This is a genomic window from Acinetobacter sp. CFCC 10889, from assembly GCF_003268395.1.
Taxonomy (GTDB): Bacteria; Pseudomonadota; Gammaproteobacteria; order Pseudomonadales; family Moraxellaceae; genus Acinetobacter.
This window is the reverse complement of sequence record NZ_LQXQ01000022.1, coordinates 1-57,159: the sequence shown is the minus strand read 5'-3', so window position 1 is coordinate 57,159 and position 57,159 is coordinate 1. Positions and strand designations below refer to the sequence as shown.

Here is a 57,159-nt window from a genome sequence, read left to right as displayed (position 1 = left end):
AGAAAAGGTACTGAGTACCATTGCGGATGAGCCAATCATTTTACATGGTGCAGGACGAACGGATGCGGGCGTGCATGCGACTAATATGGTGGCACATTTCGATACCAATGCCATTCGCCCAATGCGTGGTTGGCTCATGGGTGCAAATAGTCAGCTGCCAAAAGATATTTCTATCCAATGGATCAAAGAAATGGATCAGGATTTCCACGCACGTTTTAAAGCCAAAGCGCGCCGTTATCGCTATGTGGTTTACCAATCACCAAGCCGCCCTGCACTCCTGTTTAAACAAGTAACACATGCATTTTATCCATTGGATGTTGATAAAATGATTGAAGCAGCCAAGAAATTTGAAGGCACACATAATTTTGAAAGCTTCCGTGCTGCTGCTTGTCAGTCCAACCAGCCTGTACGTCATGTCAAACATTGTCGGTTGATCCGTCACGGACATTATTTAGTGCTTGATATTCAAGCCGATGGCTTCTTACATCATATGGTGCGTAACATCATGGGTTGTTTGTTAGAAATTGGGCAAGGCATGTATGAGATTGACCACATTGATGAAATTTTTGCAGCCCAAGACCGTAAAGCCGCTGGCATTACTGCCCCGCCTGACGGCTTATATTTCATCCATGCAGATTATCCTGAGCAATTTGAGCTACCTAAAATGCCTTTAGGACCACATTGGCTGAATATGCCTGAGTGATGCCAATCTAAAAATATAGAATGAAAGTTCAATTATATACTTTCATTCTACTTACCAAAATTTCCACCATTTTTGCGTTGTTGTCATGAGGGGGGCTGACTTTTCTAGATCCGTCCCATCATCTAAATCAGCATGTGTAGGTGTCAGTTGCTCGTGTATTTCTAGTAAAGATTGATCTAACCACAACTCATACCAGTCTAAAAAGCTGAGCTTTTCAGTATTTCCCAATTCTTGAGCAGGATAAATTCCACCATCATTCGCACGATCATCCGTCCATACATAACCATACTCAGCCCCATTCACCACCAAGTTTAAACTCACACCACAACCATAATTACAAATGGCAATACAACCATCCATTTGATGTGAATGAAACTCAAAATATTGCCGCTCATAGTGTTCATCATCTTCATCACATGTAGCACTAAACATGACATTCCATGCTTGTTGATGCGGAAAAGGTAAATGCGGATTGAGCAATAATTGTGGATTTGGATAATCTAAATCAACAAATAAAGCATGTTCAAAAGGCTCTAAGCCTAAAAATGGACCTGCACCACCATTTCCAATTTGTATCAAAAAAGCCACATAATCTTTGGGTAAAATTATCTGATATTGTTGTTCAAAGTGCTGAATTGTCTCAATAGCAAGTGGTGGATTGAGTTGGTATTGATGATGATGTGCACCAAAAAGTTGAAAATGAATATCTAAATTTCGAAGTTGTTCAAGTTTGGTCGTTATTCTTTGTAATTGTTGATTCATGACTGATCCTTGTTATTTTCAAATGCTCCAAACAAAAAAGCTTCGCATGATGACATCCGAAGCTTTTATCCTTACCACTGCGCTCACTTAACGCTGCTTGCGTTTTCTATATTCGACAGGTGTTTCATTCGTCCAACGCTTAAAGGCACGATAGAACGTACTTGGTTCAGAAAATCCTGTCAGATACACAATTCGCTCAACACTTTCATTGGTATTTGCCAAAAGCTTTTTCGCCAAACGACAACGATAATCGGAAAGAATTTGTTGAAAACTGGTATTGGCTTCTGAAAGCTGAGTACGCAAACGACGTGGCGTAATGTGCAATTGGGCAGCCACTGTTTCCAATGTTGTTTCACCACTTTCTAATGTTGAACCAATCGCACGGCGTACTTCACCGACCAAATCATAACGTGCAAGTTCTTGCAATTTTTCAATCGCAAGTTGCTCATGCAACTGTAAAAGTTCAGGTTCAGCTTGCCACAATGGATAATCTAAAATAGCAGAATCAAAATATAAGCGTGTTTCTTTTTGTCCTAAACTAACAGGACACTCATAAACTCGGAAATATTCATCATCAGAAGCACCTTCACTAAAATTAAAGTCGATATAAATCGCTTCAAAACGCCCTTCAGTAATAAATTTAAAGAAACGTAAAATTCCTGACAATGCACATTCGGAAAAATGACGGTTGACAATGTTTTCGCCCCAAGGCTGCTCGCCATTGGTTAAATAACAACGTCCATCACTCTCAACCACTAATTTGGCATGAAAAGCATCGCTAATTAATCGTTGATATGCCAATGCCCGTTTTAAGCCTTCACCGAAGTTTTCGCTTGAAATAAACAAGTGCTCAATCACTTGCCCACGGTACAGTGGTAAATGCTCTCCAAGGTGTAATCCAATGTCTGGATCTTTACTCACCTCTTCTGCCGCAATCCAAAATGCGTATTGCGCACTTAAAGGTGTACGGGCATTTTGATCAATTTGATTTAATGCCACACCCGCTTTTGATAATAGTTCTTCGGTTGGCAATCCCGCACGACGAATTGCTTGATAGCCTAATCGCAAAACAACCGAAGCATCAGTTAGCTGACTCACGCAGTGCCCTTCCTTGTATCTTATTCATTTATACTTAAATCATGAGATTTAGATTACAGACGATTGACCAAACTGACAACATGTATAAGCAACTTTTTGTTGAAATAATTTATTTCTTTGTTCGCTTATTTTGACTACATTTGCTTCGCTAGACCTCACTGCCGACTTGTTTTTTCCTATTTTTTTGCCTATAATTTGCGCCTTTCCAATTTAATCATCAGGTAGGCTATGGCCAATAAAGAGGAACTTATCGAGTTCGAAGGCGTTGTCACCGAAACGCTTCCTAATACTATGTTCCGTGTACGTTTAGAAAACGGTCACGAAGTGATTGCACACATTTCAGGTAAAATGCGTAAACACTATATTCGTATTTTAACTGGTGACAGTGTGAAAGTCGAAATGACTCCATACGACTTAACGAAAGGTCGTATCACATACCGTGCACGCTAAGTTTTAGCAAGCAAAAAGCCACCTTTCGTGGCTTTTTTCATGTGTTATGCTTAATTCAGTGCAGTGCTTTTACAGCCCACTGTATCACATTCACGAAGACGCTCTCTTAACCAAGCATTGCGTTGTTGTGTTTGTTCCAAATTACAATTTACAAAAACTGTACGCTCCGCTTCGTCTGAACATTGTGCATCACGCTGTTTAATCCAAGCCACTTGAGAGCGCTTTAAAATGGTTTTTTGATTGCTGCTCAATTTTGCACGCAACAACTGATAATTTTTATTCAGTTCTGCATCAGCACTGGCATATATTTTATTACTACAATAAATATCATCATAGGCATTACGAGCATTGTCACAATTATCTGCAAATGCAAAGCCTGACAGACACATCATTATCAAACCCATCCAAATCTTTGTCATTGTCTTATCCTTTTCACTCTCATTTTTTTATTTTGGACAATGCTGCTGACCACATATCAGATTTTGCAATGCAACAACATCTTATGCTCAGATTTTTTACTACACTCGTAAAGAATGTCAATATAAAAAATGTGCGTTCTATGATGGAGAATGATCATGTCAAAAATCATATTGTTAATCAGTATCAGCACCCTATATCTTGGACTAACAGCCTGCCAGACTGAGGTGAATCGACCTTATGATCTCAATGCTTATTTACATCAATTTTTAGGTCAGTCCAGCCCAGATATTCAGCAAAAACTCAACTTTAAGCAACTCGGCTATCAGAGCAGTGCACCACAGGTCAGTCAAGATCAACTGATTTACACCGTTTATCGCCCACTCAATATTCCTATTCCACAAGGCAATTTCGGCTTAGGTACAACACATGCAGGAGCTAGTAGCTATGACCTTAATTTTCAATGTAAAATTATTTTTGAGTTAAATCAGAATATTGCTAAAGCTGTTCACTATACAGGACGAGCTTGTTGAGTTTAGAGTCACTTTAAATACATTATTTTTTATGTGAAATGCGATTGTGCCATTCAAATGAACAAGCTTATATTTAGATTTCTCTAATGAATTAAACAATTTAAAAATGAAAATGTATCATAAATTCATACTCTTGCTCAGTATTGGGTTATTAAGTGCTTGCTCAACTATTCATCATGAGCGCAACCATACCTTGATGCAAAAGTTAAATACATATCAAGGTTTAAGTGCGAACGAAGTACAACAACAGCTTGATTTAAAAGATATTGGTATTACGCTAAAAGAACCTGCGAGAATCACTGAACAACAACTGATCTATACGTTTGAACGTGCAGTTCCAACCGCTGCATCATCTCAACTCCCTATTGCGGATGCACGAGGTCGTTTTATTCCAATGCAAACAGGCGGCTCAAGCGAAAGCTACTCTAGCATCATGACTTGTCATATTATTTTTAATCTTCAACAACAACGTGTTAGTTCTATTCAACTCAAAGGAAGAGCTTGTTAACTCTCTAGTTTTAAAAATAAAAAACGCAGCCAAAGCTGCGTTTCATTGACTTTTCAGTCTATTAAGCAAGTGCAGCAACGACTGCATCACCCATTTCAACTGTACCAACTTTATTCATGCCTTCAGACATAATGTCACCTGTACGTAAACCTTGATCTAAAACATTGCCTACAGCATCTTCAATCGCTTTAGCCGCTGTTTCTTCACGGAAGGTATAACGAAGCATCATTGCAACAGAAAGAATCGTAGCAAGCGGATTCGCCACGTTTTGACCAGCGATGTCTGGCGCAGAACCGTGACATGGCTCATACATACCCTTACCATTTTCATCCAATGAAGCTGATGGCAACATACCGATTGAACCTGTCAACATCGCAGCTTCATCAGACAAGATATCGCCAAACAGGTTACCTGTTACAATCACGTCAAATTGTTTAGGTGCACGTACAAGCTGCATCGCAGCATTGTCCACATACATGTGTGACAAATTGATATTTGGATATTGTGCTTCTTTCAAATCAGTCACAGTTTGTTTCCAAAGTTCCGTCACTTCAAGGACATTGGCTTTATCTACTGAACATACTTTACCACCACGAAGATTCGCCATTTCAAAAGCTACTTTGGCAATACGTTTGATCTCAGATTCAGCATAAACGTCAGTGTTATAACCTTGTTTTTCACCATTTTCGAGTTCACGAATACCACGTGGTTGACCAAAATAGATCCCACCTGTAAGTTCACGTACGATCAAAATATCTAAACCAGAAACCACTTCAGGTTTTAAACTTGAAGCATCCGCTAATTGTGGATAAAGAATTGCTGGACGTAAGTTTGCAAATAAATTCAATTCACTACGAATTTTTAATAAACCACGTTCAGGACGGATTGAACGCTCAATCGTATCCCATTTTGGACCGCCAACTGCACCCAACAAAATTGCATCCGCTTTTTTCGCTTGTTCAGCCGTTACATCTGGATAAGGTGAACCATGTGCATCAATCGCAGCTCCACCAAGTAAACCATGTTCCCAAGTTAAACCTAAATTAAATTTCTCATTGACACTGGTAAGGACTTTTTCAGCAGCAGCGACAATTTCAGGACCAATTCCATCACCTGCCAAGATCAAAATTTGTTTAGACATTCGTAGTTCCATTTTCATTGTTGACAGTCAAACTGCCAAGTAAGTTTAAATTTTTTGTTCAATATATTCGCTTAAACCCGTCTCTGCATTATAAGGACGGCAAAAACGGCGTATGGTACGTTTCTCTTGCAGTAAATCAACACATAGTGGCGAAGGTGCTGATACATTCAACAAACTTCCTGAGTTTTCAGAGCGTTTACGATACATTTTAAAGGTATATTGCTGATTGGCTTTAAAACGATGAATCACATGAAAAACTTCAGCATGTTGTTGAGAAATTGGATAAAAACTTATCACCAACTCATACTGATTTGCAGGTATTGTCAGATAGACAGAGCGATTTTTGGGATCTTGATTTGAAAGCTTGAAGTAACCAGTTTTCAATGCATCTTTATGAATACGATGGGTATTTTCATCAACCAAGGTAATGCTGTTTAGCCGACTAAATTCACAAACTTCTGCTCCAGTGCAATAAATACTGACATTATTGCGTGAATCATGATGTTTACTTTCCGCTTTTTGAATGCGTACAAAGTCCGACGTTTGACAAGCACTCAGTAGAATACTCAACACACCGATTACAATGCGATAATCAAAGACCTTAATCATTGTTTTGGTCCAACCCTGTCACCTAAAACATACATTTTCTTATGTTTCACATGTTAGCAAGAGTTGAACCTAGACGCTATATGTTATGTCATTAAGCTTGAATTTCAGCAAATACCCAAGGACGAGCCGCTTTGGTTTTTTCTTCATAAGCTCGAATATCATCCGCAGCTTGCAAAGTTAAACCAATATCATCCAAACCATTCAATAAGCAATGTTTACGGAATGGATCAACTTCAAATTTGAATGCATCGCCATTTGGTGTACGCACTTCTTGCGCTTCTAAATCAATGGTTAACTGATAGCCTTCATTGGCAAAACATTCTTTAAATAACTGATCTACAATCTCTTCAGACAAGATCACAGGCAACATGCCGTTTTTAAAGCTGTTATTGAAGAAAATATCAGCATAACTTGGCGCAATCACGGTACGGAAACCGTATTCTTCCAATGCCCACGGCGCATGCTCACGGCTTGAACCACAACCGAAATTTGCACGTGAAATCAAGATAGAAGCACCTTGATAACGTGGTTGGTTCAAGGTGAAATCAGGATTCTTAGGACGTTTTGAATTGTCCTGACCTAAAAAGCCTTCATCCAGATAACGCAATTCATCAAATAAGTTTTCGCCAAAACCAGTACGTTTGATGGACTTCAAAAACTGTTTTGGAATAATTAAATCTGTATCAACATTGGCACGGTCTAAAGGTGCAACGATACCTTGTTCAATGGTATATTTTTTCATGATCCATGCTCCTATTAGAATGTACGCACATCAACAAAATGACCTGCAATCGCCGCCGCAGCTGCCATGGCTGGACTCACCAAATGTGTACGACCGCCATTACCCTGACGACCCTCAAAGTTACGGTTAGAGGTTGATGCACAATGCTCACCTGGTTGTAACTTATCTGCATTCATGGCTAAACACATTGAACAACCTGGTTCACGCCATTCAAAACCAGCTTCAACCAAGATTTTATCCAAGCCTTCTGCTTCTGCTTGCGCTTTCACCAAACCAGAACCTGGAACAACCATTGCCTGTTTGATTGTTGAAGCCACTTTTTTGCCTTTCGCAACTTCTGCCGCTGCACGAATATCTTCAATACGTGAGTTAGTACATGAACCGATAAATACACGGTCTAATTGAATATCTGCCAATGCCTGACCGCCATTCAAGCCCATATATTGATAAGCACGTGTCCAGTCATTGCGCTGTACATCATCTTTCGCCTGTTCCAACGTAGGTACGGCTTGAGATACAGGAATCACCATTTCAGGTGAAGTTCCCCAAGACACTTGCGGTTCAATCTCTTCACCTTGCAATACTACAACAGTATCGAAATGTGCGCCTTCATCAGAAACCAAAGTATTCCAATACGCCACAGCAGCATCCCACTGTTCACCTTTAGGTGCATACGGACGATCTTTTACGTATTCAATGGTCTTGTCATCAACAGCCACCATACCAACACGAGCACCACCTTCGATTGCCATATTACACACAGTCATACGACCTTCGATCGACATATCACGGAACACTTGACCACCGAATTCAATCGCATGACCTGTACCACCCGCAGTCCCGATTTTACCGATAATGGCTAATACCACATCTTTTGGTGTTACGCCTTGACCTAATTTACCGTCAACACGTACCAACATGTTTTTCATTTTCTTTTGCACTAAGCATTGGGTTGCCAATACATGTTCAACTTCTGATGTTCCAATCCCATGCGCCAAACAACCAAATGCACCATGTGTAGCAGTATGTGAGTCACCACACACCACAGTCATACCCGGTAAAGTTAAACCTTGCTCAGGACCCACCACGTGTGCAATGCCTTGACGTACATCATTAATGTCGAATTGAACCACATTAAAGGTTTTACAGTTATCATCTAAAGTTTGTACTTGGATTCGTGAAGTATCATCTTCGATGCCTGCAATCCCTTCTGAACGCTCTTTGGTCGATGTCGGAACGTTATGGTCAGGTGTTGCCACGTTGGCACTTAAACGCCAAGGTGTACGACCTGCCAATTGCAAGCCTTCAAATGCTTGTGGTGAAGTCACTTCATGCAATAAGTGACGGTCGATATAGAGTAATGCAGAGCCGTCATCACGTTGTTTTACTAAGTGATCATCCCACAATTTATCGTACAATGTTTTTGCATTTTCGGTTTTTGCATTTTCGGTTTTTGCTTTTTGGTTTTCGCCTGCCATGTCGATGTGCTCCACTGGACTGGGTAATTCTTTCATTAAGGTCGATTATAACCGTGTTTTTACATAAATCTAATTTATCATTTTTATTAATTTAAAAACTTTTTGGAATCTATATTTTCCACAGATAAATTCTATTCATCTTATTTTTTAACTAAATTTAAATCGATTACAAACTCTTTCATCCTATACCAATAGTGGCTCTGACTTGCCTTACTTAAGCTCAGTTGTTTCAACATTGGCATGGCGAATAATTGACGATTGAGTAGAAATTTTTTCCAACGACCACGCAACTGTTTATATAAAATCCAGCCAAAAGCAATCACAACCAAAACAGAAAAACCACATATAAGTCCAGCGCCAACACCCAAACTTTTCCATGAAGCCAATGTCACCAGTAATGCAACAATTAACATCCACTTTGGCACATGTTGATTAGGATCAACATATAAGTAATCCGTATGTAATTCGGGCATTAAATGTAGAATTTGTTTATGCTGTAATGCCAATACGTGAAATTCTTGACTATGTTCAATCGGTTTTAAAATAACCTCCACTTCATCACCTTCTGAAAATACCAACTGAGTAAATTGCCCGACAATCAAATATTGCTCAATTTGTGCAGAAAAGCATGTTGTTTCAAAATTTTGCGCACCATAAAGAATACTACGTCGATAATTCCACCAATTCACTTCCTGTTGATTTCTATAGTGAAGCGACTTGATCACTCCTCGGATTTGAATCAATTCAGTACAATGATCCCGCATGTTTTCTTCCACTTCTATTTTTATTTATAAATCCAATCACCATAAATTAAAAATTCTCTTTTACATTTAAGAATTTGATAGGTATTCAAATTAAGATTGTTAGAGGTTGTAAAGCAGCTTTCAACCTATTTGAATCACTCACAAAATCAGTCATAATCTCAATGCAATACAAATAATTTACAACCTACAAAAAAACTATTTTATAGAGTAATAATAATGCAAAATATCTTTAAACAACTTCTTGCACCAACCTGGCAACAACGTGAAGAAGCCGCAAAAAATTGTTCTCATTACTACTGTTATGACAACAATTTGCCTATAGAAGCGCAACAACAAGTTGATACATGGTTACTCGAATTAGGCGAACAAAAAACATTATATTTAACTGCCATTTTATCCTTTTGATCGCATGTTATAAATTTACAAGCAAAAAATAAAGTAGCAAATAGCCGTCAGATCAATGCCTATTATCAAGCACGTATTGATCGAGCAGCCTGTGAAAGTTGGCGCAAACCTGATTTAGAACAACATTTTCCACTAGATCAAGATGACGAAAAATTACAGATGGATTGGTTAATCAATCCATGTAGACCAATTGAATTGGTGACACGCTTAAGTAATGAATTAGAATCTTTACAGCAACAATTGGTCGATACCTTTCCAATTTTAGATTTAAGTATTGCTGAAACGGCGAAAAGAGTTCTCTCTGAAATGCCACATATTACAGATCAAACTTATTATACATGTTTAGAAGAATTTAGAGGTTCTAATGAAACAAGCCATTTTCAAAAATTTGCACAGCACATGAATACACCTGCACGCATAGAACAATGGTGTGCTTTTTATGCACATGAAAATAATAGAGATACTGAAATTTTAGATCGCTATTTAGACGTTGCAGAATATGTACCACAACAAAGTGCTTCCCAAATTTTGCTATTTTTAGTTCATTTCTACCAACAGCAACCTAACCTTAAAAAAACATCACAACTCTTACATGCTTTTGCAAGCCTTTGTGGCAGTGCTGGAAACTTTCCAACATTTGTAGTGGAATTTGCAATACAAGTATTGGAACAAGAGCGTGAAAATAAAGAAAGTTTTTGGGGCGAACAATTAGCTTATTTTTTAAGTATTTATGATGCGCATACTTACGCAGATGATATTGTTTATTTTCTCGATCACCCTATTGAAAGACACCATTACACCGCTTATGCCATTCTCCCTATCGCAATCAAAAATAGAGATAAATTCCCAAATAAAATTATTGATAAAATTTTTCTCTATGGGCTATTTGACGGACTGTTTAACCCCAACTTTAGTCATACTGCAGATTTTTTTGATTTTTTAAAGATGATGAACCCACAACATCTGAAGCAATTTGAACCCACTTTTCAAAATGCACTTCAAAATTTCATCAATGATTCTGAAGATTTTCTTGTGGATGCGATAAATGATATTTTACCCATACTCAGCTATCTCAAAAAACAAAATATTGACTTAAAACAAGAGATAAAAATGATTATAGAAAAGGTTGAGCTTTTTTATAATGAAGATATAAGTGAATTTCAACCGACTCAAAGTATGGATGAAATATTAGCAGCAACTAAAGCCGATCTTATAAAGCAAGGCTTAAGTGATGAAGAAGCTGAATTAGAATTACAACAATCCATGCTCATTATGAAACAATTATTTGGTGTAAATGAAGATCAAAGTTTAGAAGAAAAATTTGCACAAAATGATTTGCAATCTTCAGAAACTACTGAAGAAGAAGATCCTATACTACTTCAACTCAAACAACTCATTAACTAAATACATTTTCTTTTTAAACTTTATTTTTAATATATCCTTACTACAGCTTTTACTTTATTCAGCATAAAGTAAAAGCATATTTCAATCAAATAAATAAAATGGACTTGTCTTTAAAGTTCATTTACAAATCCAATCACCATAAATTAAAAATTCTCTTTTACATTTTAAATGATAATGATTATTATTCATTTAATTTCTATCTTATGGTGATTGTCATGGCTCGTTTTCAAAACTTCGTAAATACCAATCAACGAATTTTCAAAAAAACCTTAAGTTATTACATCATGCACATCACTGTCGCAATGATGGTGGCTTATGTTATTACAGGAAATCTATGGATGGCTGTCACTTTAAGCTTAGTTGAGCCAACTGTACAAGCGGTTGCATTCTTCTTCCATGAAAAAGTGTGGAATAAAAAAGACCAAGCTGCAATGAATGCACAAAAAGCCTCTACCGTAGATGCTTAATTTCTAAAAATGCTGTGGCAATCAATCACCACCTCCGCCACAGCTACTACAACTACTTGAAGAATCAGAACCTGAACCACTATCAGAGCTACTCGAGCCATGATCCGACCAAGAATGACTCACACTACTTGATGAACTTGAACAAGACGATGTACAAGCCGTCGCACTCGAAGAACAAGAACTATTGGCAACTGTAGGTGAAGCATCCGAACTGCTGATCAGCAGTTGCATATACATTGCGATCAGTAAAGGTAACTCAAAATGAATACCATTTTCCCATTTCACTTGAGTATCTACTTGAAAGAGTTGAGGCAAAGTTTTCGTAGTTTTCGGATCTAAATGATGGATCTGACATGCCACTTGCCACGTATTCATTAATTGTTGCTGTTGTGCTGCTTTTTGCATTGGTGTTGGTTGCGTATCATGTGGTTTGTGTTTTAGTTCATAGCCCAAAGTATTTTTACACATCCACTGGTAAAAACCTTGAAACTCCTCAATCAGAAGATGCCACAACGCATCGACTGCATGTGAGGGCATGGCATACGCATTTTTCTGCCATAAATGTAATGCCAAATAATCTTTAAACCCTTCTTCAATGAGCTGTTGTGAGGAGGTACTCATTTGTGGATGGCGCTGATAAAAAGCTTGCCAAATATAATCAGGAATACGTATCGCCACCAAATCTTTAAGTTTTTGAAGATGTAATCTTCGAACCATTGTCCAAAAAAATACAAAAATAACGCTAAAAATCAGTGGAAAATAGATATGAAAACAATAGAGAAATAAAGCACCCAATGCCAAAATAACCAAGCTATACATCAAGAATCTAAACCAAGATAACTTAAATATATTTCGCTTCACGGTACTGAAATGTTGGAGAGAATGATGTTGTTGTGTATGCAAATAAAATCTACCTTTTTGTTGTTTTTATTCTCATCAATATAAATAAATGTCCTGTTTTTTGTACAGTAAAAACTTGTATATAAACTTTTCTACATCATCAGTCACAGTTCACTCATTTCACTTAATTTGTAAATATTTCAGAATTACTTTGATTAATTCTAAAAACTTCTGAATAATAAATTACGCATAAAAAATCTTTATGGATGAAATATCATGAATCTTGCTGCCTTTGAAGCGTTTGTAAAAGTAATGGAAACTGGGTCTATTTCGATGGCAGCAGAGCACCTGTTTATTACCCAACCTGCGGTCACCAAGCGAATACACAGTCTCGAAGATTATTTTGGCGTTAAACTTTTTGAGTCCGCAGGTCGTGGTGTACAGGCGACACATGCAGCGCATTCATTACTGCCCAAAGTTAAAAATTGGTTAAATGAGTTAGGTGATATTCACCACACGTTGAGCCATGAACAAGGTCAAGTACAAGGCAAACTTAAAATTGGTACAAGTCATCATATTGGCTTACATCACTTGCCTCTCCATCTGAAGAAATATGTACAAGACTTTCCGAATGTGACTTTGGATGTGCATTTTGTCGATTCGGAACAAGCGCATGAACAAGTGCTTGCAGGAGATCTAGAACTTGCATTTTTAACCCTGCCGCCACAAGGCGATGATCGCCTAAAATATGTCAAAATTTGGGATGATCCTTTGGTTTTTGTGGTTGCACCATTCCATCCTTTGGCACAAAAAGAAAATTTAACACTTGAAGATTTAATTGAATATTCAAGTTTAATTCCTGCCTCTCAAACCTATACCAGCCAAATCACATTAGCTGAGTTTGAGAAAAAAGGATTAAAACCTAAAATCACCATGAGCAACAATACTTTAGAAGCGATTCGTATGTTGGTTTCGATTGGCTTAGGCTGGTCAGTCCTACCTAAAACGTTACTAAACAATGACTTAAAACAACTTAACATCAATATAAATATGTATCGCCAACTGGGTATGGTCTGGCATCCTGCACGTAGTCAGTCTCGTGCGGTTTTAGAATTGATTGAGATGATGAAATAACTTTGTGTATTTTAAAGTCATAAATAAAGATCAGAACAACCATATTTTCAGGAATCATCTAAGCGACATCGAGCTTAGAAGAACGCTTTTCCTGAAATATGGCATTCTGACATGAGCGCTGTATTTTCTTGTTGTATCAGTTTTTAAATAATGAATTTTGCTTTTTTGTTTTAAAGTTATTTTCTTTGTTGTCGCTATTCTAGTACATCAATTATTGCAGTTTGATTAAAAAAACAAATGAATTTAAAAACCATGTAAATTTTTATTACATGGTTTTTATTCAAAATCTTCATTGATCAACAATAGAAAATTATTTCACTGAATCTTCATGCAAAGATTCATTGAGTTGATCTACAACTGTTGCCCACTCTCCATCTGAACTGAGTTTTTCAGCTAAAAATTGGCGTTGTGATTCCGTCCAAATATTGGCTTGAATAATGCTTGTATCAGCATCAAGCTGATGGGTTTCAATAAATTTCTGAATTGCAGCTTCACTAGAGTCTAAGCCGAGTTGTTCAAATAAATTGGTCATTCTTGGACGTGTTTGGCTCATTTTATCTCTCCATTCGTTTCTAAAAGTTCTAAAACCAACATAGCATTTTTATTTTTAAAATGAAGTAGAAAATTGATTTTTTAAGAAAATTTTAAAACTATATTGCAATAATAAAATGTAAAATTCAGGATTAAAACCTTTAGAACTTAACGCAACAACAATAATGATATAAGGTGCTTAAAATGATGATTTGGATCATATTTTATATTTTTGTTAGCTTAGTACATAAGTGGATTATTTCTTGGGGTGGTGCTCAAATCATACAAGGTTGGAAATCCTTTTTTATTCTTGGCTGGTTTGCATGGGATTGGAATGTAGAACAAATTCGATTTTATGCATTACTTAGCTGGATTATTGTTACTGTTATTTTTGTATTGGGGTGTTTTAATCCACAATTTCGCCATGAATATTTATTTTAAGTTTAAAAACATTACTCAAAAATAAAGCAATGCTAAAACATTGCTTTATTGTGCTTTTTCAATATTTAAATCAATCAAATCGACCAGTCTTGAATTTCCCAAGCTTGCTCTTTTGCCAAAGCTTCTAAACGATCATCAGGATTGATGGCAAAAGCATGATCTGCATATTCCAACAAGAAACGGTCATTGATCGAATCAGAATAAGCCCATGACTCCGTCACATCACGCCCCTCAAGCCATTGATCTAAACGTGCCAACTTGCCTTGTTGATAACATGGAATATTGATCACTTTGCCTGTGTATTTGCCATCTTTGACTTCAGCATTGGTGGCAATAATTTCATTAATACCAAATTCACGGAAAATTGGTGCGGTAATAAAATCCGATGTTGCGGTAATCCCAACCAGTTCATGCCCTGCATCTTTATGGCTTTGAATCGCATCAAACCCTTTTGGACGCATTTGAGGACGAATCACTTTTTGCATAAATAACTGATGTAGCTCAGTCAAATAAGCATGGTCATGTTGGGTTAAAAACTCAAAAACAAATTCGTTATATGCAATTGGATCAAGCTGCCCTGCTTTGTAATCTTCATAAAATTTATCATTCATCGCACGATGTCGGATGGGATCGACCAAGCCTTCATTGACTAAAAACTCTCCCCAAGAGTGGTCGGAGTCGGTATTTAATAAGGTGTGATCTAGGTCAAACAACGCCAATTTCATGAAAATACTCGTGCAAACTGAAAATTAAGAAAAAAAATGTAAATCTATCTCCGCTTGTCGATAGAAATTCGTTAAGATCATAGCAATTTTAAAACATTATTACTTTGACTTTGTCGAGTTGGACTAAAGAGTGAATGTCCCCATATACAAAGTCAATGAAATTCACAAATTTTTAGGTAGCCAAATGATCGATTCAGAAGGTTTCCGACCCAACGTCGGGATCATTTTGGCAAATGATATTGGACAAGTTTTATGGGCAAAACGCATTGGTCACAATGCATGGCAATTTCCTCAAGGAGGTATCCAGTTTGGAGAAACTCCTGAGCAAGCTCTTTTTAGAGAACTACGAGAAGAAGTTGGGCTCCTACCCGAGCACGTCCAAATAATCGCCCAGACAGATGACTGGTTGCATTATCGTTTGCCGCTTCGATACATTCGCTCGGATTCCGATCCCGTATGTATTGGGCAAAAGCAAAAATGGTTTTTATTAAAATTGGTAGCATCAACGAAATACATTCAGTTGAACCTATCTGATCCGCCAGAGTTTGATCAATGGCAATGGGTCAGCTATTGGTATCCATTAGGTCAAGTGGTGAATTTTAAGCGTGATGTTTATCGTAAAGCAATGATGGAGTTATGTATGCAAATGCCTCAGCATTTACCTGAAAGTTCTATAAAAATGTAAATGATTTTTTTAGGTGCTGCTGTTATAAATAGAGTGAAATGACGCATTTGAGCATAATTCAACAATAAAGGAGCATATATCCATGTCGAACATGCAACTAGACACCCTCAGACGTATTGTCCAAGAGATTAATACGTCCGTTAGCTTGCATGAATCTTTAGAAATTATGGTCAATCAAGTTTCTTTAGCGATGCATGTCGATGTATGTTCTATTTATTTACTTGATGAACGTAATCAGCGCTTTGTCCTGATGGCAACAAAAGGACTCAATCCCAATGCTGTTGGCAATGTGTCATTGCATACCAGTGAAGGCTTGGTCGGTTTAGTGGGTCAGCGTGAGGAAATTGTCAACTTAGACAATGCACCGAAACACGAACGCTTTTTGTATTTACCAGAAACTGGGGAGGAAATTTATAATTCTTTTCTTGGCGTTCCTGTGATGTATCGTCGTAAGGTCATGGGCGTTTTGGTGGTACAAAATAAAGAACCACAAGATTTTAGTGAAGCGGCTGAGTCATTTTTAGTGACACTGTGCGCTCAGTTGTCAGGTGTTATTGCCCATGCGCATGCGGTGGGTAATATCGATGTTTTTCGTAAACCGAATAGTTTACCGACCTATAAAACTTTCCAAGGCATTTCAGGTTCAGGGGGAATCGCCATTGGTCGTGCGGTGATTTTATATCCGCCTGCGGATTTGGCTGCTGTTCCTGATCGTGAAGCCGATGATATTAGTGAAGAATTACAACTTTTAGATCATGCTATTGCCTTGGTTCGAGCTGAAATTCAGTCACTTGATGACAAAATGCAAGATGCGTTAATGGCTGAAGAACGTGCGCTGTTTAGTGTGTTCTTGCGCATGCTTGATGAAAATGCCTTGCCCTCTGAGATCAAAACTGAAATCCGTGATGGTCATTGGGCACAAGGTGCGGTGCGTATTGTCATCGACAAACATATTGCTCTGTTTGCACAAATGGAAGATGACTATTTACGTGAACGTGTGTCTGATCTTAAAGACCTTGGTCGCCGTATTTTAGCTTATTTACAAGAAGCAGATTCGAGTCACCGAGAGTTGACTGATGAAAGTATTCTGATTGGTGATGAGATTTCAACTGCTGCGTTGGTGGAACTCCCTGTCGATAAAATCGCAGCTATTGTCACCACTGAAGGTGCGATGAACTCACACATGGTCATCGTAGCACGTGCCCTTGGTATTCCGACTGTTGTTGGGGTAACGGAACTACCAGTCAATACTTTAGATGATGTAGAAATGATCGTCGATGCACATCAAGGGCGTGTTTTTATTAACCCACCACGCCGTATGCGTACCCGTTATAAAGAGATTCAAAAAGAAGAAGAACAAATCGCCAAAGATTTGAAGCAATACGAAACCAAAGATGCCATCACACCTGATGGCGTTGCGGTCAAACTGTATGTGAATACAGGTTTGATGATTGACGTAGTACGTGGTGTACAACGTGGTGCAAAAGGTGTCGGTTTATATCGTTCTGAAATTCCATTCATGCTGCGTGAACGCTTTCCGGGTGAGGAAGAACAACGTGCCATTTACCGTCAACAGCTCAGCCACTTTGCCAACAAACCTGTGGTGATGCGCACCCTCGATATTGGTGCAGACAAAGACTTGCCTTATTTCTCAATTGAAGAAGAAAACTCTGCTTTGGGTTGGCGTGGTATTCGTTTCACCCTCGATCATCCTGAAATTTTTTCTTCACAAATTCGTGCCATGCTCAAAGCCAGTATTGGTCTAAATAACTTACATATTTTACTGCCAATGGTGACCAGTGTCAGTGAAGTTGAAGAAGCGCTTTATCTGCTTGAGCGTGATTGGGTTGCGGTGCAAGAAGAAGAACAAGTCAAAATTACCAAACCAAAAATCGGCATCATGGTTGAAGTACCGAGTGTACTTTTACAAATTGATGAATTTGCGCCTTTAGTGGACTTTTTCTCAGTCGGTTCGAACGATTTAACTCAATATTTACTCGCTGTTGACCGTAATAATCCACGTGTTGCCAACGTCTATTCTCATTCGCATCCTGCGGTACTACGTGCATTAACTCGCTTAGTACAAGAATGTCATAAGTATGACAAACCTGTCAGTATTTGTGGGGAAATGGCAGGTGATCCACTGACCGCGATTTTACTCATGGCAATGGGCTTCAATACCCTGTCGATGAGTTCAAGTAATATTTTGCGGGTGCGTAAAGCGATTTGTCATGTGCCAATGCCTGATGCCAAAGAACTGCTTGATCGCTCTTTACAAATGAATAATCCACTCATGGTCAAAAGTTTATTGGAATATTATTTTAAAACCCATGGTTTAGGCGATATGGTAAAAAATTCTTCTCGTGCAGTCAGCTTATAATTTTGATTGATACTGCTGTAATTTTTAAAAACTTAAACACAATGCTAGAAAGTAAAAAGGTCGATAATCATCAGAATATCGACCTTTTTTGTGTTTAGAATAACCACGTTTTGCATCTTTTTTTCGATCTACAAAAGTTTGGCTCTTGTTAAAATCATTCATGTGTTTTGCCACAAAGTTGTGAATTACAACTTCAGGCGTAGCTTTTTTCTTCGCCATTTTATTTACCTTTTAAACTGTATGTTCACCGCAGAATAGTTATGCGATGCAAGGCTGATATTACGCTTTTTTGTATAGAATACAAGCGGATTTATCCAATATTTCCAATACATCACAGAACAAATACATACAGTTCTTTATACAACATTGCCAATGCTAGAACACACATCATCAACGCTAAACTTTTTAATAAAATTCTCTCTATCCATTTATTATTTAAAAGTTTCTTAATTTTTAAGGCAGCAAAAATATATAGGCTTCCAACAATAAATAGAGTCAAAATTGTCAGCCCAGTCAGAAAAATCGTTTTTTCTTGTAACGATGCTGAACCAAAAATAATCGGCACCAAAGCAAGATAAAAAGAAATCGTTTTCGGATTGCTTAAAGTCATCAACAAACCTTCCTGAAATGCTGAAAATGAGATCTTTATATCTAAAATTTGAGTATTTTCATTGAATAGATCATCCTGAAAATTCCAATATTGATAAGACAAGTACAGTAAATAAAAACTGCAAAGCAACATCATATAAACTGAAAAATGTGGACTAAGCTTATGAATAAAATCAATTAAAAAAATCGAACTCAGCAAGAATAAAACATCACCTGTGATCAGCCCTAAAAGCATTAACAAAGCACGTTGATACCCTTGAGTAAAAGTCTTCAACATTAGACCTGTCATACCCGGTCCTGGTAGCAAAGCCGCAATGGCTAAGGTGAGTAAATACGTTGAAAATTGGGTTAAATCTTGCATCAGCATCACAACCTGAAAAATCTGAAATGTATCCTTATATTTTTTGTGAAAAACGCAGGTAAAACTGATCTATTTATTTCTAAAATAGTAATAAAAAGGGTATAAATAACCTTTAAGGTGAATTTCAAAGACAAAAATGACCCAAAAGCAGATCGATAAAACTGACACTAAAATTTTAGAGTTATTACAACGTGACTCTCGTATTTCCAATGCTGAACTCGCTGAAAATATCGGAATGTCTGCCTCACCCTGTTGGCGCAGGGTGAAACATTTAGAAGATACAAGCATCATCAAAGGCTATGGCGTACTGTTGGATCGTAAAAAAATCGGCTTAGGTGTCATGGTTTTTATCCGTGTTTCCATCGACAGTCACAGTGAAAAAGAAGCCAAGAAATTTGAAGAGCAAGTGACAGCTTTGGAGCATGTTGTGGCTTGTTATAGTATTGGTGGTGATGCTGATTTTCTTTTACAGGTGGTCTCGCCTGATTTAGATACTTATGCAGAGTTTTCAATGTCAATTATTCGCCGCTTGCCAGGAATTAAAGAAATGCAAAGCATGTTTGTACTCAAAGAAATTAAACCTTTTCTAGGTTTCCCAATTTTAAAGCCCTGAGCATATAAAATTATTTTTTGCTCTAAAAATAAAGACCATGATAACAATCAGTTATAGCCTAAAAACACACAGCCTTACATTAATTTTCATTAAAACACAAAATAATCAAATATTTTCAACAAGTTAAATTTGCTTTATTTTTAAAACGTATATATATTGTATATACATTTGATTTTCACCTTTGGGGATAAATACGTGATGGCTGAATTACCCAAAAAGACAAAGGTGAATAAAAAGATGGTCAGCTCTTAATTCGCATTAACAGTGCTGAACGGGATGAGTTTTTACAATTGTGTGAAAGTCTTGATACCAGTGCAGCACGTGAGTTAAGAAAATTTATCCGTAGTTTTATCAAAAAACATCAGCCAACGGATAGCAAAACAAAGGAGTAACATGATGTCAAAGCAAGTTAAATCTTTAAAGAAACAAATCAAAGCGCGTTTGGACAAAATTTCAAAGCACGAAGGTAAATTGAAAAAGCTCCAAAAAAAGCTTAAAAAACAAAAGTAATTTTCAATAATTACATGTTAAAAATATCAGCTTCAAATCTAATTTGATTTAAGCGTATGAAGGTCATAATGTTGCATTATGACCTTCGCTGATTTAGGTATTTAAAAATTATTTCAACTCGCCAACGCCCTTTCTAACAATCGCTCTACATCCACTGATTTCGCATCCACTATGCCTACGACTCGTCCATGAAACTCACTATAACGAGTTGCAATAAACGCATCAGAGACAAAATCAGGTGCATACTGTTTCAGTAAAATGGCTTGAGCGAGAATGACCAAGCGACTGACCAGACTACGTGCCATAAACTGCATTTCATCGGCTTGCAGGCTACTGAATAATTTGAATAATGACTGCAATTCATTCTGTAAAACAGCATCACTTGAAGCCACTTTGGCAAATGATTGAAACAGGACTTCAATCGACTCACGATCACGCTGAATGGCGCGCAACACATCTAAACACATGACATTGCCCGAACCTTCCCAAATGGTGTTTACAGGGGCTTCTTTGAAAATGCGCGCCATAATACCTGTGTCAACATAACCATTGCCACCAAAGACTTCCATCATTTCACCTGTCAGTTCCACCGCACGTTTACATACCCAAAATTTCGATGCAGGGGTCATGATGCGTTTCCATGCCAACGACATTTCATCATCCTGCTCATAGCAATGTGCGAGATGAAAACTGAGTTGCATTGCGGCTTCTGTTTCCAGTGCCAAATCCGCAAGCACGGCTTGCATCAAAGGTTGTTCGGCTAAATGCTTTCCGAAAGCTTTACGCTGACGGGTATAGGCAACGCACTGCACCAATGCCTGACGTAGCATCGCACTTGAACCAACTGAGCAAGTCAAACGGGTGTAATTCGCCATTTCAATAATGGTCGGAATACCACGCCCTGCCTCACCGATCATAATGCCCCACGCATTTTTAAATTCGACTTCTGAACTTGAGTTACTGCGATTCCCTACTTTGTCTTTTAAACGTTGCACGTGAATATGATTCTTGGTGCCATCCTCCAACCAACGAGGTACAAAGAAACACGCCAAACCATCTTGTTCAGTTTTCGCCACCACCAAATGTGCATCACACATTGGCGCAGAGAAAAACCATTTATGCCCCGTCAGTAAATACGCTTTGCCACGACCTGATTCCGCCACAGGCACTGCATAGGTTTCATTGGCACGGACATCTGAACCGCCCTGCTTTTCTGTCATGCCCATGCCCATCCAGATGGATTTCTTTTGGGAAATGGGAATGTCACGTTCATCATATTCATTGGACAGTAATTTTTCACCGATTTTTGCCCATAATTCAGGTTCATTTTGAATCAGTGGAATACTGCCCAAAGTCATCGAGTTAGGACATAAGTTTCCACATTCCACTTGTCCGCTTAAGAAGAATCGTGCTGCCCAATCCACCCATTTTGAGGTTGATTGTGACTGATTTTGTACATCACTAAATGGATAAGCATGGGTATGGAACTGACGATTCAAGCCCATCCATTTATGCCATGCAGGGTGAAACTCTAGAAAGTCTTTACGGCGACCACGTGCGTCAAAACTATGTAATTCAGGCGTATGACGATTGGCTAGATCTGCATATTGATAATATTCTACTGAACCGACAATCTCTCCAAACTCTGCTAAAGTCTGCTGATCTTGACTGCTATAACGTTGCAAAATTTCTTGTAGGACTTGGTCTGTGCTGAATAAATTGTAGTTCTGCAATTCATCAAATTGGTTGCTGATCTCATGGGTTTGCCATGCTGTGGTTGTTCCAAGTTGTGCTGTGTTCATGCTGAAATCCTGTCTTGTTGTTTTGTCCAATTACATTCAGTATAGATGAAAATCTGTGGATGGATGTTCGGGTTATTTTTATGGCTTTGCCTGCAATCAATGTACGTCGTAAACCTCGCCAATCAAGGGCTCGTATCACTCAAGAAGCCTTGATGGAAAGTTTTGTTCGGCTTTTGCATGAACGCCCTGCCAGTGAAATTACCATTCGGGAAATCACCGATGTTGCAGGTGTCGGCTTGGGAACTTTTTATGAGTATTTTTCCAAGAAAGAAGATTTAATTGCGTTGACCATTCATCAGCATGTGAAAAGTAATGCTGAAGCTTTAAAAAGTTATGCACAAAGTCTGATCGAGTTATCCACAAATTTGGATTTTTCAGCATATTTACAGCAGGTCATCCATTTTCAGTTACAGGGAATTCAGGCTCAACAGTTTTTATGGGCACAGACTTTTTTGTTAGAACGACAGATTTCGAGTATCGAAATTTATCGTAAAAGTTATGAGATGATGGTGCAAATGTGGTGCAGTATTCTTGCGCCTTTTATTCAGGATCATGAGCAACTGAATCGGATCAGTTTAAATATGCAACGGATTTGTTATGGCTTTATTTCGCAAACTTTATTGATTGAGCCTGAGTTTGGGGAATGGCAGGTTTTGGAGGCTGATGTGCTTGGTTTTGTAAAAAGTTTGATGAGAATATAAGGTTTTTATTTGCAAAATGTTTCAAAGTCGCTTAAAAAACCAAGCGAATTGTTTCCAAGTCGCTTTTTTTGTAATGAATGACTTTTTTTAATTGTTAATTTCTTGAAAAACAAATAATTTATAAAATCTATTTAACATAATACCCGCCATATTAAATAAGATAAGTAATATGCATCTATTTAGGCGTTTTACATAAGCTCCAAGAAACTAAGCCTCGTTCACTTAGAATATTGTTTTGATGTTTGGCTGCTCTGATTTTTTTTAATGTTTTTCTGGTTGGATGCACTGCATACATTGATACTCCGACTCCAGTAATAATAGCTCTTCCATTCTTTTTATCTTGAAATTTTGTTTTTTTACCATTAATTTTAAGGTTAAATCCTTTTAATATTTGTATAACCGTTGCGAGAATATATTCTCTTTCTGTGGCTTCATTAAAGCTAAAAGTAAGATCATCAGCATATCTAGTATAAGTAATATCTTTATTTTTAATTACTTCCATAATCAAATTATCAACTTCAATCATAGCAATATTTGCTAAATATGGGCTTGTTGGATATCCCTGTACAATCCTTTTATTTACTAATACAAGATCAAGTATATGATCTGATATATAATTCTCTAACAAACTTTTTGGAAGGCTCTCAAAAAAATCCTCAATATCTAAAGATAAGATAAAGCGACTTTTTATATGAGTAGCAGCATTAGTTACACAATTTTTTCCTTTAAGAAATGCATGATCACAATCGTGAATATAATTATTATGATAAATGTTTTCTAAATTTTTTAATAAGGTTCTTAAGAATTTTTTTAAATTTTCGTTTGGAACATAGATTTTTCTAATTTTTCCATTGTTTTTAGATATACACTTTTGTGTATAAGAAAATTTTTCTTTATACATAATTTACGAAAATCCCAATAGTTTCAATGGATGAAGCGTTAGCTTCACTCTCAGTCAAGCGTAGCTTCTTCAAATATTCGGTGATAACCGAATAACCTACTAGATAAGCAAAAAAAATAATAGTGGACGAAACATCAACACCTAATTGTTCTGCTGAAGCTAAATTATGTATAAAGTGTACATATTATTTAATATATACTTATAAATAACAATGGTTTTTGGAATAAATATGCCTAATTTAGATCATTATCCTCAATATTATTCACCAGATGGTGGACCTTGGGATGATCCCTGTTGGAATAACGATTGGGAAATAGAATTATTAACTCAAGGCTATAAGACTATGGCTCAATGGAATGATCTTGGTCGAGTTATCAAAAGTGGAAAAAAGGGAATTTACCTATCATGTGCAAGACGCTATGTCTTTGATGTACAAGAGACAGAAGAAAATATTAGATTAGCAAAATTTTTTAGTAAGAAAAGAAATAAGCTTATTCAGGTAGATCGGAAAAAAGATAATATTGCTAGTAAAGATAAGCTAATTTTATTTCTTATCCGTAATAAATTTCAATATATTCAAACAGTTTCTAATGTATGGAAGGATGCTTTTAAATTATCCATAAAATCCAATCATCTTTTTATTTTATTTAGAAAAAATGGGGTTGATATCAAACTTTATGATGATGAGTTAGGTGAATATTCTATAAAAATGGAGAAATATAGCTTCCTATCAGGTCATAGAGTATCTTTTTCATATAATGAATCTTCTATGTCAATTTTTTACTTTATTGTTCAATTAGTATCTGTTTTTAATATGGAAGGAAATATAAGATTTATGATGGAATCAGTAGAATAGTTATTTACTATCTAAAATTAACATAATACAGCTTATGCGAAGTGCAATCAGTTATCTTTTTTAAATCAGTAGATTGCAATCCATGAAAAAGCCTGACTTGTCCAAGTGTGGCTTTTTTAGATGAAAATTCATTGTTCCAAAAAAACCGCCCTCAGGCGGTTTTTTACATTTTAAATTATTTATTTCACATCAAAGCGGTCAGCATTCATGACTTTCGTCCATGCTGCCACAAAGTCTTTCACAAACTTCTCTTTGTTATCGTCCTGCGCATACACTTCTGCATAAGAACGAAGAATCGAGTTGGAACCGAACACTAGATCAACACGGCTAGCAGTCCATTTCACATCACCAGACTTACGCTCAACGATGTTATATGAATTTTTACCTGTTGGTTTCCAGTTATAGTTCATATCCGTTAGATTCACGAAGAAATCATTAGTGAGAACACCCACTTTGTCTGTGAATACACCTGCTTTATTGTCCGCATAGTTTGCACCAAGTACACGTAAACCACCAACAAGAACTGTCATTTCAGGTGCAGTCAAACCAAGCAATTGTGCACGGTCAAGCAACATTTCTTCAGGTTGAACCACATAATCCGCTTTTAAGAAGTTACGGAAACCATCTGCTTTCGGCTCGAAATCTTCAAAAGAATACGCATCTGTTTGTTCTTGAGTTGCATCACCACGACCTGCAAGGAATGGAACTTTGATATTCACACCCGCATCTTGCGCTGCTTTCTCAACCGCTGCTGTACCACCAAGTACGATCAAATCTGCAATGCTGACTTTCTTGACTAAGCCCGCTTGAATTTCTTCAAGTTTCGCGACAACTTTAGCTAAACGAGCAGGTTCATTCCCTTCCCAATCTTTTTGTGGAGCAAGGCGAATACGTGCACCATTGGCACCACCACGATAGTCCGAACCACGGAAAGTACGTGCGCTATCCCAAGCGGTTGCGATCAATTCAGCAGAAGTTAAACCACTGTTCAGTAGCTTCACTTTAAGATTAGTCACTTCGACATCAGACAATGTGTAATCTGCTTTTGGAATTGGATCTTGCCAAATTAAATCTTCATTTGGAACATCAGCACCCAAGTAGCGAGTTTTTGGTCCCATATCACGATGGGTCAGTTTGAACCAAGCACGGGCAAATACATCAGCTAATTTGTCAGGATTTTGATAAAAATCTTCTGCAATTTTACGGTACGCAGGGTCAAACTTCAGTGCCATATCGGCATCTGTCATCATTGGGTTACGGCGTACATTTGGATTGTGTGCATCAACAGGTTTATCTTCCTCTTTGATGTTCACAGGTTCCCATTGTTTTGCACCTGCAGGACTGAGCGTTTTTTCCCATTCATACGTGAACAGTAAATACAGGAATTCATTGTCCCATTTGTCAGGATGTGTTGTCCAAGCACCTTCAAGACCACTGACCATGGTATTTGCACCATTGCCTGTGCCTTCTGAGTTGTGCCAACCGAGACCTTGGAATTCTACATCTGCACTTTCTACATCCGCACCGAGATTTTCAGCTTTACCATTACCATGTGCTTTACCCACGGTATGACCACCAACGGTGAGTGCAACAGTTTCTTCGTCATCCATGCCCATACGGTCAAACGTAACACGCATGTCCTGTGCAGTACGTAATGGATCCTGTACGCCATCAACACCTTCAGGGTTGACATAGATCAAGCCCATTTGTACCGCAGCAAGTGGATTTTCCAAAGATGAACGATCTTCATCACTTGCATAACGCTCTTTGGTCGGTGCAAGCCATTGACGTTCTTCACCCCAATAAATGTCTTTTTCAGGTGCCCAAATGTCTAAACGACCACCACCGAAACCAAAGGTTTTTAAACCTGCCACATCATAAGCAACTGTTCCTGCAAGAACGATCAAGTCCCCCCAAGAGATTTTATTACCATATTTCTGTTTGATTGGCCAAAGTAGACGACGACCTTTATCTGTGTTGACGTTATCAGGCCAACTGTTTAAGGGTGCAAAGCGTTGGTTACCTGTGTTCGCACCGCCACGACCATCTTGTTTACGATACGAACCTGCCAAGTGCCATGCGGTACGCACGAACATACCAATATAGCTACCATAGTCCGATGGCCACCAATCTTGGCTTGAATTAATCAGTTCACGTAAGTCTTGTTTTACTGCTTCCAAATCCAATGATTTAAATGCTTTGGCATAATCAAAATCTGGGTCCATCGGATTGGTTTTTTTGTCATGTTGAGAAAGAATATCGAGATTCAGCGCATTCGGCCACCAATCTGCATTATTGGTGCTGGCTACACTGGTCTGCCCACCGGCTTGATGGAAAGGGCAACCTGAAGCTGGCTTATTGTTATCCATGTATAATTTCCTCATTCATCAATTTTGATTAAAAATTTAACCGTTTAAAAATTCTGCTACAACACCAACATAGCGGTTTTTCATGACAAGCTAAAGTGAATTTAACGAATAAAAACAATCGGATTCTTCTATTTAAAATCTTAAAATTTAATGATTTACAATAATTCAGCGATTTAGCAACATTTTCTCGACTATTTCCTTACAAAGTTTAAGTGATTCATTATTTTCATCATACTTTTCGATTATTCCGATGGTTTAAAAATGTACCGATACAGACTGTTTTTTCGCCCAATAATTTCAGTTATAGTGAGCTTAAGCGCTGCATAAAATGAGCCTGTGAATGTCAAAAATAAGCACTGAAAATCATATTGCCCTAACTAAGGACAGCATTGAACAGATCATTCAACAACATGACATTGTGTTATTTGATGCGATTTGTGTGTTATGCAATGCTTGGACAGAATTTCTAATCAAATATGATATAGATGCTCGATTTAAACTCGCCTCAGTTCAGTCTGATTTAGGACAAGCCATTTTAAAATTTTATCAAATGCCGACAGATCATTTTGACACCATGCTTGTGGTTAAAAATGGGCAAATGTACACTGAATCTACTGCATTTTTAAAAGTGATCGAAGACTTGGGGCAACCTTTTTCAAGTTTAAAAGTCGGTTATGTCATGCCGAAATTGCTCCGAGATTTTCTCTACCGCCGAGTGGCTTTCAATCGTTATCGCTTATTTGGGACGACGGATCATTGCATATTGCCTTCTGTTGAAAATAAACAGCATTTTTTGGAAAATGTCGTCAATGGAAAAATATAAAGCGATCCGAAATTCCCTGATCAGCATCAATATCACTTTGGCAATCCTTTGGATCTATCAGGGTTTAGTTCCCAAGCTCATGTTTCATGCCATGGATGAACAACGTTTGTGGGAGCTCCAAGGCTTTGATGAAATCGGCATGTTATTTTTAATACAAATTTCAGGTTATATTGAAATCATTTTTGGAACTTTATTCCTGATCTTTAGACATGCCAAAGTTTTACATTATTTGAATATTTTAGGCATGATCGGTTTAAGTGGGCTGATTTTATTTACAGATCTGCGTTATTTCCAACAAGCCTTTAATCCATTTGTAATGAATGTAGCAATGGGAAGCTTATCGGTGATTGCGCTACAGTTGTTGCCCCATTCTCAGGTACCTTAATGCGGTATTTTTATTTTGGGTATAGTCTTTAAGGTCGGCTTGCCAACTTTGCGTTTCCGTTTTGATTTGGGGCGCTAAGCGCTTTTCAACCTCTTGAATCAGTTGTGTTCTTTCTTTCCCACTGACAAAACGTGCCTTATAACGGATTTGCATACTTTGCATATAATGATTGAGTGCCTGACGTTGTTGTTGGTTTTTCGGTGCGGTATGCAAGAACTGTAAATATTCTTTTTCTGCATCGATTTCTTGTGGATCGCCCTCACTGTTGTAATCCTCCACATAAATCACAGCCGTGGTTAAATCCACCCCACCCTTGGCATTGACTGTATAAATTTGTTTGCGAACGCCATAAGGATATGCCCATAAGCCTTGTCGATCACTCGCCGCCCAATAGGTATAAAAAATCAGTTGATTGCCTTTAATGTCATAATCTCCCACCTCTATGGTAAGAATACTGCAATCACCTGTACTTAAACGTTGAGTATGGGTCAGCAGCTTTTTAGCATCACGATACAACTCAAAGTTGTCCTGCTCGAAACCTTCTTCAGTTTCGCCATGTGTGTTTTTTATCTCAAAGTCATGTTGGTTAATGTTGACCGTCTTTGCCTGAGCAACAGTGCCAAACATCATTAACACAAGAATAAAAGGTTGGAATATTTTCATTATTTTTCTCATTTTTATAAATTAAATAAGCACTTATGAATGATTCTTATGCCACCGTTGCAATAGATCAGGAAGTTGTAATACAAGGTATTCACTTTTCATCACAGGATAAAACACACCATCTTCAAGTTTATAACCAATATATGGTTGTTGAGCATATTCAGCAAACTGATATGGATCTTTGATGGTTTTCTGTGCTGATGGTGGAGAAATACAAGCAAGTTTTGTAAATAATAAGCTATTTGTTTCATCATCAAAAGTACTGTTATCCACCAAGTAAATTGAATTATTCTGTTCAAACAAAATCGAATAATAACCTGAACATACATCCCCTTGCAGGCGATCTGCCATTAAGCGATAACAGTCTGCGACAGTTACCCAGTGGTATTTTTTGTTTAGCTGATACGCTAAATACTCCTCAAACTCAAAAGCAATATTGAAGCACATCGAAAACTCAAGCTGAGTCCAAACATGTTGATGATTGCGATGAACATAATAATCAAAAAAGTAATCAAATTTCTTTGAATCAAACTCAGCAAAATCAGTAATGAGCACAATATTCATCATGGGTAATAATTGATCTATTCGAGTTTGGAGAATATGAATCTCAATCTCACCCTGAATTAAAATTGCCATATTTCACTTCCGTATTATGTTCATCAGGCTTTAGACAATTAACTTACGCCCCTCTTTAATACAATAAAATGGATTCATCAATTTAGAGGTATTTTTCATTGCAAGCTGCAAGTCATGTTCAGGTTGTTCACGGTTTTCATCAGTCAGTTGGAATGTTCGATAATGGATCGCCAAAGAACGCTTTGCTTGCAAATCTGCATGTGCTTGAAACGCATCTTGTGGATTCATATGCATATATTTCATCAAATGACGTGGTTCATACGCACCAATTGGAATCAATGCAATACGTGGTGAACCTAAACGTTTTTGAATTTCTTTAAAATGCCCTGAATAGCCAGTGTCACCTGCAAAGAAAAAATGTCCATGCGGTGAAATAATTGAAAAACCACCCCACAATGCTGCATTTTGGTCACGAAAACCACGACCTGAGCCATGTTGTGCAGGCGTATAGATAATTTTTAAATTTTTAAATAATGCTGATTGCCACCAATCCATTTCAATCACATGCCAATCTTTTGGCAAATAATGACTATTGCCTAAACCTGTATAAATCGGCATGGCAAATTTTTGATGCAACCAACGTAAACTGGCAACGTCCATATGGTCATAGTGATTATGGCTTAGCAATACAGCATGGATCGTTGGCAAATGTTCTAACGCAATCCCTGCAGGAATCACACGTTTAGGACCACGCCCTTGTTTTGGGCTAACATGGTCTGCCCAGACTGGATCAGTTAAAAAGTTATAAGGTCCTATTTGCAACAAAACTGTCGCATGATTGATAAACCACACTTGCCAATCATTATCAGATGCATTAGGGCGATTTTGTGGCAAAGCACGTGAGGTTGCATAAAACTCAGCTGCTTCTTTGGCTGAATCGACTTTCCATGTTGAGGACTTACGAGTACTCAGCCATTTCACCAAATCCCAACGACGACGACCTTCTGGGCGACGCACAGGATTAAAAAAGTTTTCGCCATTATGATGATCTGACGCCAATACCTTAAATACAGGACGATACCATGTATGAGCTAAGCAACTCTCCGTTTCTAATCTATAGTGGAGTTGCTGTGTAGGAACGGTCGCTACAAGTTCTTCGGTGTGCAAAGTACGATCTTCAACCGAATTTTGTTCAATCTCTTTTGACATTACGACTCTAAACGCCCTTTCATTCTTTCTAACCACATCTGTTGTGTTTGCGGTTTAATAAATAATGCAATAATTTCAGGATGAATCTCTTTGATCTTGTTTTCAATACGATTTACACAAGCTTCGATATCATCTGAAGTTAAATTATCTTTAAATTCTAAACTGAGTGAGGCAAGCACTTGATGTGCGCCCATTTGTTCAGTTAAAACGCCATTGGCATAATGTACCGCAGGATCTTCTCTTGCCACTTTTAACACATTTTGCCGCAATTGTGGATCAGCAATTTCACCTAAAAGTAAACCTTTGGTTTCTCTTGCCAAAAGTACAGCTGAAATCGCCAAAACTACGCCAATCAAAATTGAAGAAATACCATCAATCACAGGAAGATTCAATTGATGTGCAAGGAAAATCCCCACCAGTGCAATAAATAAACCGATCAATGCTGCCGAATCTTCAAATAATACCGTAAATGTTGTCGGATCTTTACTACGTCGAAATGCTTCAAAGTAGCCCATTTTACCTTTCATTTTCTTAAAAGATTTTAAAGCAACAAACCAAGAAGTTCCCTCACACAGGATCGCAATACCTAACACAATATAATTGACATAAGGTGAGCTCATTTTTTCAGGATGTAAAACATGTTGTACACCCTGATAAATTGACACAATTGCACCCAATGCAAATACCATTAACGAAACAATAAATGCCCAAAAATACAACTCACGTCCATAGCCAAAAGGATGTTTAGCATTGGCAGGTTGTTGTGATTTCTTCATACCATACAGCAATAATATTTCATTGAGTGTATCCACGACTGAATGAATCGCCTCACTGAACATTGCAGAACTATTTGTAATATAAGCAGCAATAAACTTCACTAAGGCAATCGCAAGGTTACCAAAAAGCGCTGCATACACCACAATTTTGTTGGAATCTGACATTAATTGTCCTATTTTTTATCATCAAATACAGTGATTTGATTTTTATCTGCATTTTAAGCCATATTTGTTAAATAGCTTGTATTTTTCCTTTATTTTTTGTTTCTTTTCTCGTTTGGGCGATCTTTTTATGCAAACCAAAATTCGTTCATCTTTACCTAATCAGCACCAACAACTTTTGTCTGTTTGGCAACAATGTATAGAGTCATTTCAAAAAAAACATGACCTGCAACATGTATTAAAAATAAAAGAACTCATCACTGAGCATCATTATTTTAGACATTTACAATTGTTTCATTTGGAAATCAACCATGAAATTGTTGGTTTCATTGGCTTGGCTTATCAAAAAATTGAAATGTTCTATGTGCATCCGAAATATATTGGTCTTGGCGTTGGCTCAGCTTTGCTGAAATATGCATTGTCTTTAGGTATTCAAGAAGTAGATATTTTAGAAAATCACCCTGACTTACAGCATTTTTATCAAAAGCATGGCTTTGAGGTGATTGCCCGTTCAGCATGGGATACACAAGGGCAACTTTGTCCCACATTACATTTACGTTTACACCCCCATTGTTAAATTCATTTAAAAATCGAAACATAAAAAAACCTGAGCATAAAACCTGAGTAAAATCACTCAGGTTTAAGATGACAAAAAACCGAGATTATTTAACTAACTTACGTAGTTCTTGACTCATATCCAAATGCTTATCTGCTTCAAAATTGGTTTGTTTGCTGATGAGTTTTTTCAAAAGACGCATCTCTTTAGCAGCATTGACGGTGATTCCACCCACAATCACGCCATCAGTCACGCCAAATAAGATGAATGATGATTCAGTAGCTAATTCAGCGTTCATTTCACCACGAATGTGCCATTCAGCAGCAGCCATATCACCGACAAATTGATAATTAATATTCAGTTGATCTGTCCAAAACCATGCAGGATTTGGCGTTGGGTGTTCAACACACATCACATGGCGAGCGAAAATCCCTGCTTGTAAATTGGCATTTTCCCAAGTTTCTACACGACCATATTGACCATTGTCACGTAACTGTGTTGCCACATCGCCTGCCGCATAAATATCAGGATGTGATGTTTGGCAATTTTCATTGACCTGAATAGCAAAGTCTACGTCTAAGCCCGCATCAATTGCTAATTGTGCATTTGGAATAATACCAATGCCGTAAATGACAGCATCTGCACGAAGTTCTTCACCACCCTCAAGTGTGATCACCACTTCTTCACCCTCAAGCTGACACTCAGCAATCTTAGTTTCAAGGCGCACATCGACACCTGCAAGGCGTTGTTGAGCCAACAGGAACTCACTCAAAATACGTGGCGATGAACGTCCCATCACCATGCTGCCCATTTCGATCACGGTCACTTGGCAATCTTTAAAACGTGCAGAAGAAGCAAGTTCTAGACCAATCACGCCACCACCGATTAAAACAATACGACGACCTGCTTGTAGTACGGGAACAAGGGCTTGAGAATCTTCAAGATTACGTAAGGTATAAACATGTTTACCTAATGCATCGAAGTTTGGTAAACGACGTGCCGCACCACCTGTGGCAAGCAGTAACTTATCAAAGGCAATTGTTTCACCATTTTTAAGTTCAACCGTTTTTTCCTCAGCATTGATTTTCACCATACCATTGCCACGGATATGTTCAACACCCAAATCTGCCAATTTCTGTTCTGACAAAATCTCAATTTTGGTTTCATCAGGCTTTAAGATCACATCTTTCGATAAAGGTGGACGTTCATACGGCAGATGGATTTCATCTCCCACCAAAATGATCTTGCCCTCATATTTGTTAGCACGAAGTTCTAAAATGGCGCTCGCACCTGCTTGACCTGCACCAACAATTACAATGGTTTTCGTCTCATTTTGGCTCATGGGAGATTTCCTTTATTTATTTCAATTCAGCAGATACGATGCCAAAGCCCGCAATCCACTCACTAATATCTTCGTAGCAATGTGTGGTCATGTCGTATTCGCCCACTTCATGCATTGCAGCAAAAGCAGCCATCCATGAACGGACTTCCTGACCACCACGACCACCATCTTTACGGATTTCAGCTTCAGTCATCGCTTCAATCGTTGCAAAGTCAGCTTTGGCAAAAGTTTCAAGCAAGGTACGATCCCATTCAGGATTTAATGGCACAGCCACAGAGGTATCACCTGCTGCCAATTTTTGTCCTACAGCAATAATTTTGCCTTGACGTGTATTGCGTGATTCTTCACTTGGATTACGTCCACAAATCAAGAATTCTTCCACTTCAGGCGGTACTGAACCCATTTGTGGTGTCGGTGGATCGTGTGATAAGCCACCTGTTCCTAAAATCAAAACACGTTCATTTTCAAGGTTCAATGATTTAACAAACTGACCGACTGCACGACCTAAAGCCACTGTACGTTTGGTGGTGGGCATCGGTGCAGCAGCACCATTGATGAAAATAGGAATGGTTGGGTAGCGATCCAGTTTTCCACCGCATAAAAAATGTAAGGGTTGCGTTACACCATGATCGGCTTGCATACGGTATGAATAGGCAACATCGACGCCTTCATCTAAAACACGACGCACCAACTGAATTGCTGTTTCTTCAGGTACATCAATTTTATTGTCAATTTTGCCATAGTCCCAATCGCCTGCTGCTGTGGCACGAATCCCCACACAGAAACTTGGCATCAAGTCATAGAAGAAACCATTAAAGTGGTCAGGACCAAAGGTAATGATTAAGGTCGGGTTGTATGCTTCAACTGCTTTGGCAAGTTGAGCAAAAGTCTCACGAACTTTTTGTTCTTTGTATTGTTGTTGCGGTGAAGCAAATTCCATCAATGGACTGTGCGATGCACATATGAGCTTAACAGGCATGTTGGACTCCGAAATAGAAGCAATCACTGAATGAATGTATTTTTGAAATCTCAACTAAACTTTTAAATAACCTAATCAAAGTTTAGTCAACATTTATAAATTGAAATGATTCAGCGGAGTCTTTCCAATGACGTTTAGACTTTCGGAATAACCTTCGGTTCGACCTACTTTTGTTTCGGCAAAAGTAGGCAAAACCATTGTCATTCGCAAAACTCGGCAAAAACCAACTCGTAATAAATACATTCTCAGAAACATTACGTTTTAGATGAAGTCCTGCCTCAAACAGTTGCGAATGACGTTTCCGCGTATCATAAATTTTCAAATATTTACTCAAAGCTTTAAACTCTAAATTGAGTTCCTTACTCCTCAGCAGCACAAGGAAATCAATTTAAATATAAATAAATTTATGAAAATTTTAGTGAATCACTCATCAAAGAAACCTGCACGCGGTTGGCGTAATCCACGAATCCCCAAACCACATTCCGCATTGATCAATACACCTGTGAGTGGGCGATTGTTTTGGCGAGATGCGAGTAAGACATATGAACCAGTCATGTCGGAAGGTTCAGGCAGGAAGTTCAGTGGCATACCACGGGCAATTTTCTCAGGATCACGTGCATCCAATAAGCCTACATTTTCCTGACCTAAAGATGCCGCACCTTTGATATTGACATTCATACCTGAGGGCGCAACGGCATTCACTCGTACTTTAGGCGCAAGCTCATAGGCCAATTCTTTCATAATTCCAACCCCTGCATGCTTAGATGCTGTATATACAGGGCCTCCGCCTGCTGAGTACAAAGCTGAATTAGACAAAGTAAATATGATAGACCCTTCAGAAGCGATCAATGCATCGAGTGCAGCCTTGGCACCAAGGATTAAAGACTTGGTATTAATGCCCATGATTTCATCAAATGCCTTTTCAAGTTGTTCACCTGAAGTATTGACGATATCGGCATAATGATCCCAAATACCTGCATTGCCCACGAAGCAATCGAGTTTGCCAAAGCGTTCAACAGTGGCTTTTACCGCACGGACATTATCTGCATAGTTGGCTACATCACCCTCAATTGCTAAGACTTGACCACCAAAATGTTCATTTAAAGCATCCACTTTGGCTTTAGAACGCTGAAGCACTGCAACTTGTGCACCCTCTTCAATAAAACGCTCCACCAAAGCCCAGCCTAAACCTGAACCACCACCAGTAATCAGTGCAACTTCGCCTTGTAGCCAACCCATGCTTATTCTCCTGCCATTTCTACAAACAATTGACCATCTTCCACAATCACAGGGAATGTTTTGATTGGATCAGTTGCAGGTAGACACAATGCTTCACCTGTTTTTAGACAAAAACGTGCAGAATGTAATGGACATTCCACCGTACCGTCATCTTCAAGATAACCTTCAGACATAGAGGCATTGCCATGTGAACAACGGTCATTCATGGCAAAGAATTCACCATTGTTGTTAAAAACAGCAAGTGCTTCGATACCATTCACGCCGCACTCTACTTTTAGTGCTTCGCCTTCGTCTAACTCGTCAATTTGGCAAACAAAAATTTTATTCATCAGAAGAACACGCTCAAGTTGTGTGAGTTATACGTCACTTGGTCTAGGGTAATTTTACGGTTGAAGATTTGAAAACCTTGCTCGGTATCGACTTTACGGATTTTGTCATGGCGTTTACCACAGTAAATCGTCACGTCTTTTTCTTTCTGTGTACGGTAAAGTAAATAGGTGACGTAAACATCGTATTCACCATCGACTTCCGCCGCTTCAACAATCACATTTGAAACCATATGTGTGGTACGTGACGGAGGTTCTTCCGCCCAAGCCATACCTGTTTCAAGACGCGCAACACGGCGTTCCAGCAAATGTTTATTGTCGTTAAATACCCACGTCGTTGGTGGCTCAACAGAACGACGGCGGTCACGGGTTTGTGCATTTGGTGTGGTGCGAAGCGTATAAGAAATATCTTCTGCAAAGACATCTAACCATTCACGAAATTTCCAATCATCAAGCAGTTTTGCTTCACGATATAAAAATTGGCTGATTTGATGTTGTAATTCGAGGCTGACTAAACTCATTTTACAAGCTCCTGCTCATACGCTTCTGCCGCAGCTTCGACGTCTTCCCATTTTTCATGAATCAGTAAGTCTGCCCAACGACGGTACATACCACGTGCGGCTGTTTCTGAGAAAATGTAGTTGGTGATCCCCGGAATACCATCTTCACGGACTTTCTCATTACCTAAACCCATTTCCATAATGAGTTGGTTTTTACGGGCTTTGTAGCCACGAAGTACTTTTTGAATCTCAATCCAATTCTCAGAATCATCTTGCTCCAAGAAACCTGCAGGACCAAAGGCACGTGTCGCAGAACGCTCAAAAGCTTCTTTCACTTCTTGTGATGCTTCGGCATCGGCAATACAGAATGCCCAGACTTCTGTTTTGTTTGGACCACGTGGATGCCATACACGAAGTGTTGCTGTACCATTCAACCATGACAATGTTGGGAACATGGTGTTGTGACCTGCAAGACGTAAAGCACGGACTTCACCTAAACGTTCTTTGACTTCATCAAATGTTTCACGGAAATAGTTGGCAACCTCACCGTCCACCCAGACGTTTGCATCAGGTTTCTCGGTAAAGAAAAAGCCTGAACCATGACCACGTGAACCGTATTGAATTGCGTCTTTGGCTGTTTCCCAAACAGGACGAGCAGTCTGTGCAGCACCTAATTTTTTAGAGCCTTCATCATCAGGTTTTGCTCCCAGCACTTGTATCGCAGAAGCATGTGAGAACAAAGCATGGTATTGGTCAGATGCAAACTGTTCTGCTGCAAATTTCCAGTTACACTCGATTTCCCATTTGTGTACACCCCCGATGATTTCTGTGCCACCCGGACGACGGTCTAATACACCATCCAAATACCAAGCAATATCACCCATGTATTCTTCAAGATCAGGTGTGCTTTCATCCCAACAACCAAAAATTAAACCTTTATAAGATTTGACACGATTGACTTCGATCAAGCCCCATTTTTCTTTACATGCACCTTGTGGAAATGCACGATCTTCAAGTGGAATATCTTTCAGTGAACCATCAACACCGTATGACCAACCGTGATATGGACATGTGAATGCACGGGTATTACCACAGTCTGCAAAACTGACACGCATCGAACGGTGACGGCATTGATTCAATAATGCTTTGATTGAGCCATCTTTTTGACGCACCACAATGATTGGATCTTCACCCATGTAAGTGTTAAAAAAATCACCTGCCTTTGGAATTTGGCTTTCATGGCAAAGGAATAACCAAGTACGACCGAAAACTCGCTCTAATTCCAATTCATACAAATCAGGATCTGTATAAATAGATGGCGAGATACGTCCATTTTGTGCATCGACCAAAGCGTCGATTTCACGTACATCAATTTTTCCACTCATGAAAGCTCTCCTGCGACAAACGTGGGGTCACAAACAAATTGACTCAACTTTGCACAAATCATCGCTTTTGAAAGGCACTTTATGGAAATATTTATTTTGTTTTAATTAAGATATTTTATGAATTAATAATCCGTTTATTTTTTATCTAAAATTTTAATGAATTGCAATAAATCATTTATTTTCTAAATGGCATAATCATCTTCACGGAATGGATGATTATAGATTATACTCTGCCAGCAACATACTAAGACATTTTTTGGATTACTCTTTGGAAGAGTTATATGGAATTACGACACCTTAGATATTTCATCACTGTGGCTGAAGAACTTAACTTCAGTAAGGCAGCCTTAAAGTTATATACCGCACAACCCTCTCTGAGTCAGCAAATTAAAGACTTGGAAGAAGATGTCGGGGTTAAACTTTTAAACCGAACCAAACGTAAAGTTGAGCTTACTGAAGAAGGTGCTGTGTTCCTTGAACAAGCACGTCTCACCTTAGCGCAAGCGGACAAAGCGGTCGCCATGGCACGTCAAGTTTCCAAAGCCAAACAACAGTTGCTCCGCATTGGTTTTGTACCTGTGGCAGAGATGAAAGTCTTTCCTTATGTACTTCCAAATTTACGTGTTCAAAATCAAGACCTTAAAATTGAATTACTCAGTTTAAATAACCTTGAACAAATGCGTGCTATTCAAAAAGGTGAATTGGACATTACCTTTACCCGTCATAATTTTCACAATGATGAAATTGAAAGTAAATTTGTCCTGCGTGAGCCTTTAATCTTTATCTTGCCTGCGGATCATCCTTTGGCAAAATATGAGCGAATCCCTGTCAAAGCATTGAATGGTATTGATTTTATTATTCCTGCTGAAGAGCAATCGGGAACGCTGCATAATGCTATTTTAGACTTTGCTAAAACTCAAGGTATTGAGTTCAATATTGTGCAAACCGCTGATAATATTTTATTTAATATCAACTCAATTGGTATGGGCTTAGGCTGTACCATTTTGCCGGGTTATATTGCCCCACTCACGATGAATAACTCTGTGATTCGACCTTTAGACGTAGAGTTGCCCTATCTCGACCTTTATGTGAGTTATCGCAAAAATAGCAACTCGTTTGCAGTACAAAAGTTTATCGAACTACTCACTAAAGTGTTTTATCTCGACATAAATCGTGTCGAATAAGAATTATATTTTCACTCTTTTTTATCACATCAACTCACTACTATTTTTTAAATGAATACTAGTGAGTCAAAACCAAGACCTCGTTCACACTTTAAAATGATGTTTGAATGCTATTTTTTAATCTACATCTGTCATTCTCAAAAACTTTAAATGACTACTTTTTGCACCTCATTTATTTCTGCTACTTTTTGACTTTTCATACAACTTAAGTCTAATCACCTCCCATAAATTCGACTAAGATATTTATACATAAAACATAACAATTTTAAGTTTGGGTGATGTTGATGAGGACAATACATACGTTTCACCGCTTCAAGTCAGGAGTGCAATCTCGTCCATACTTTTTTATAAGCTTTATCATGACAGCCCTGCTCTATGTAATGATCGCTTTTTCAACAGATTGGAATTGGTCTACAAATCTATTATTGAGTTGGAATATTGCTATTTTTGTCTATCTTATTTTGACCATGAAAACATTATGGACAACCAATCGGGCGCATATTTTAAAACGAGCACAACAACAAGATGCCAGTAAATGGATCATCCTATTTTTAGTCATTTTAAGCCTAATCATGTGTTTTATTGCGATTATTATTGAATTAACACATTTGCCAAATGATCATATGGTCAAATTAGGGCATTTGATTTTAGCAATGGTCACCATCATTTTCGCATGGTTATTTATGCACACCATTTTTGCGATTCACTATGCGCATGACTTTTATTTAGCAGTCGCCAATCATCAAGATGGGGGCTTAGATTTTCCAAAAACGCCTGAACCGACTTATCCAGAATTTATATATTTTAGTTATGTGATTGGCACTTCTGCACAAACTGCTGATGTTTCTTTAACTTCAAGTTCAATGCGTACACTGAATATTTTACATATCCTTTTGGCGTATGGGTTTAACACCACCATTTTGGCGATCTGTATTAATGTCGCAGCGAGTTTTATTATGAGCTGAGCAACAAAATACTCTTTCATTTACTTCCTATTATAAGTGCTACTTTGACATCACGATCTTATATCTTTACAACATGTACAGAATATTGTACATTTATTTTATACTCCATCGTGTAGATGGTTTAGATTACTTATTCATCGTCCATAGTGGTGATCGAGGTATTTAAATGCATGTATTTACATACACAGATGCACGTAACAATCTAAAAACTGTTTTAGATAAAGTAATAGATGATGCCGATGTCGCTGTAATTACTCGTAAAGAAGGACAGCATGCTGTTGTGATGGGACAAGATTATTACAATAGCATCATGGAAACATTACACCTGTTATCTTCTCCAAGTAATGCTGCACATTTAGCAAAATCAATTGCTGAATTACGCGCATCGAAAGCAGTCGAAAGAGAACTATTAGATGACACGACTGACTAGTTTCACGCCTACAGCTTGGGAAACTTATATTTATTGGCAAAGCCAAGATAGAAAGACGCTCAAAAGAATCAATACTTTAATCAAAGAATGTCAACGTACGCCCTTTGAAGGTATTGGGAAACCTGAAGCTTTACTCGGTGATTTATCTGGATTGTGGAGCAGACGTATAGATGAAAAGAATCGACTGGTCTATGAAGTCACAGATACAGCCATAACCGTAATTTCCTGCCGTTATCACTATGAATAAAAGCATGAGCTAATCCATGCTTTTATTACAACTCTACTCAAAGGGCTAAAAAAGGACAACTTGCGCCATCCTTTTGTTTACTTTGATACAGAAAATTTACACACCACGTGCAGTTAAATAATCTTTAATCACGGTATTAAACTCTTCCGCTTTTTCTACTTGCGACCAGTGACCACACTGACTGAAAATGTGCGCATCGGCATGTGGTACAGTATTTAAAATATCCCATGAACGAGACACTGGAATCACCACATCCTGTACACCATGAATCAATAATACGGGTACAGTAATGTCTTTCATTTTGTCAAAATCGAGTGGAAATTCAAAACGATCACGATCACGTGCGCCAACCACATCCATTAAACGATTTGATGCATAGTCATTTGCAGCAGAAGCGAAACGTACTTTCACCAACTCATCGGTGATTAAGTCTTTGTTTACCACAAACATCGACAAAGTTTTTTTGATGCCTTCTTCTGTCAAAACAGGATTTGCATGTGCTTTCAGTGCTGCTGTTTGTTTTGCACCACCTGTACCCATAGATACAATACCAAGTACACGCTCTGGATAATCCATTGCCAATTGGAATGCCAACCAACCACCAAGTGAGTTACCAACCAACCATGTTTTTTCAATGCCCAGTGCGTCTAAAGTACGGATCGCATGATCAACCCATGCACGAATACCATAAGCAGTATTTGGTGCAACCACTGTTTGACCATAACCAATGGTATCAATCGCGATACAACGTGCTTGCTCACCAATTTGTGGCAAGTTTAACCACCAGTTTGCAGCTGCAGAAACACCTGTACCTGAACCATGTAAAAATAGAATCGGTGTACCCTCACCTATTTCATGATAATGGGTGAGTTCGCCTTCAGCAGTTTCAATCCATTTATCTTCCAAGCCGAAGAATGCATCAGTTTTATAATCTGGGATTTGTACAGTACTCATACCTATTCCTTTTACAGCCTAATCGATGGGTTGAATCCATTTAAAAACGCATCAATATGGATTCAAACTGACTAATTTACAGCTTCATAGTACCTGTGAATTTGAGTGAAATTGATACTTAATAACGATGACAAACTACAAAAAAACGATAATTTAAGTCATTGTTTTAAATAATTTATTAATAATGAAAAGCAACCCTAAATTTTAAATTCATCTAAAAAGTTATTTTTAGAATTAGGGTTACTTAAATGTATATTTATATATTAAGTCACATTGGATTTTGCTATCGCAGGGCGACATGGATGTCGCCGTTAGGCGGGGGTATAGGACATACCCCTCGCCCAACAAAGGATTTTTGTCTTGCGAAGCAATGCTTCTCATCATCCTTCAAAAGTTAGGCATCGCCTACGCAAATCAATTTAAATTTCTCACGATATGAAGGGCTGTGCTAGCTCAACAACCTCCCCAAAAACTTCGATTAGATAAAATTAAGATCTAAAGGAATAAATCCTTAAAACTTATATGTATACGTCGTTGCCACACGATGTTCCTGTAAATCCACAAATCCTGGCACATTGGCATAATTCACATTGATATACATCCATTGAAAACCAAGACCTTTAAGCTTCCCTTCAGGAATTACATAATTCACAATCAAATTATCTTCCTGTTCTTTCCCTCGTGTACCATTGTTATTTTTAATATTTGAACCATCATAATGACGTGCAGTCACAGTCAAACCTTTGGCAAAAGTATCTTTAAAATCATAGGTATAACCTAAACTCCAAGAACGCTCATCTTTACGAATAAAGCTTGCTACCGACCAATTCACCAAATACGGCTGAGGCACCCAACCTGAAAGTGTTGGGAACATCGCATTCACATTACCCGTATCACCAAAAATCTGTTGATAGCCTGCATCTATCGTATGGTTGTCATGTGTCCATGCGCCACGAAGTGAAATTGCTTGGTTATCAATTTCACCATAAATCGCATCACCAGAATCTTGGTTATCGAAATAACGGATATGTGTGGCGATTTTATTGTGCTCATCCAGCTTTTTATTAAAAGCCAAACCAAGATAATTTTGGCGGTAAATATTGTCTACATCCGCATAGAAATAGCTCGCTGCCAACTCAGGTGTCACTTGATAGTCCACACCTGCGATGAGCATACTTTCGCTATCGCCTTCACGAACTTTACCCTTATCCGTATTTAATTCATTGGGCCACAGTCCAAAATCATGTACCTGATTTTCATAGCGAGCATTAACACCATCTAAATAGCCCAAAGTAAGTTTGGTATTTTTAAGGTCTTTAGATTCTAACCAAGCACCCTCAAATGTGGTGAGTAATTGGCGTGATGGGTCGAAATGCACCACAGGTGACATGGGTAAAATTTCACCCACTTTAAGTTCTGTTTGGCTGATTTTGGCTTTTAATGTCGCACCCAATTTTGCATTATCACGGGCTTGCTCTTTGCTGTTGTAATCGTATGGCATAACATAATCATTATCACCACGATCTCCACTTAAACGGAATGCATACTGTGCCAAAACATCGACACCCACCTGTACAGGACCAAGTTCTGCATAACCTGATTTAGCATCCAATGTTACTGCCTGTGACCAACTACCAAAATCTTGAGGCTTAGTCTGATCTGGTTGATCAATTTGACGATCTAAGAAAAAGTTGCGAAATTTGAGTTGAACTTGACTGTCTTCTACAAACGCTGCATGCGTTGCCGTTGTCCCTAAAACTGCTGTTGCAGTACACATTGCTATCCATAATGATTGACGGCGCATCGCTGTTTTCCATAAAACAAAATCTAAGCGGACATCATGCAAAATGCAACTTTGAGAATACATCCGACCACAGTCTGACAATATCCACACTTTTAAGGCTTGAGCGAAAGCAACGATTTCCCTCTTATTTTTTTAATATTTTTTAACAATAAGTACTTTTTAGCCAATATTTCTCTTTAAGATTTTATCCTCACAAAATAATAGAGATTATTAACAAATAAATAAGATGATTATTATATTATGAAATCTTTTAGCGTTTTTAAGTTTAAAAATATTTTTAATTTTGCATTTTTAATTTTTTTATTTATAAGAAATAGCGTTTACATAAAAGAAATTAACTATATTTAATTCAATAAATTGTCTATTTTGATTTATTCAACCAAATAAAAAGCGCTCTTTCGAACTAATGCCAGTCAGTTAAGGATTTTTGAATCCTCCCCAACCCTCCTTTTCCAAAGGAGGGAGTTTTTCATTACTAAAAATCATTTAGTTACAAGAAGTTCCCCTCTTTTTCAAAGAGGGGTTAGGGGAGATTTTAGGAATTTTTCAAATAATTTTGCTTAACTGATCAGCATTACTCTTTCGAACGCCTCTATTTTACAAAGAATATCTTAAGCAAAACCACCATTGACCCGAATCACTTGTGAATTGATCCAACGCCCATCTGCACCTGCCAAAGTTGAAACCACACTCGCAATTTCCTCAGGTTGCCCAATGCGTCCCAACGGAATCTGCTGAGCAATCGCATTAATTTGTTCTTCGGATTTACCTTTATAAAACAACTCAGTTCCTGTCGGTCCGGGCGCAACTGCATTCACTGTAATGTTTCGACCTTTCAATTCATTGGCAAGTACATGCACCAAGCCCTCTACCCCTGCTTTGGATGCAATATAAGGTCCATAATTTGGAAATGATTTGGCAATCACACTACTCGTTAGCGCAATGATTCGTCCACCATCGGCAATTTGCTCTGCTGCATGTGCAAACATGAGAAATGCACCACGTAAGTTAATCTGAATCATACGATCAAAATCCGCCAAACTTTCAGGTGAAATTTTTGCCATGCTCATACTGCCTGCGCTGTGTACCACCACATCAAGCTGTCCATGCAAGGCTTTGACTTCATTGAATAATCGTTTTACATCCTGCTCATTGGATACATCCGCTTGGATCGCAGAAGCTTGTCCACCTTGGGCAATAATGTCTTGAACCGTATGGTCTGCATCAGCCACATTACCTGCATAATTCACCACAACATAGAAGCCATCTTTTGCCAAACGCTGTGCAATCGCTCGACCAATCCCACGTGAAGCACCTGTGACCAAGGCTGTTTTAATTGCTGTATTCATATTTTCACTTTTAAAGATTATTTTTCTAAAATATTCAAAAATAAATGAATCGTCAAAACAGGAATTGTTGAAAATTTTATCTAAACGTCCAAAGCAAAAAAAGCGCCCTTTCGGACGCTTTCATTAACTTCAATTTTCAATAAAATATTTAAAAATTAAGCATTGGCTTCTTTGGTTTTAGACATGGTTAATGCAAGATCTTCAATCATATCTTCCTGACCGCCCACCGTACCACGGCGACCCAATTCAAGCAGAATTTCACGCGCCGATACACCATATTTTGCTTCAGCACGTTTCGCAAATAATAGGAATGAAGAATACACACCTGCATAACCTAAAGTCGCAGCATCACGATCTGCACGAATCGGATGTTGTAGCATTGGCACAACCAATTCTTCAGCAATATCTTGTACTTTAAATAAATCCACACCTGTTTCGATTTGCATACGGTTCGCCACCGCAACAAACAGTTCCAATGGTGTATTGCCTGCGCCTGCACCTAAACCTGCAGAAGCCAAATCAATACGTTTTGCACCTGCATCAACAGCAGCCACAGAGTTCGCTACGCCCATGCCTAAGTTATGGTGACCGTGGAAACCGATTTCGATTTCTGCTGCTAAATTTGCACGTAAGATACCGACGCGATCAGTCACATCCTGTGGAAGCATATACCCTGCTGAATCAGTCACATAAATACAGTTTGCACCGTAAGACACCATTTTTTGTGCTTCTTCAAGTAATTTCTCAGGAGTAGCCATGTGTGCCATCATCAAGAAACCCACAGTGTCCATACCAAGTTTACGTGCAGCAGTAATATGTTGTTCTGAAACATCTGCTTCGGTTGAATGCGTTGCCACACGAATGGTTGCGACACCGACATCATGCGCCATTTTTAAATGATCAACCGTACCAATACCCGGTAACAGTAAAGCTGAAACTTTGGCTTGTTTCAGGTTTGGGATCACCGCTTTTAAATATTCTTCATCAGTTGCAGCAGCGAAGCCATAGTTGACCGAGTTACCACCTAAGCCGTCACCATGCGTCACTTCGATTAACGGTACACCCGCATCATCGAGTGCAGTTGCAATCGCAACCATTTGCTCAGGGGTTGTTTGATGGCGCATTGGATGCATACCATCACGTAAAGTCATATCATTAATCATAATCTTAGACATGAAAATGCTCCTTATGCTTCTACTTGGTTAGCGATCAGACGTTCTGCAAACATTTCTGCGGTACGTGCTGCAGCTGCAGTCATGATGTCGAGATTGCCTGCATATTTTGGTAAATAGTCACCCAGACCTTCAACCTCTAAGAACATCGATACACGGTTGCCATCAAATACAGGACCATTCACCAATTTATAACCTGGGACGTATTTCTGAACTTCTTTAATCATGGCATGTACGGATTCAGTAATCGCTGCTTGATCAGGCTCACCTTCCACTAGGCAATGCACAGTGTCACGCATCATCAGTGGTGGCTCAGCAGGGTTAATGATAATGATCGCTTTACCTGCTTTTGCACCACCCACCTGTTCAATTGCACCCGCAGTGGTACGGGTGAATTCATCAATATTTTTACGTGTACCTGGACCGACTGATTTAGTCGATACAGTTGCAATAATTTCACCATATTCAACCGCCTGAACACGTGAAATCGCAGCCACCATCGGAATCGTTGCCTGACCACCACAAGTCACCATGTTTACATTTGGCAAATCACCTGCTTCAAGCAAAGCTTCAAGGTTTACAGGTGGTACACAGAATGGACCAATCGCCGCAGGCGTTAAGTCAATCATCTGTACACCAAGCTCGTTGAGCTTACGGCTGTTTTCAGCGTGTACATATGCAGAAGTCGCATCGAAAGCAATTTTAATATCATCTTCTAAAACATGAGGAAGCAGACCATCGACACCTTCAGCAGTGGTTTTAATACCCATTTTTGCAGCACGTGCCAGACCTTCAGATGTTGGGTCAATCCCTACCATCCATACAGGTTCTAAAAACTCACTGCGTTGTAATTTATAAAGTAAATCAGTACCAATATTTCCTGGACCGATCAATGCACATTTAATCTTTTTCATGAACAATATCTCTTAACGCTAAGTTGTAAAATGCAAGGCGTTGTAAAACTCAAGACCTAATAAAATTCAGATTTATTCAGCTGCAAAAGCCGCAGTCACTGAACCAAAACCTTCAATTTCCACAACAAATTCATCACCTGCATGTGCCACAACCATTGGACCCAATGCACCAGTCAAAATAATGTCACCTGCCAGAAGTGGACGACCACGACGTACCATTTCATCTGCCAACCAAACAGCTGCATTGAGCGGATTTGAAAGACAGGCTTTACCCACACCTTGAGAAACCACTTCACCGCTACGTGTCATGGTCATTTTGCAATTTACAAGGTCAAGATTTTCAAGTTTGACAGGCTTAGAACCGAGTACATAGGCTGCAGAAGACGCATTATCAGCAACAGTATCAATCAGTGAAATTTTCCAGTTTTCGATACGGCTATCGACTACTTCAACCGCAGGCAAGGCATATTCTGTTGCACTGATAATGTCTGCATAAGTATGTTTTTCTTGGGTTAAATCCTTATTGATCACTAACGCAATTTCAGCTTCAACTTTCGGTTGAATGAGCAAACCTGCAGGAATGGCTTCACCATCACCAAATGCCATATCAGCGAATAACATTCCAAAATCAGGAGAATCAACACCTAACTGCTTTTGTACTGCAATTGAAGTCAGACCAATTTTGCGCCCTACTAAACGACGACCCTCAGCAATCGCACGTTTGGTATTTTCTTCCTGAACGGCATAGGCGATATCTACATCGGCACTTTCACCCCCAAGTTGTGGACGAACAGGCGCAATCGCCGTTTTTGATAATTCAGCTTCTCTTAAAGCCAAAGCAACCGATTCAACACTTGTTTGAACAACAGCAGAATTCGACATCATGTTTCCTTAAACTGCAAAATGGACTGAATACCGTTTTAGATGGCTGAATCTCGACATTACCCAATGAGAGATTTTGCTGGGATGATCAGATCAATCTCTGCAGTTCTACTGCATCTGAACACCATTTTTCTTTAAAACGTGTACTTTTATGAACAGTTTAAGCATCGGTAAATTGCTGTTTTTGTGCCAATACTTATTTTATTTATGACAATAGTTAGAACCTATAAATCTTTATCCATATTTTTAGATGAATAAACAAGCGTTAAAAATCAATTAGAAATACCCGTAAATTACTCAGAATTCAGGTCGTTGTTATTTTTGAGGGAACTTTATTCTACGACTAAATGCTAATATAGAGCATTCAAATGAGCCATCCCCAATATTCATATAAACCACTAAAATAGACATTTCAGTGATAATAAAACAGTACATTCAGGCATATACAATGATCTCTAAACTTCAAAAAACTATTCTTTTTACAAGCCTTTCCCTAGCCTCCATTGGCACTGCTTGGGCTGAAAATTACCAATCTGCACTCAAAGGGAAATATATTATTTTAGACGGTGCGAGTTGTGCAGGCTTAAAGTTTAATGCTCAAGCCACTGCAGCTGCATGGCAAAATGAAATGGAATGTTCTCGTGGTTATGACAATAAAGATGCTTGGCGGATCACATGGATTTCACCTGATATTTTTATGATGACTGAAGTCATTCGTCCTAATGAAATCTCACCACCTCGTAATGATATTTATAAAATCATGAAAATTCAGAATAAAACCGTTACTATGACCAACTATTGGACAGGTTGGGGTGCACATAAACCCGATATTCAAAAGTTTAAAATTAAATAAGTTCAAAGCTACGTTATAAAAATAACGTAGCTTTTTTCATATTTATTAAGGTAGCTCTACTACAAGAATATATAGATCATCAAGCCACATCTGAAGCACTGATTTTTGATTTTAAAAAATCATGCAAAGTGCTGACATCATTCGCAATCGTTAATGGATTAAAGCTTTGTAAAACTTCAATACGATGCACGCCATAACTCACACCTACACGAGGCATCGCAATGTTTTTCGCCATTTCCAAATCATAAGAAGTATCACCGACCATAATCGCACGATCAGCTTGAATCCCTATGTGTTGTAAAATTTCAGCCAACATTAATGGATCAGGTTTAGACTTGGTTTCACTCGCTGCACGGGTTACGGTAAATAAATCACGACTGTTGGTTTGCCCTAACACACGATCTAAACCTTTACGGCTTTTACCTGTTGCCACTGCCAAGTGAATATCCTGACTTTTTAAATCATGCAACATTTCTGACACACCTGCAAACCACTGATCACCTTTGGAATGCTCCACATAATGATCACCATAGCATTTTAAAATTTCTGTATGCAGTTCAGGCACAGTTGGAAATAAAACCTGAGCCACTTCAGGCAAACCTAAACCGATAATACTTTTTGCAGCTTCAGGTGTTAAAGGTTGCTCAAATTGCTCAGCAGCAAACAATAAACTCGCCACAATCTGCCCGACAGAATCAAACAGTGTTCCATCCCAGTCAAAAATAATCAGTTCTACAGGTTTTTGCATTTTTCACTCTTAACTCAATCATGCAAAACATCTTATTCACGATCAAATCTGATACGCGGAAATGTCATCCGCATTTGTTTGAGACAGGACTACATTGAATAAGTAATGTTTCTGCGTAATATTAATCAAAAATAGGTAGTGAACGAGTTCTGCGGTGAGCAGTGAAACTGCGCAAGATGGTTTTCTTGCGAAGCTCCGCTTCTCATTTTGTCTAAACAAATAAGTCGAACCGAAGGTTATTTCCAATCATTTAAACTTAATCGGAAAGACTCCGTAGTGCTATTCATTACATTTTATATCGTAGGCTTATCCGCTTTCTGCGATCTTAACTGCGCCACCAAACTCTGCATATCTTCAGGCAAAGGCGCTTCAATCACAGGATAACCTGGAATTTCCAAACGCATCGCATGTAAACACAAACGACGTGGATTTGGACCACGATATTCAGTTTCATGTCCATACTTATCATCCCCAACCAACGGATGACCAATACTCAAACCATGCACACGAATCTGATGGGTACGCCCTGAAAGAGGCGAAGCATGCACCAAAGTTGCATGCATAAAGCGTTCAGCGACTTTCCATTGTGTCTTAGATTCTTTACCGTCTTTTGACACACGGACACGACGTTCGCCATTTGCCAATTCATAACGCAATAAAGGTTGATCAATCAATTGACTGTCTAAGCTCACCTGACCTTTAGCAATCGCAGCATAGGTTTTCTGAATTTTATGTTCACGTAACAAATCTTGCAGTGTTTTCAATATACTGCGTTTTTTAGAAATCATCACCAAACCAGACGTATCACGGTCAATACGATGGATCAATTCTAAATATTTTTTACCTGTTGCAGCACGCAACCCTTCAATCAAACCATAAGCAACACCGCTACCACCATGTACTGCGATGCCAGATGGCTTATTGACCACCATTAAACCTTCATCTTCATAGACCACACGGCTTAATAAACTTTGCGCGACTTTATCCGAAACAGGCACAGCATCTTCTTTTTGCTCAAAGCGAATCGGTGCAACACGGATCTGATCGCCAATTGCGAGCTTAGTTTCAGCCTTAACGCGCTTTTTATTGACACGAACTTGACCCTCACGAATCAAACGATAGATGCGACTTTTCGGCACACCTTTTAAACGTGAAAATAAAAAATTATCAATACGTTGAGCTTCCTGATGTTCGTCGACTTCAAACCAGGTGACACTTTGCCAGTCTTGCGTAGAATTCATACAGTTACGATGACCTAATAAAACGAAATTTTGATTAAAAACTGATCACTTAGACTATACATTTCATACAAAATAACCGTATAGCCCATAGGCAGATGATGCAAGGTTTGCTATAGTCAGCGCACGGATACCACCGTAAGTGAACTTTACAATTATGATTTCAAAAACTTTTGAAACAAAAAACTTTTTGAAAACCAGACTGTATCAAACATTCACCCAAAGCTCGGAATGGTCCCAAAAGAATATGCCGACGCCGATGGCTTATTATATCGGCAAAATGACAGACTGTTGCGTTTAATTGTACTTAAAGTACATAAATCAGTTTGTTTAAAAATATATGCGCCAACCTCTACGTTGGTTTTTAAACATAAACTGATACACATCAGACAAGTCGCTAGAGCAATTTCAGGACATCAGTGTTTGAGGCATTGGAACTGCACAACTTGTAAAGATACGATGATAATTCCGTATCAAGACAAACTTGATCTCAAATAAGACGAGTTGATCTTCGAGCAATACGTGCCAGTGAAAGACGACAAACAGTCATCCAATGCACCACTTTTTTCGTACCAGTGAACTGCTCAAAAACTTTAATCGTGCAAAGGTTAAAGCAGTATTGCAACATCACAGAGATGTAATTCCCCGCCCATTCACAGGCAGGCAAATCATCTTTAGACACATTAAGATTTATTTAAAATCCATAATGTATTTCTAAACCATGATGTTTGTTAGACTAAAACAGCGAGTTGTCAGTGTGGATCACTATTAGGTGTTACACCCATGAAACGTATGTTGATCAATGCAACACATGCCGAAGAAATTCGCGTTGCACTTATCACTGGTCACCGCCTTTACGATTTTGACTTAGAAAATCGCACGCGTGAACAAAAGAAAGCCAATATCTACAAAGGTCACGTGACTCGTGTAGAACCCTCTCTTGAAGCTGTATTTGTAGAATATGGTGCAGGTCGTCAAGGTTTCTTGTCGATGCGCGAAATTGCCAATTCTTATTACAAAGCAGACCCTCGCCAAACTTCAAATATTCGTGAATTGATTACTGAAGGCACAGAACTTCTTGTTCAAGTTGAAAAAGAAGAACGTGGCAATAAAGGTGCTGCCCTTTCGACTTATATTTCACTTGCTGGTCGTTATTTAGTCTTGATGCCAAACAATCCGAAAGGTGGTGGTATCAGTCGTCAAATTTCAGGTTCAGTTCGTGAAGAACTCAAAGAAATGTTGGCGTCTTTAAATACTCCACGTGGTATGAGCGTCATCGTTCGTACCGCAGGTATTGGTCGTTCACAAGAAGAATTACAACTCGACTTACAGCATTTGCTTGACCTTTGGGCGCAGATTCAAGGCACTGCAAGTTCTGGTCCATCACCAATGTTGGTGCATCAAGAAGCGGGTGTCGTGACACGTGCGATTCGTGATTATCTACGTGATGATGTTGCAGAAATTTTAATTGATTCTGAGCAAGCCTATAACGAAGCCTATAACTTTGTTAAAGCAGTAATGCCTAACCAACTCGACAAACTCAAAACATATACCATCAATGAACCATTATTTGCTCATTTTGGTATCGAAAGCCAAATCCAAACTGCTTATGAACGTGAAGTAAAACTTCCATCGGGCGGTTCTATTGTCATCGACCAAACTGAAGCATTGGTTTCTATTGATATTAACTCTGCGAAATCTACTCGTGGTCATGATGTTGAAGAAACAGCATTAAGTACTAACTTAGAAGCCGCTGAAGAAATTTCTCGTCAACTCCGTTTACGTGATATTGGCGGTTTAGTCGTAATCGACTTTATCGACATGACCAAAGAACGTAACCAACGCATGGTTGAAGCGAAACTTCGTGAAGCAACACAAAGTGACCGTGCACGTATCCAATTCGGTCAATTGTCACGTTTTGGTTTAATGGAAATGAGCCGTCAACGCTTACGTCCATCGCTTGAAGAAGCAACAGGTTATGTTTGCCCTCGCTGTCATGGCACAGGCATGGTACGTGACTTACGTTCTCTTTCTCTTTCAATTATGCGTAAAGTTGAAGAGATTGCACTCAAAGAACGTCATGGTGAAGTTCAAGTGGAAGTGCCTGTAGAAATTGCTGCATTCTTATTGAATGAAAAGCGTCACAGCCTTGTTTACTTAGAACAAACATCAAATGTACGTGTGACAGTATTGCCGCATCCACATTTAGAAACACCACATTACGAAATTTCGTATAACCCTGAAGGCTTTGCCCCAACAAGCTATGAACGTACTGAAGCAACACGTTCAAGCGAAAAAGAATTGGGTTATGAGTCTTCTGAATGGCATTTAGAAGAAGAACAACACGCTGCTGCTCAACAAAACCAAGCAGCACCTGTTCAAAATCAACAAAACCAAAAGCAAGGCAATAGAAAGCAACACGCTGCCCAAACACAACAACAAAAGCCTCAACAGGCAGTACAAGCACAAGTTGCTCAACCATCATCTAGTCCATGTGCTTGGTTAGAAAATTTGTTTGTTCAAAAACAAGCAACGACTATTGATCAATCACGCTCTGCAAATAATGCAGCTGCTGCCATTGAACAAATGGTCAATGGTGGTGCTGTAAGTCGTGGTCAATTTGGTCAAGTTAATACAACACCTGTGGCTGTTGAACCACAACGCCCTGTGGTAGAAACCAATGCTTATTTAAGTCACACGCCTGTTCAAAAAAATGAACAACGTGATTACGCTGAAAAAACGTTTGAGAAAGATGAAAAATCTCAACGCAACAATAAAAAGCGTAACAACAATAATAAGCACAAAGAAACACGCGAACAATCACATGAACAAAATCAAGTGATTGAAGAAGTTGCTCAAGCACCACGTCATGAGCAACGCCAAGAACAACGTGAACCACGTCAAGAGCAACGCCGTCAACCAAAACCTCAGCGTACTCAACATGAACAACAAGCAAATGAAACACATGAGCAAGCTGTTCCACGTCGTGATCGCAACAACCATCAACGTCCAAACCGCCCAAATCGCCACCGCGATACAAGCGTGTTTAACGATGAGCAAAATCCAACTGCTGCACAGGCACAGACAAGTGCTGCACCTGCTGAAACAAAAACAGTAGAAAAAGCCGCAAGTCTTAAAGTGAACTTGGTTGATGCACCACGCAACGAAACCATGACAACAGCATTGGTTGTAAACGTGGATCAAGCGCAAAGTGAGATCATCGCTTTAGCACCTCAACAGAAAGTAGCTCCTGTTGCCAAAGAAACAACAACTCCTGTTGTTGCTAAAACAGAAGTCAGCAAACCAACACAACAACAGACTATACAACCTGTTGTTGAGGAAAAAGCTGAAGTTACACCTGCACCAGAGCAACACGTTGAACAAACGAATCAACCTGTAAAACGTGCAAGCAATGACCCACGCCAACGCCGTCGCCAACAACGTGATGCAGCAAAAACTGCACCTGTTAAAACACCTAAACTTACACCATCACAAGTGCCAACTTTAGGTCAATTTACTGTTGGTAGCTTGATCCGTCATGTTTATGGTGAAGACTGTGCTGTATTGATTGAACAGTTTGGACTCATTCCAACATTTAATCGTGCATTACAAAAGTTCACTGATGAGTATGCTTCTACACAACAAGTCAATGAAGCTGAAGTTGCAGTTGAGAAGAAAGCGGTCACTCGTGATGTAGAAATCACCAAAGCAGCACCAGAAGCAGAACCTGCACCAGTGTTGGATTTAACACCACCAAAACCTGTTTCAGACAACCGTGTCGCAAATGATCCACGTGAGCGTCGCCGTTTAGCAAAACTTGCTGCTGAACAAGCGAAGCAAGCTCATGTCGAGCAAAAACACACGACTGAAGCTGAAACAACAGCTGCGGAAGTAACAACATCAGAACCTGTTGCTCCCCCTGTGAATGAAGAAAAAGCAGTAGCTACTGAAATAACTTCATCACAAAGCGAAAGTGCAGTATCAAGCGAAGAAGTCTTAACAGATGAAATTGCACCTGTAGTTGAAGTTTCATCTACAGTTAAAGCTGATGAGCCTGAGCCTATTGCCGAAGCTACACCTCAAGTAGATGTACAAGCGGAAGAAGTCGAAACTGTGGTCGCTGCAAAAGCTGAAAAGCAACCAAAAGCCAAAGCACAGCAAAACTTAGCACTTGAAGCTGAAGCAACGGAAAAAACCAGTAAAAAGACTGAGGATGAAGATGCTGAAAAAGCAGATGGTGAGAAACCAGCTCGCCCTCGTCGCCCTCGTGGTCGCCCACCAAAGAAAAGCACACCGCCTACAGCAGAATAATTTGCTGAATTGCGGGTGATTTTATAGAACCTAGTCATTTCGATGACTAGGTTTTTTGCTATTTTAAATAGTATTTTTATAAGTTTTGTCAAATTAGGTTGATTGCACTAGGCGATACCATTAAAAGGACAACTGTAAAATTGATGTAAAGTCACTCGCCAACAAAATAGACCTTATTGGATTACGAAAAATAAATAGGATGCTTATGAGCGCAAATACACAAACCGATCTTATTGGGATTACAGATGTCGCAGCACGATTACCACAATTTCTCAATAAAGTACCCAATTTACTCACTGGGCTAAAACAAGCTTATTTACGCACACCAAACACACCTTCTGGTTTAGGTTTAGCCTTTGAACGTGCGGTAAAACGTAATCCATACGGTGATGCCTTACTATTTGAAGACCAACGTTTTAGTTACAAAGAACTCAACAATTGGGCAAACCAAATCGCACACTACTATCTCTCCATAGGTGCAAGCAAAGGTGATGTCATCACTGTGATGATTGAAAACCGCCCTGAGTTGATTGCAACTGTAATTGCTTTGGCAAAGATTGGCGTGACATCTGCACTAGTCAACACTTCCCAAGTTGGTAAAGTGCTTGCCCACAGCATCAATCTCGTAAACCCAATTGCCATTATTGTTGGGGAAGAATGCCGTGCCGCAGTCGATGATATTCGTCAAGACTTGAAAATCGCAGAAGATCGCTTCCATTGGTTTGCTGACCAAGAAACTCTAAAAGATGCAGGTCAAGCACCTAAAGGCTATGTCAACATTGCAAACGTGATCGATGCGTTCCCTAAATTCAATGTGCCAACGACTCACAAAGTCACAGGCAAAGATGGATTATTTTACATCTATACCTCAGGGACTACAGGTTTACCTAAAGCGGTTATTTTTACCAATAGCCGCTGGATGTTAGCTTTTGGTACTTATGGGCATGTGCTGAATCTCAATGAAGATGATGTCATGTACTGCACCCTGCCGCTCTATCATGCTACAGGAATGGTGGTCTGTTGGTGTGGTGTCCTTGCAGGTGCATCAACACTTGCCATTCGCCGCAAATACTCAACCTCTGGCTTTTGGACAGATGTTAAAAAGTTCAATGCTTCTGCCATTGGTTATGTCGGTGAACTCTGTCGCTACTTGATGGATGCACCTGAATCAAAAGCTGACCGTGATCATCGTGTGACTAAAATGATCGGAAATGGTATGCGTCCAAATATTTGGAGCAAATTTAAACAACGCTTTGGTATCAAAGAAATTTTAGAACTCTACGCATCAAGTGAGGGCAATGTCGGTTTCAGTAATATTTTTAACTTTGACAATACGGTTGGCTTCTCACCAATTCCTTATGCAATCATCCAATTTGACAAAGAAAAGAATGAAGCTGTCCGAGACAAAAAAGGTCAATGCATTAAAGTCAAAAAAGGTGAAGTAGGCTTACTGCTGGGTAAAATTACCAAACGCTCACCTTTTGATGGTTATACCGACCCTGAAAAAAATAAATCTGTCATCATGCATGATGTCTTCAATAAAGGCGATTCCTACTTTATTACAGGTGACTTAGTACGTGACATAGGCTTCCGTCATGCACAATTTGTTGACCGTTTAGGAGATACTTTCCGTTGGAAAGGTGAAAACGTATCGACCACTGAAGTTGAAAATATTGTTAGTGAATACGATAAAATCACTGAAGCTGTGGTTTATGGCGTAGAAATTCCAAATACCAATGGTCGTGCAGGTATGGCAGCCATTACCCTCAATGATGGTGCTGAGTTAACAGAACAAGACTTAACCAATATGGTTACTGAGTTCAAAAAAGGCTTACCTTCTTATGCTGTACCCGTATTTTTACGTATTCAAGAAGCTGTAGAAACCACAGGTACATTTAAATACCAAAAAAATAAGCTCAAAGAACAAGGCTATGATCCGAAAAAAACCTCTGATCGCTTATTTGTTCTTTTACCAAATGCAAATAGCTATTGCGAGATTAACGATGAAATTTGCCAAAACATAGAAGCTTATAAATACCGTTTCTAATGTTATGTTCGGCTATAAATGCACTTTTTTCGCAAATAAACGCCAAAATTGTGTTATTTATAACCGAACGTTGCAAACTTTTATAATTTTTGCTTGCGCTCTATCAATAACTTGCTAAAATACGCTCCATCAAAACAAAGTGCTGTTTTAAGAATAATCTTCTTAAGTCCGCATATTCAACTTAGTTTGAATATTTGTATT

The 57,159-nt window shown here is 38.7% G+C and carries 59 protein-coding genes and 1 pseudogene (1 of these 60 only partly in view); 25 read left to right on the top strand and 35 right to left on the bottom strand.

All coding sequences use genetic code 11. From position 1 onward, the window contains the following. Window positions 1–703, top strand: partial view of a tRNA pseudouridine(38-40) synthase TruA gene (gene truA, locus AVJ19_RS10275; protein WP_111859618.1) — the 3' portion only. The gene continues 95 nt to the left of window position 1, outside the view; only the last 703 of its 798 coding nucleotides appear in the window; the start codon falls outside the window, past its left edge; the stop codon is at window positions 701–703. A gap of 51 nt (window positions 704–754) precedes the next feature. Here truA and AVJ19_RS10270 read toward each other — a convergent pair whose 3' ends face one another. Continuing rightward, a complete protein-coding gene (locus tag AVJ19_RS10270; RefSeq protein WP_111859617.1) occupies window positions 755–1,465 on the bottom strand; it encodes an SMI1/KNR4 family protein in 711 nt (236 codons plus the stop codon). A gap of 87 nt (window positions 1,466–1,552) precedes the next feature. Beyond that, entirely contained in the window at window positions 1,553–2,563 is a 1,011-nt protein-coding gene (locus tag AVJ19_RS10265; protein ID WP_111859616.1) for an AraC family transcriptional regulator, read from the bottom strand. 228 nt (window positions 2,564–2,791) lie between these two features. Here AVJ19_RS10265 and infA point away from each other — a divergent pair, with 228 nt between their 5' ends. Beyond that, entirely contained in the window at window positions 2,792–3,013 is a 222-nt protein-coding gene (gene infA / locus AVJ19_RS10260) for a translation initiation factor IF-1 (protein ID WP_001284370.1), read from the top strand. A 50-nt stretch (window positions 3,014–3,063) separates the two neighbouring features. Here infA and AVJ19_RS10255 read toward each other — a convergent pair whose 3' ends face one another. Further along, the gene (locus tag AVJ19_RS10255) at window positions 3,064–3,432 is read right to left on the bottom strand and encodes a lysozyme inhibitor LprI family protein (protein ID WP_111859615.1); all 369 of its coding nucleotides are present in this window, start codon (window positions 3,430–3,432) and stop codon (window positions 3,064–3,066) included. A gap of 156 nt (window positions 3,433–3,588) precedes the next feature. On the opposite strand from AVJ19_RS10255, the gene AVJ19_RS10250 reads away from it, so the two are divergent. Continuing rightward, window positions 3,589–3,963 carry a hypothetical protein gene (locus AVJ19_RS10250; protein WP_111859614.1) on the top strand — a complete coding sequence of 125 codons (375 nt, stop codon included), beginning with the start codon at window positions 3,589–3,591 and terminating at the stop codon, window positions 3,961–3,963. 106 nt (window positions 3,964–4,069) lie between these two features. Further along, window positions 4,070–4,471 carry a hypothetical protein gene (locus AVJ19_RS10245; RefSeq protein ID WP_162626582.1) on the top strand — a complete coding sequence of 134 codons (402 nt, stop codon included), beginning with the start codon at window positions 4,070–4,072 and terminating at the stop codon, window positions 4,469–4,471. A gap of 61 nt (window positions 4,472–4,532) precedes the next feature. Here AVJ19_RS10245 and leuB read toward each other — a convergent pair whose 3' ends face one another. The 5 genes from leuB to AVJ19_RS10220 all read right to left on the bottom strand — a co-directional run bounded on the left by leuB (window position 4,533) and on the right by AVJ19_RS10220 (window position 9,205). Further along, window positions 4,533–5,612 (bottom strand): 3-isopropylmalate dehydrogenase, encoded by a 1,080-nt coding sequence (gene leuB, locus AVJ19_RS10240; protein ID WP_111859612.1) that lies wholly within the window; start codon window positions 5,610–5,612, stop codon window positions 4,533–4,535. Between the two features lie 45 nt (window positions 5,613–5,657). After that, window positions 5,658–6,221 (bottom strand): hypothetical protein, encoded by a 564-nt coding sequence (locus AVJ19_RS10235; RefSeq protein ID WP_111859611.1) that lies wholly within the window; start codon window positions 6,219–6,221, stop codon window positions 5,658–5,660. Window positions 6,222–6,312: 91 nt separating this feature from the next. Next, window positions 6,313–6,963, bottom strand: a complete 651-nt coding sequence (gene leuD, locus AVJ19_RS10230; protein WP_111859610.1) for a 3-isopropylmalate dehydratase small subunit — start codon at window positions 6,961–6,963, stop codon at window positions 6,313–6,315. A gap of 14 nt (window positions 6,964–6,977) precedes the next feature. Beyond that, a complete protein-coding gene (gene leuC / locus AVJ19_RS10225; protein ID WP_111859609.1) occupies window positions 6,978–8,441 on the bottom strand; it encodes a 3-isopropylmalate dehydratase large subunit in 1,464 nt (487 codons plus the stop codon). Window positions 8,442–8,581: 140 nt separating this feature from the next. Next, complete coding sequence (locus AVJ19_RS10220; RefSeq protein WP_111859608.1) at window positions 8,582–9,205, bottom strand: hypothetical protein; 624 nt, start codon at window positions 9,203–9,205, stop codon at window positions 8,582–8,584. Between the two features lie 216 nt (window positions 9,206–9,421). On the opposite strand from AVJ19_RS10220, the gene AVJ19_RS10215 reads away from it, so the two are divergent. The 3 genes from AVJ19_RS10215 (at window position 9,422) to AVJ19_RS10205 (ending at window position 11,481) form a co-directional block, all read left to right on the top strand. Then, window positions 9,422–9,610, top strand: coding sequence for a hypothetical protein (locus tag AVJ19_RS10215; protein ID WP_111859607.1), 189 nt, complete (start codon window positions 9,422–9,424; stop codon window positions 9,608–9,610). 240 nt (window positions 9,611–9,850) lie between these two features. After that, on the top strand, window positions 9,851–11,014 hold the full coding sequence (locus AVJ19_RS10210) for a hypothetical protein (protein WP_162626581.1): 1,164 nt from the start codon (window positions 9,851–9,853) through the stop codon (window positions 11,012–11,014). Window positions 11,015–11,223: 209 nt separating this feature from the next. Further along, on the top strand, window positions 11,224–11,481 hold the full coding sequence (locus tag AVJ19_RS10205) for a DUF2061 domain-containing protein (protein WP_171334193.1): 258 nt from the start codon (window positions 11,224–11,226) through the stop codon (window positions 11,479–11,481). 21 nt (window positions 11,482–11,502) lie between these two features. Here AVJ19_RS10205 and AVJ19_RS10200 read toward each other — a convergent pair whose 3' ends face one another. Next, a complete protein-coding gene (locus AVJ19_RS10200; protein ID WP_111859629.1) occupies window positions 11,503–12,198 on the bottom strand; it encodes a hypothetical protein in 696 nt (231 codons plus the stop codon). Between the two features lie 399 nt (window positions 12,199–12,597). On the opposite strand from AVJ19_RS10200, the gene AVJ19_RS10195 reads away from it, so the two are divergent. Further along, window positions 12,598–13,455, top strand: a complete 858-nt coding sequence (locus AVJ19_RS10195; protein ID WP_111859605.1) for a LysR family transcriptional regulator — start codon at window positions 12,598–12,600, stop codon at window positions 13,453–13,455. A 310-nt stretch (window positions 13,456–13,765) separates the two neighbouring features. On the opposite strand, the gene AVJ19_RS10190 is transcribed toward AVJ19_RS10195, so the two are convergent. Continuing rightward, a complete protein-coding gene (locus tag AVJ19_RS10190; RefSeq protein WP_111859604.1) occupies window positions 13,766–14,008 on the bottom strand; it encodes a DUF2789 domain-containing protein in 243 nt (80 codons plus the stop codon). 182 nt (window positions 14,009–14,190) lie between these two features. On the opposite strand from AVJ19_RS10190, the gene AVJ19_RS10185 reads away from it, so the two are divergent. After that, the gene (locus tag AVJ19_RS10185; protein WP_111859603.1) at window positions 14,191–14,427 is read left to right on the top strand and encodes a hypothetical protein; all 237 of its coding nucleotides are present in this window, start codon (window positions 14,191–14,193) and stop codon (window positions 14,425–14,427) included. Window positions 14,428–14,501: 74 nt separating this feature from the next. Here the strand turns inward: AVJ19_RS10185 and AVJ19_RS10180 are convergent, their stop codons facing one another. Then, window positions 14,502–15,152: an HAD family hydrolase gene (locus tag AVJ19_RS10180; RefSeq protein ID WP_111859602.1), complete on the bottom strand. Its 651-nt coding sequence runs from the start codon at window positions 15,150–15,152 to the stop codon at window positions 14,502–14,504. 184 nt (window positions 15,153–15,336) lie between these two features. On the opposite strand from AVJ19_RS10180, the gene AVJ19_RS10175 reads away from it, so the two are divergent. Both AVJ19_RS10175 and ptsP read left to right on the top strand, forming a co-directional pair. Continuing rightward, window positions 15,337–15,837 (top strand): RNA pyrophosphohydrolase, encoded by a 501-nt coding sequence (locus AVJ19_RS10175; protein WP_111859601.1) that lies wholly within the window; start codon window positions 15,337–15,339, stop codon window positions 15,835–15,837. Window positions 15,838–15,919: 82 nt separating this feature from the next. Beyond that, window positions 15,920–18,217: a phosphoenolpyruvate--protein phosphotransferase gene (gene ptsP, locus AVJ19_RS10170; RefSeq protein ID WP_111859600.1), complete on the top strand. Its 2,298-nt coding sequence runs from the start codon at window positions 15,920–15,922 to the stop codon at window positions 18,215–18,217. A gap of 24 nt (window positions 18,218–18,241) precedes the next feature. Here the strand turns inward: ptsP and AVJ19_RS10165 are convergent, their stop codons facing one another. Together AVJ19_RS10165 and AVJ19_RS10160 are read right to left on the bottom strand one after the other, a co-directional pair. Further along, entirely contained in the window at window positions 18,242–18,436 is a 195-nt protein-coding gene (locus tag AVJ19_RS10165; RefSeq protein WP_111859599.1) for a hypothetical protein, read from the bottom strand. A gap of 112 nt (window positions 18,437–18,548) precedes the next feature. Then, entirely contained in the window at window positions 18,549–19,187 is a 639-nt protein-coding gene (locus AVJ19_RS10160; protein WP_111859628.1) for a LysE family translocator, read from the bottom strand. A gap of 136 nt (window positions 19,188–19,323) precedes the next feature. Between AVJ19_RS10160 and AVJ19_RS10155 the strand changes: the two genes are divergently transcribed. Both AVJ19_RS10155 and AVJ19_RS22535 read left to right on the top strand, forming a co-directional pair. Then, window positions 19,324–19,800 (top strand): Lrp/AsnC family transcriptional regulator, encoded by a 477-nt coding sequence (locus tag AVJ19_RS10155; protein ID WP_087552192.1) that lies wholly within the window; start codon window positions 19,324–19,326, stop codon window positions 19,798–19,800. A gap of 198 nt (window positions 19,801–19,998) precedes the next feature. Further along, a pseudogene (locus AVJ19_RS22535) lies at window positions 19,999–20,192 on the top strand (hypothetical protein). Between the two features lie 231 nt (window positions 20,193–20,423). Here the strand turns inward: AVJ19_RS22535 and AVJ19_RS10150 are convergent. Beyond that, entirely contained in the window at window positions 20,424–22,112 is a 1,689-nt protein-coding gene (locus tag AVJ19_RS10150; RefSeq protein ID WP_111859598.1) for an acyl-CoA dehydrogenase family protein, read from the bottom strand. Between the two features lie 80 nt (window positions 22,113–22,192). Between AVJ19_RS10150 and AVJ19_RS10145 the strand changes: the two genes are divergently transcribed. Next, the gene (locus AVJ19_RS10145) at window positions 22,193–22,813 is read left to right on the top strand and encodes a TetR/AcrR family transcriptional regulator (protein ID WP_111859597.1); all 621 of its coding nucleotides are present in this window, start codon (window positions 22,193–22,195) and stop codon (window positions 22,811–22,813) included. A 175-nt stretch (window positions 22,814–22,988) separates the two neighbouring features. Here the strand turns inward: AVJ19_RS10145 and AVJ19_RS10140 are convergent, their stop codons facing one another. Further along, window positions 22,989–23,714: a reverse transcriptase family protein gene (locus tag AVJ19_RS10140; protein ID WP_111859596.1), complete on the bottom strand. Its 726-nt coding sequence runs from the start codon at window positions 23,712–23,714 to the stop codon at window positions 22,989–22,991. Between the two features lie 229 nt (window positions 23,715–23,943). On the opposite strand from AVJ19_RS10140, the gene AVJ19_RS10135 reads away from it, so the two are divergent. Then, entirely contained in the window at window positions 23,944–24,570 is a 627-nt protein-coding gene (locus AVJ19_RS10135; protein WP_111859595.1) for a hypothetical protein, read from the top strand. 179 nt (window positions 24,571–24,749) lie between these two features. Here AVJ19_RS10135 and katG read toward each other — a convergent pair whose 3' ends face one another. Beyond that, the gene (gene katG, locus AVJ19_RS10130; RefSeq protein WP_111859594.1) at window positions 24,750–26,939 is read right to left on the bottom strand and encodes a catalase/peroxidase HPI; all 2,190 of its coding nucleotides are present in this window, start codon (window positions 26,937–26,939) and stop codon (window positions 24,750–24,752) included. A gap of 340 nt (window positions 26,940–27,279) precedes the next feature. Here katG and AVJ19_RS10125 point away from each other — a divergent pair, with 340 nt between their 5' ends. Together AVJ19_RS10125 and AVJ19_RS10120 are read left to right on the top strand one after the other, a co-directional pair. After that, window positions 27,280–27,762: a thiol-disulfide oxidoreductase DCC family protein gene (locus tag AVJ19_RS10125; protein WP_111859593.1), complete on the top strand. Its 483-nt coding sequence runs from the start codon at window positions 27,280–27,282 to the stop codon at window positions 27,760–27,762. Then, a complete protein-coding gene (locus AVJ19_RS10120) occupies window positions 27,749–28,147 on the top strand; it encodes a DoxX-like family protein (protein ID WP_111859592.1) in 399 nt (132 codons plus the stop codon). Before AVJ19_RS10125 ends, AVJ19_RS10120 begins: the two co-directional genes overlap by 14 nt. Here AVJ19_RS10120 and AVJ19_RS10115 read toward each other — a convergent pair. From AVJ19_RS10115 to AVJ19_RS10100, 4 genes are read right to left on the bottom strand one after another with little or no spacing between them, the layout of a single operon-like run. Next, on the bottom strand, window positions 28,115–28,810 hold the full coding sequence (locus AVJ19_RS10115) for a hypothetical protein (RefSeq protein WP_228203345.1): 696 nt from the start codon (window positions 28,808–28,810) through the stop codon (window positions 28,115–28,117). The genes AVJ19_RS10120 and AVJ19_RS10115 overlap by 33 nt on opposite strands. Before the next feature lie 33 nt (window positions 28,811–28,843). Then, window positions 28,844–29,446 (bottom strand): hypothetical protein, encoded by a 603-nt coding sequence (locus tag AVJ19_RS10110; RefSeq protein ID WP_111859591.1) that lies wholly within the window; start codon window positions 29,444–29,446, stop codon window positions 28,844–28,846. Between the two features lie 30 nt (window positions 29,447–29,476). After that, a complete protein-coding gene (locus tag AVJ19_RS10105; protein WP_111859590.1) occupies window positions 29,477–30,595 on the bottom strand; it encodes an MBL fold metallo-hydrolase in 1,119 nt (372 codons plus the stop codon). Beyond that, window positions 30,595–31,536, bottom strand: coding sequence for a cation diffusion facilitator family transporter (locus AVJ19_RS10100; RefSeq protein WP_111859589.1), 942 nt, complete (start codon window positions 31,534–31,536; stop codon window positions 30,595–30,597). The genes AVJ19_RS10105 and AVJ19_RS10100 overlap by 1 nt, the downstream gene beginning before the upstream one ends. 127 nt (window positions 31,537–31,663) lie before the next feature. Here AVJ19_RS10100 and AVJ19_RS10095 point away from each other — a divergent pair, with 127 nt between their 5' ends. After that, window positions 31,664–32,110, top strand: a complete 447-nt coding sequence (locus tag AVJ19_RS10095) for a GNAT family N-acetyltransferase (protein ID WP_111859588.1) — start codon at window positions 31,664–31,666, stop codon at window positions 32,108–32,110. An 85-nt stretch (window positions 32,111–32,195) separates the two neighbouring features. Here AVJ19_RS10095 and hcaD read toward each other — a convergent pair whose 3' ends face one another. The 6 genes from hcaD to hcaE all read right to left on the bottom strand — a co-directional run bounded on the left by hcaD (window position 32,196) and on the right by hcaE (window position 37,860). Next, complete coding sequence (gene hcaD / locus AVJ19_RS10090; protein WP_111859587.1) at window positions 32,196–33,431, bottom strand: 3-phenylpropionate/cinnamic acid dioxygenase ferredoxin--NAD(+) reductase subunit; 1,236 nt, start codon at window positions 33,429–33,431, stop codon at window positions 32,196–32,198. A 16-nt stretch (window positions 33,432–33,447) separates the two neighbouring features. Next, on the bottom strand, window positions 33,448–34,410 hold the full coding sequence (locus tag AVJ19_RS10085) for a 3-carboxyethylcatechol 2,3-dioxygenase (protein ID WP_111859586.1): 963 nt from the start codon (window positions 34,408–34,410) through the stop codon (window positions 33,448–33,450). A gap of 423 nt (window positions 34,411–34,833) precedes the next feature. After that, window positions 34,834–35,649, bottom strand: a complete 816-nt coding sequence (gene hcaB / locus AVJ19_RS10075; RefSeq protein ID WP_111859585.1) for a 3-phenylpropionate-dihydrodiol/cinnamic acid-dihydrodiol dehydrogenase — start codon at window positions 35,647–35,649, stop codon at window positions 34,834–34,836. Between the two features lie 2 nt (window positions 35,650–35,651). Continuing rightward, the gene (hcaC, locus tag AVJ19_RS10070; RefSeq protein ID WP_068973738.1) at window positions 35,652–35,978 is read right to left on the bottom strand and encodes a 3-phenylpropionate/cinnamic acid dioxygenase ferredoxin subunit; all 327 of its coding nucleotides are present in this window, start codon (window positions 35,976–35,978) and stop codon (window positions 35,652–35,654) included. Continuing rightward, a complete protein-coding gene (hcaF, locus tag AVJ19_RS10065) occupies window positions 35,978–36,496 on the bottom strand; it encodes a 3-phenylpropionate/cinnamic acid dioxygenase subunit beta (RefSeq protein WP_087552206.1) in 519 nt (172 codons plus the stop codon). The genes hcaC and hcaF overlap by 1 nt, the downstream gene beginning before the upstream one ends. After that, window positions 36,493–37,860, bottom strand: coding sequence for a 3-phenylpropionate/cinnamic acid dioxygenase subunit alpha (hcaE, locus tag AVJ19_RS10060; RefSeq protein WP_068973740.1), 1,368 nt, complete (start codon window positions 37,858–37,860; stop codon window positions 36,493–36,495). The genes hcaF and hcaE overlap by 4 nt, the downstream gene beginning before the upstream one ends. Before the next feature lie 281 nt (window positions 37,861–38,141). Between hcaE and hcaR the strand changes: the two genes are divergently transcribed. The 4 genes from hcaR (at window position 38,142) to AVJ19_RS10040 (ending at window position 40,686) form a co-directional block, all read left to right on the top strand. Further along, window positions 38,142–39,044: a DNA-binding transcriptional regulator HcaR gene (gene hcaR, locus AVJ19_RS10055; protein ID WP_111859584.1), complete on the top strand. Its 903-nt coding sequence runs from the start codon at window positions 38,142–38,144 to the stop codon at window positions 39,042–39,044. A 284-nt stretch (window positions 39,045–39,328) separates the two neighbouring features. Beyond that, window positions 39,329–40,009 (top strand): DUF1345 domain-containing protein, encoded by a 681-nt coding sequence (locus AVJ19_RS10050; protein ID WP_416240579.1) that lies wholly within the window; start codon window positions 39,329–39,331, stop codon window positions 40,007–40,009. A gap of 166 nt (window positions 40,010–40,175) precedes the next feature. Then, window positions 40,176–40,439 carry a type II toxin-antitoxin system Phd/YefM family antitoxin gene (locus AVJ19_RS10045; protein ID WP_068973743.1) on the top strand — a complete coding sequence of 88 codons (264 nt, stop codon included), beginning with the start codon at window positions 40,176–40,178 and terminating at the stop codon, window positions 40,437–40,439. Beyond that, window positions 40,423–40,686: a Txe/YoeB family addiction module toxin gene (locus tag AVJ19_RS10040; RefSeq protein WP_068973744.1), complete on the top strand. Its 264-nt coding sequence runs from the start codon at window positions 40,423–40,425 to the stop codon at window positions 40,684–40,686. The genes AVJ19_RS10045 and AVJ19_RS10040 overlap by 17 nt, the downstream gene beginning before the upstream one ends. A 96-nt stretch (window positions 40,687–40,782) precedes the next feature. Here the strand turns inward: AVJ19_RS10040 and AVJ19_RS10035 are convergent, their stop codons facing one another. The 6 genes from AVJ19_RS10035 to AVJ19_RS10010 form a co-directional block, all read right to left on the bottom strand. Further along, window positions 40,783–41,640, bottom strand: a complete 858-nt coding sequence (locus tag AVJ19_RS10035; RefSeq protein ID WP_111859582.1) for an alpha/beta fold hydrolase — start codon at window positions 41,638–41,640, stop codon at window positions 40,783–40,785. 511 nt (window positions 41,641–42,151) lie between these two features. Next, a complete protein-coding gene (locus tag AVJ19_RS10030; RefSeq protein WP_111859627.1) occupies window positions 42,152–43,444 on the bottom strand; it encodes an OprD family outer membrane porin in 1,293 nt (430 codons plus the stop codon). Window positions 43,445–44,055: 611 nt separating this feature from the next. Further along, window positions 44,056–44,793: an SDR family oxidoreductase gene (locus AVJ19_RS10025; protein WP_111859581.1), complete on the bottom strand. Its 738-nt coding sequence runs from the start codon at window positions 44,791–44,793 to the stop codon at window positions 44,056–44,058. Between the two features lie 155 nt (window positions 44,794–44,948). Next, window positions 44,949–45,968, bottom strand: a complete 1,020-nt coding sequence (gene dmpG, locus AVJ19_RS10020; protein ID WP_111859580.1) for a 4-hydroxy-2-oxovalerate aldolase — start codon at window positions 45,966–45,968, stop codon at window positions 44,949–44,951. 11 nt (window positions 45,969–45,979) lie between these two features. Further along, window positions 45,980–46,879, bottom strand: a complete 900-nt coding sequence (locus AVJ19_RS10015; protein WP_111859579.1) for an acetaldehyde dehydrogenase (acetylating) — start codon at window positions 46,877–46,879, stop codon at window positions 45,980–45,982. A 72-nt stretch (window positions 46,880–46,951) separates the two neighbouring features. Beyond that, on the bottom strand, window positions 46,952–47,761 hold the full coding sequence (locus tag AVJ19_RS10010) for a fumarylacetoacetate hydrolase family protein (protein WP_068973751.1): 810 nt from the start codon (window positions 47,759–47,761) through the stop codon (window positions 46,952–46,954). A 448-nt stretch (window positions 47,762–48,209) separates the two neighbouring features. Between AVJ19_RS10010 and AVJ19_RS10005 the strand changes: the two genes are divergently transcribed. Then, window positions 48,210–48,614, top strand: coding sequence for a hypothetical protein (locus AVJ19_RS10005; protein ID WP_111859578.1), 405 nt, complete (start codon window positions 48,210–48,212; stop codon window positions 48,612–48,614). Window positions 48,615–48,693: 79 nt separating this feature from the next. Here the strand turns inward: AVJ19_RS10005 and AVJ19_RS10000 are convergent, their stop codons facing one another. The 3 genes from AVJ19_RS10000 to AVJ19_RS22010 all read right to left on the bottom strand — a co-directional run bounded on the left by AVJ19_RS10000 (window position 48,694) and on the right by AVJ19_RS22010 (window position 51,282). Beyond that, entirely contained in the window at window positions 48,694–49,362 is a 669-nt protein-coding gene (locus AVJ19_RS10000) for an HAD-IA family hydrolase (protein WP_111859577.1), read from the bottom strand. 293 nt (window positions 49,363–49,655) lie between these two features. Next, on the bottom strand, window positions 49,656–50,603 hold the full coding sequence (locus AVJ19_RS09995) for an RluA family pseudouridine synthase (protein WP_111859576.1): 948 nt from the start codon (window positions 50,601–50,603) through the stop codon (window positions 49,656–49,658). Between the two features lie 487 nt (window positions 50,604–51,090). Continuing rightward, a complete protein-coding gene (locus AVJ19_RS22010; protein WP_162626580.1) occupies window positions 51,091–51,282 on the bottom strand; it encodes a hypothetical protein in 192 nt (63 codons plus the stop codon). Window positions 51,283–51,383: 101 nt separating this feature from the next. Here AVJ19_RS22010 and AVJ19_RS09985 point away from each other — a divergent pair, with 101 nt between their 5' ends. Together AVJ19_RS09985 and AVJ19_RS09980 are read left to right on the top strand one after the other, a co-directional pair. Beyond that, window positions 51,384–54,911 carry an Rne/Rng family ribonuclease gene (locus AVJ19_RS09985; RefSeq protein WP_111859575.1) on the top strand — a complete coding sequence of 1,176 codons (3,528 nt, stop codon included), beginning with the start codon at window positions 51,384–51,386 and terminating at the stop codon, window positions 54,909–54,911. Between the two features lie 205 nt (window positions 54,912–55,116). Continuing rightward, window positions 55,117–56,958 (top strand): long-chain-acyl-CoA synthetase, encoded by a 1,842-nt coding sequence (locus AVJ19_RS09980; RefSeq protein WP_111859574.1) that lies wholly within the window; start codon window positions 55,117–55,119, stop codon window positions 56,956–56,958. Window positions 56,959–57,159: the final 201 nt, after the last annotated feature.

What these genes read in the sequence shown, in the direction of transcription:
- AVJ19_RS10270 (WP_111859617.1), bottom strand. Translation starts at nt 1,465, where the DNA reads ATGAATCAACAATTACAAAGAATAACGACCAAACTTGAACAACTTCGA.
- infA (WP_001284370.1), top strand. Translation starts at nt 2,792, where the DNA reads ATGGCCAATAAAGAGGAACTTATCGAGTTCGAAGGCGTTGTCACCGAA.
- AVJ19_RS10255 (WP_111859615.1), bottom strand. Translation starts at nt 3,432, where the DNA reads ATGACAAAGATTTGGATGGGTTTGATAATGATGTGTCTGTCAGGCTTT.
- AVJ19_RS10250 (WP_111859614.1), top strand. Translation starts at nt 3,589, where the DNA reads ATGTCAAAAATCATATTGTTAATCAGTATCAGCACCCTATATCTTGGA.
- AVJ19_RS10245 (WP_162626582.1), top strand. Translation starts at nt 4,070, where the DNA reads ATGAAAATGTATCATAAATTCATACTCTTGCTCAGTATTGGGTTATTA.
- leuB (WP_111859612.1), bottom strand. Translation starts at nt 5,612, where the DNA reads ATGTCTAAACAAATTTTGATCTTGGCAGGTGATGGAATTGGTCCTGAA.
- AVJ19_RS10235 (WP_111859611.1), bottom strand. Translation starts at nt 6,221, where the DNA reads ATGATTAAGGTCTTTGATTATCGCATTGTAATCGGTGTGTTGAGTATT.
- leuD (WP_111859610.1), bottom strand. Translation starts at nt 6,963, where the DNA reads ATGAAAAAATATACCATTGAACAAGGTATCGTTGCACCTTTAGACCGT.
- leuC (WP_111859609.1), bottom strand. Translation starts at nt 8,441, where the DNA reads ATGGCAGGCGAAAACCAAAAAGCAAAAACCGAAAATGCAAAAACCGAA.
- AVJ19_RS10220 (WP_111859608.1), bottom strand. Translation starts at nt 9,205, where the DNA reads ATGCGGGATCATTGTACTGAATTGATTCAAATCCGAGGAGTGATCAAG.
- AVJ19_RS10215 (WP_111859607.1), top strand. Translation starts at nt 9,422, where the DNA reads ATGCAAAATATCTTTAAACAACTTCTTGCACCAACCTGGCAACAACGT.
- AVJ19_RS10200 (WP_111859629.1), bottom strand. Translation starts at nt 12,198, where the DNA reads ATGGTTCGAAGATTACATCTTCAAAAACTTAAAGATTTGGTGGCGATA.
- AVJ19_RS10195 (WP_111859605.1), top strand. Translation starts at nt 12,598, where the DNA reads ATGAATCTTGCTGCCTTTGAAGCGTTTGTAAAAGTAATGGAAACTGGG.
- AVJ19_RS10190 (WP_111859604.1), bottom strand. Translation starts at nt 14,008, where the DNA reads ATGAGCCAAACACGTCCAAGAATGACCAATTTATTTGAACAACTCGGC.
- AVJ19_RS10185 (WP_111859603.1), top strand. Translation starts at nt 14,191, where the DNA reads ATGATGATTTGGATCATATTTTATATTTTTGTTAGCTTAGTACATAAG.
- AVJ19_RS10180 (WP_111859602.1), bottom strand. Translation starts at nt 15,152, where the DNA reads ATGAAATTGGCGTTGTTTGACCTAGATCACACCTTATTAAATACCGAC.
- AVJ19_RS10175 (WP_111859601.1), top strand. Translation starts at nt 15,337, where the DNA reads ATGATCGATTCAGAAGGTTTCCGACCCAACGTCGGGATCATTTTGGCA.
- ptsP (WP_111859600.1), top strand. Translation starts at nt 15,920, where the DNA reads ATGTCGAACATGCAACTAGACACCCTCAGACGTATTGTCCAAGAGATT.
- AVJ19_RS10165 (WP_111859599.1), bottom strand. Translation starts at nt 18,436, where the DNA reads ATGGCGAAGAAAAAAGCTACGCCTGAAGTTGTAATTCACAACTTTGTG.
- AVJ19_RS10160 (WP_111859628.1), bottom strand. Translation starts at nt 19,187, where the DNA reads ATGCAAGATTTAACCCAATTTTCAACGTATTTACTCACCTTAGCCATT.
- AVJ19_RS10155 (WP_087552192.1), top strand. Translation starts at nt 19,324, where the DNA reads ATGACCCAAAAGCAGATCGATAAAACTGACACTAAAATTTTAGAGTTA.
- AVJ19_RS10150 (WP_111859598.1), bottom strand. Translation starts at nt 22,112, where the DNA reads ATGAACACAGCACAACTTGGAACAACCACAGCATGGCAAACCCATGAG.
- AVJ19_RS10145 (WP_111859597.1), top strand. Translation starts at nt 22,193, where the DNA reads ATGGCTTTGCCTGCAATCAATGTACGTCGTAAACCTCGCCAATCAAGG.
- AVJ19_RS10140 (WP_111859596.1), bottom strand. Translation starts at nt 23,714, where the DNA reads ATGTATAAAGAAAAATTTTCTTATACACAAAAGTGTATATCTAAAAAC.
- AVJ19_RS10135 (WP_111859595.1), top strand. Translation starts at nt 23,944, where the DNA reads ATGCCTAATTTAGATCATTATCCTCAATATTATTCACCAGATGGTGGA.
- katG (WP_111859594.1), bottom strand. Translation starts at nt 26,939, where the DNA reads ATGGATAACAATAAGCCAGCTTCAGGTTGCCCTTTCCATCAAGCCGGT.
- AVJ19_RS10125 (WP_111859593.1), top strand. Translation starts at nt 27,280, where the DNA reads ATGTCAAAAATAAGCACTGAAAATCATATTGCCCTAACTAAGGACAGC.
- AVJ19_RS10120 (WP_111859592.1), top strand. Translation starts at nt 27,749, where the DNA reads ATGGAAAAATATAAAGCGATCCGAAATTCCCTGATCAGCATCAATATC.
- AVJ19_RS10115 (WP_228203345.1), bottom strand. Translation starts at nt 28,810, where the DNA reads ATGAAAATATTCCAACCTTTTATTCTTGTGTTAATGATGTTTGGCACT.
- AVJ19_RS10110 (WP_111859591.1), bottom strand. Translation starts at nt 29,446, where the DNA reads ATGGCAATTTTAATTCAGGGTGAGATTGAGATTCATATTCTCCAAACT.
- AVJ19_RS10105 (WP_111859590.1), bottom strand. Translation starts at nt 30,595, where the DNA reads ATGTCAAAAGAGATTGAACAAAATTCGGTTGAAGATCGTACTTTGCAC.
- AVJ19_RS10100 (WP_111859589.1), bottom strand. Translation starts at nt 31,536, where the DNA reads ATGTCAGATTCCAACAAAATTGTGGTGTATGCAGCGCTTTTTGGTAAC.
- AVJ19_RS10095 (WP_111859588.1), top strand. Translation starts at nt 31,664, where the DNA reads ATGCAAACCAAAATTCGTTCATCTTTACCTAATCAGCACCAACAACTT.
- hcaD (WP_111859587.1), bottom strand. Translation starts at nt 33,431, where the DNA reads ATGAGCCAAAATGAGACGAAAACCATTGTAATTGTTGGTGCAGGTCAA.
- AVJ19_RS10085 (WP_111859586.1), bottom strand. Translation starts at nt 34,410, where the DNA reads ATGCCTGTTAAGCTCATATGTGCATCGCACAGTCCATTGATGGAATTT.
- hcaB (WP_111859585.1), bottom strand. Translation starts at nt 35,649, where the DNA reads ATGGGTTGGCTACAAGGCGAAGTTGCACTGATTACTGGTGGTGGTTCA.
- hcaC (WP_068973738.1), bottom strand. Translation starts at nt 35,978, where the DNA reads ATGAATAAAATTTTTGTTTGCCAAATTGACGAGTTAGACGAAGGCGAA.
- hcaF (WP_087552206.1), bottom strand. Translation starts at nt 36,496, where the DNA reads ATGAGTTTAGTCAGCCTCGAATTACAACATCAAATCAGCCAATTTTTA.
- hcaE (WP_068973740.1), bottom strand. Translation starts at nt 37,860, where the DNA reads ATGAGTGGAAAAATTGATGTACGTGAAATCGACGCTTTGGTCGATGCA.
- hcaR (WP_111859584.1), top strand. Translation starts at nt 38,142, where the DNA reads ATGGAATTACGACACCTTAGATATTTCATCACTGTGGCTGAAGAACTT.
- AVJ19_RS10050 (WP_416240579.1), top strand. Translation starts at nt 39,329, where the DNA reads ATGAGGACAATACATACGTTTCACCGCTTCAAGTCAGGAGTGCAATCT.
- AVJ19_RS10045 (WP_068973743.1), top strand. Translation starts at nt 40,176, where the DNA reads ATGCATGTATTTACATACACAGATGCACGTAACAATCTAAAAACTGTT.
- AVJ19_RS10040 (WP_068973744.1), top strand. Translation starts at nt 40,423, where the DNA reads ATGACACGACTGACTAGTTTCACGCCTACAGCTTGGGAAACTTATATT.
- AVJ19_RS10035 (WP_111859582.1), bottom strand. Translation starts at nt 41,640, where the DNA reads ATGAGTACTGTACAAATCCCAGATTATAAAACTGATGCATTCTTCGGC.
- AVJ19_RS10030 (WP_111859627.1), bottom strand. Translation starts at nt 43,444, where the DNA reads ATGCGCCGTCAATCATTATGGATAGCAATGTGTACTGCAACAGCAGTT.
- AVJ19_RS10025 (WP_111859581.1), bottom strand. Translation starts at nt 44,793, where the DNA reads ATGAATACAGCAATTAAAACAGCCTTGGTCACAGGTGCTTCACGTGGG.
- dmpG (WP_111859580.1), bottom strand. Translation starts at nt 45,968, where the DNA reads ATGTCTAAGATTATGATTAATGATATGACTTTACGTGATGGTATGCAT.
- AVJ19_RS10015 (WP_111859579.1), bottom strand. Translation starts at nt 46,879, where the DNA reads ATGAAAAAGATTAAATGTGCATTGATCGGTCCAGGAAATATTGGTACT.
- AVJ19_RS10010 (WP_068973751.1), bottom strand. Translation starts at nt 47,761, where the DNA reads ATGTCGAATTCTGCTGTTGTTCAAACAAGTGTTGAATCGGTTGCTTTG.
- AVJ19_RS10005 (WP_111859578.1), top strand. Translation starts at nt 48,210, where the DNA reads ATGATCTCTAAACTTCAAAAAACTATTCTTTTTACAAGCCTTTCCCTA.
- AVJ19_RS10000 (WP_111859577.1), bottom strand. Translation starts at nt 49,362, where the DNA reads ATGCAAAAACCTGTAGAACTGATTATTTTTGACTGGGATGGAACACTG.
- AVJ19_RS09995 (WP_111859576.1), bottom strand. Translation starts at nt 50,603, where the DNA reads ATGAATTCTACGCAAGACTGGCAAAGTGTCACCTGGTTTGAAGTCGAC.
- AVJ19_RS09985 (WP_111859575.1), top strand. Translation starts at nt 51,384, where the DNA reads ATGAAACGTATGTTGATCAATGCAACACATGCCGAAGAAATTCGCGTT.
- AVJ19_RS09980 (WP_111859574.1), top strand. Translation starts at nt 55,117, where the DNA reads ATGAGCGCAAATACACAAACCGATCTTATTGGGATTACAGATGTCGCA.